The sequence below is a fragment of the Sphingobacterium paucimobilis HER1398 genome (genome assembly GCF_000416985.1).
In the GTDB taxonomy this organism is placed as follows: Bacteria; Bacteroidota; Bacteroidia; order Sphingobacteriales; family Sphingobacteriaceae; genus Sphingobacterium; species Sphingobacterium paucimobilis.
The window spans coordinates 115,344-173,014 of record NZ_ATDL01000012.1 but is presented as its reverse complement, the minus strand read 5'-3'; the positions used below and the strand labels follow the sequence as shown (position 1 = coordinate 173,014).

Genomic DNA, 57,671 nt, shown 5'->3' with positions numbered 1-57,671 from the left:
CAATCTCCGTAGTACCACCACCGATATCGATGATCATATTTCCAACAGGTTCTTCGACATCGATACCGATACCTACTGCTGCTGCCATGGGCTCGTGAATGAGGTAGACTTCTTTAGCTCCTGCTATCTCCGCTGAATCGCGAACTGCACGCTTCTCTACTTCGGTGATTCCAGAAGGAATACAAACGACCATACGTAAAGAAGGGAAGAACCAAGATTTGCCATTGTTGACCAATTTTACCATGCCTCGAATCAAATGTTCGGCTGCTGTAAAATCAGCTATTACTCCATCCCTAAGCGGTCTGACCGTTTTTATATTATCATGGGTCTTGCCTTCCATCTGCATTGCCTGTCTGCCGATAGCAATCACTTTGTTGGTCGTCCGATCAAATGCTACGATCGAAGGCTCGTCCACTACTACTTTATCATTGTGTATTATTAAGGTATTTGCCGTACCCAAGTCAATCGCAACTTCTTGCGTAAACCAATTGAATAACCCCATTTAGTAAGTCCTAATTCTGTTTTTAATTTAATGCAAACCTAATGAAAAAAAATCTATTATGGTAACCCAACTCTACAAAAAAATCAAATAAAATAACGTTATTTTTTGGCTGGAATCTATCCTTTAATAACGCTGTGTGCATTTCGATTATTGTGTGTCAGTGTCCATATAATAGTCGTCTATGTCAGTGGCTCGCTGAATGTATGTATATCACCGATTTAATCTACTTCTGTATAGTGCTCCGATCGGGGGACTTTCTGTAAGATGTCGTACCATTCGGCAGGTATATTTGTCAGTTTTCTTTCGACTAAATGGAGCCAGGCACCATCGACATTAACCTCTGCGGCCTTCTCCCCATTCTCTTTGTAAATAATATGTTGAAATGAAAAACGTGCATTCTTCAAATTCAGCTTAGTCAATAGGATTTCTACCCGTATGTACTCATCCAATTGAATCTCTCTCTTGTAAATGAGTTCCTCCCGGAAAAGAATGGGGCCGATCTTCTGTTTTGCAAATTCATCAAGGGACAGTCCCATTGTTTTGAGCATGTTGCTCCGCGCCTGTGCACAAAAATCGGCATAGGCAGAATGTCTGAGATGACGATTGGCATCAATCTGTGACCATAAAACCTGTCCTTCGTAAAATGTGTTGTTCTCCATAGTAATCGTGTATTGTGGTTCGAACTTTTGTCTGTTGTTGTCCCGCTGTAAAACGCTAGATAGGGGAGGCTATCTGCATGAGTAATGCGGTAAGCCAACCGGCGTATGTGCCTATAGCGTAGCTGAAAACAGCTAAAATAACGCCTACTGAGATCAATGAGGGGTGGAATGCGGCTGAGGTTACAGAGGCTGAAGCGACTCCGCCGACATTGGCCATGCTCCCTACTGCAAAATAGAAAAAAGGTACTTTAAATATTTTGCCTACAATCAAAAGGAGTAGGGCATGAAAGGACATCCAGATGATACCTACAACAAATAGTCCGAGGTTGTCCGCTATGGCGGAAATATCCATCTGCATGCCGATCGTGACAATAAGCATATACAAGAGTGTAGAGCCTAGTTTTGAGGCACCAGCATGTTCGAGTTCCTTGGCTGGCGTAAAAGAAAGCGCTACTCCTATTATGGTCGCAAACAGGATGAGCCAGAAAAAACCACTGGTCAATGAAAATTGCTCTAAATGAGGGTAGTTGGTCGCAATGAAGTTAGCTATTGGTTCTGCTAAAAATGTAGCTAATCCCGTACCTCCAAAGGCTATAGCCAACATGATAATATAATCTTTTGTCTGTGGCGTCCGTGCATTGGCCTGAGTCTTTGCCTCCATTTTTTGCATGAGATGATCGACATCTCTGGAGTCCGCTTTGAAGAATTTATCAAATTGTTTTGCCTTACTGGCTCCATATAATAAGAAAGCCATCCATAGATAGGCTACAAAGGCGTCGACTGCGATTATAGAAGAAAATAGTCTTGGCGATGGTTGTAATATTTCTTTTAAAGCGACTTGATTCGCACTGCCGCCGATCCAAGATCCTGCCAGTGAACCCAGACCTCGCCATACTTCGTCCGGACCGACTCCGCCTACGACTTGAGGTGCAAATAAAGATACGATCCAAACCGCTAATGGCCCACCCAATACTATCCCTATTGTACCCGTGATAAACATTAAACCAGCACGCTTTCTCAATGCCCACATTTCTTTGAGGTCCAGGCTGATTACGAATAGTATCAAACAGGCTGGCAACAGGTAGCGACTGCCTACGCTGGTCAAAGGCGAATTGGCACCATCAAATACATGAAGGGAATTAAGGACGCCTGGAAGAAAGTAGCACAGCAGCAATGGTGGGATTACGTTGTAGAAGCCCTTGATATACTTGTTTGATAAGGAGGACGTATAGAATACGATCCCAAGGATGGTCATAAGAATGCCTACGATAACGGCAGTATCAGTAATTAAAGGTTGTACAAGCGCTGTTTGGTTGTCCATTTTTTGTAATTAGTTGTTTTTTTGACAGTGGCTACAGATCTCGTTATAGAAAACCACTGTTCTGGTATTTGAATATATGTATTTGCTTAAAAAAATTGTGGTCGCTAATCGGATTGGTAGGGACCGTTGTTTTTTAATTTTTTGTGAATTTATAGATTTCTTTTGATAAAAGTGGTAACGAATTCTTTACTATTATGCATTTGCGTTGGTAATAACTGGATATTATTATAACTTTAATTTCCTATTCAATAAAACTATGAATTTTTCTAGACGAGATTTTTTAAAAAGTAGTGGTATAGTGCTGGGCAGTATGCCCTTTATTTCTCTTGCAGACCAATTTGGAGCTACCAAGGTGATCAAGGTGGGCTTAGTAGGTTGTGGCGGAAGAGGAACTGGTGCTGTTGTTCAAGCATTGGCTGCGGATCCCAATGTGGTGGTCACTGCATTGGCAGACGCTTTTCAGGATCAGATAGACCAAACACTTCTTATTCTGAATAAAAAAGATCCAAAACGGACGGATGTGCCTGCCGAAAGACAGTTTGTGGGGTTTGAGAGCTATCAGGGTTTGATAGATTCGGATGTGGATGTCGTACTGTTGTGTAGTCCGCCTAATTTTAGACCGGATCATTTGGCGTATGCCGTAAATGCTGGTAAACATATTTTTTGTGAAAAACCTGTTGCAGTGGATGTCCCTGGATTGAAGCGAGTCATGGAGAGTGTACGTATATCCAAGGAGAAGAAGCTCAATCTGGTTTCGGGATTCTGCTTCCGTTATTCTACACCCAACCGTGAAATAATGAAGCGTATCCAAGGGGGAGATATAGGTGATGTCAAGTCTGTTACGACTTTTCGTTATGGTGGAGAACTGACCTTGAAAGAACGTAAAAGTACATGGACAGACTTTGAATATCAATTGCGTAACTGGTATTACTTTCAGCGCTACGCATCAGACCTGATCGTCGAGCAATCTATCCACAGTGTGGACTATATGAACTGGATCATGGGCAATAAGCTGCCTAAAGTGGTGAGTGCTACAGGAGGAAGACAAAGCAGGTCATGGGAGGCGATAGGCAATACGTTTGACCACTTTGCGGTGGAGTACGACTATGGTGATGGCGTGAAAGGGATGCATTTCTCGAGACAGCAAAATGGTACAGAGTCACGTAATTCGGTAGAAGTTAATGGTACAGCGGGTTTTGTCGATGTTAATATCATGAAAAACTATAATATCCATGGTACTAAAGCTTTTGCATATGATGGCAAAATAAATAATATGTATCAAACACAGCATGACGAATTGATGGCCGCTATCAACAAGGGCGAGTTTGTCAATGATGGTGATTTTATGGTGAACTCGACGTTATTGGCTATCTGGGGGAAAATAGCTGCTTATACGGGCAAGCGTATTTCTTATGAAGATATCATGAACTCGAAGGAGGAATTAGGCCCTCATTCTGATAACTATAACTGGTCGATGTCACCGGATGCAACACCTATCGCACAGCCAGGATTTAAACCTTTTGTATAGATGAAGAGGAGAGGTATACGTGTTTTGGTCGTCGGCTGTGGTAACATGGGGGCCTCGCACGCGAAAGCTTATCATGATTCTGAAGAATTTGAGATAATAGGTCTGGTGTCAAGAGGATCTAGTAAAGAACAACTCAATTCGGATTTGGGAACGAACTATCCTTGTTTTGACGATTATGAAACAGCCCTTGAGGCGACCAAACCTGAAGCAGTGTGTATTTCGACATACCCCGATACCCACGAAGCTTACGCAATTTTGGCGTTTGACCATGGTGCGCACGTTTTTATAGAAAAGCCGCTGGCAGATACAGTCCTCGGTGCTAAGCGTGTGGTCGAAGCTGCCATTCGAGCGAACAAGAAATTGGTCGTCGGGTATATTCTTAGGTACCATCCGTCTTGGATGCGATTTATTGAGGAGGGCAGGAAGCTGGGGACGCCTTTGGTGTTTCGGATGAATCTCAATCAGCAAAGCCAAGGTTATATGTGGGATGTGCATCGAAATCTCATGCAAAGCTTGAGCCCTATTGTGGACTGTGGGGTGCACTATATCGATGTGATGTGCCAGATGACTGATGCCAAGCCTGTGGCGGTATCGGCGATTGGAGCAAGACTTACAGATGATATCCCGGATGACAATTATAACTATGGACAGCTACAGATAACATTTGACGATGGGAGTGTGGGCTGGTACGAAGCAGGCTGGGGACCGATGATGAGCCAGACGGCTTTCTTTGTTAAAGATGTTATCGGGCCCAAAGGATCGGTTTCTATTGTCGCCAAGGATGCCTCTAGCGACGGGCAGTCTGATGCTGTAGAGGCACATACGAAGACGGAATCGATACGGGTCCATCACGTGGACCTGGACCGTGCGAATAAATTTGTCAAACCTGATGAATGGATTGACTTGACGGATGAGCCCAACCACCAGGAGCTATGCAATAGGGAGCAGCGTTTTTTTAGTGAAGCGATCCTGGAAGACCTCGATCTGGCAAAATCGATGGATGATGCGATTAACAGTTTGCAAATAGCACTGGCCTGTGATGAGTCGGTACGGACAGGAAATAGGGTAAGACTCTAACGAAGTATTATTTCTGTGCGACGATTACGTTGTTTGCCTTCGGGACTGGTATTGTCGCTGATTGGTTTGGTATCCCCGTATCCGATGCTTTTGACTCTGGATTCGGGGATTCCTTTTTCAAGGAGATAGGCCGATATCGCTGAAGCTCTGTTTTCTGAAAGGCGCTGGTTGTGCGCTTTGTTGCCTGTATTGTCGGTGTGCCCCGCAATCTCTATATTGACAGTCCTGTTAAGTTGCATGAATCTTAGCAGCAGCTGTAGCTCTGAAGCAGAGCTTTTGAGAGGAATAGAACTGTCCGTGTCGAAATAGATATTATTCAATTGTATTGTGTTTCCTTTGCGGATAGGTTGCAGGAATACATCTTTCTTAAACACTTCGTTTTTTAATGCTGTGTCAGAAATATCATACTGTCTGGAATCAAACATATAACCTTCTTTATGGACATGTACTGCGTAGTTGGCACCTACGGGAAGTGTCGCGATAAACTGTCCGTCCTGGTCATCTGATTGGTCCAGGTAGACGACCTCTAGGTTGTGTGTGTTGGTCACTGAAATTGTTGCGGATAAGGTCTTTTTGTTTTCAGCATCATATATTGTGCCCTGTATGTAGGCTACGGGGATAGGCTGGAGTGGCTTGGGGATGTTCACGCTGTAAATATCCAGTTGGCCTGAAGAATCTGCAGAGGCCATGTAGCCTAAGGTGCCGTTCATAGTCACATGTATGGCGGTTTGATCATAATTGTTATTGATCGGGGCTCCCAGATTTATAGGAGTGCTCCATTGCCCAAGACTGTCAAGCTGGGTTTTGAACAAATCATAGCGACCAAATCCAGGCCATCCTTCGGAGGCAAAGTACAGCGTCTTGTTGTCCGGATGTATATAAGGGGATCTTTCGTCAAATGCGGTGTTGACTTGAGGGCCAAGGTTTTGTGGGGTTTGCCATTTTCCATCTGCGGACAGTTCGCTTTTCCAAATGTCACTGCCACCCATGCCGCCTGGTCTATTGCTGACAAAGTACAGTGTTCGTCCATCAGCGGATATAGCAGGCTGAGCTTCCCATCCTTTGGTATTTACAGGATAGCCTAAATTGTGGGGGGCACTCCATGTGCCATTTTCGAATTTAGATACATAGATGTCGCAGCTGCCCAGTCCATTGGGACGGTTACATCCGGTAAAAAAGAGGTATTTGCCATCGGGAGATATGGAGTGTGCGCCCTCATTAAACAATTCCGAATTGATTGATCCAACTAGTTTCTGTGCTGTAGACCAGTTTTCTTCGATTAGATTGCTTTCGAAAAAGTTCTCCTGATTATTGCTTTTGCGTGTGAAAATTAGACGTTTGCCATCTGCTGTTAATTTGGGGAAGTACTCATCATCCGTCGTATTGACCGTAGCGGGGAGACGGTGGACCTGTACGGAGTCTGTCTTATGATGAAGGAGTGCAAATTGACAGTTGTCCATATACTGCTGCACTTTTTGTCTGCTTTTTGCCGAAAGTTCTCCCTCCGCATAGCGGGAGAGGTTGGTCAATGCTTCTTGATACGCCGCGTTTGCCAATTGAGATTCCCCCAGACCGAATAACGTCAGTTTTGTTAGATTTGGATCTATCTGTAATACCTTCTTGTAAAGAGGGATGGCTTCTGTGTATTTATTCTCGGAACGATAGAGGTCTGCCAATTGTTGGTAGGCAGTGGCAAATTGAGGATCCAGTTCTATAGCTTTTTTTAGCTCATCGATTGCCTTTGCTCTATTCTGAAGAGCGAGCTGTTTAGTCGCATTTTCATAGGCAATTTGCGCTTTTCTATTGGTCGATGGCTTCTGGCCAAAGGAGAGGTTGTACCAACATAATAGCAGTAAAAAACAGATTAGCTTAAGGAATGACTCCATTTTTGTACTTATTTTTAAATCGCTTAGAAACCTTTACAACTAGAAATGTCCAGTTCGTTGGCTATTAAAAATATAAAACTTTCTTTAGAATACCTAAACCTAGGGGATGTTGAGAAACTTGTGTGTCTGTAGAGATATATCCCAGTGGGGGTTGTCTTTGACGTATTCAATAATAAGAGGAGTGATTTCAGTCGCTTTGGACCATTCGGGCTGTAGATATAGCCTGCAGTTTGGTCCGACCATTTTAGCGTGCTCTTCTGCCCATTTGAAATCACTTTTATTGAAGACAATGACCTTGAGTTCGCCTGCAACCTGAAGCACCTCCAGTTTGGGCGCTTTGAATTTTTTGGGAGATAGGCAGATCCAATCCCAGGTGCCGCTGAGCGGATAGGCTCCGGATGTCTCGATGAATGTTTTGATCCCTTCGTCTTTGAGTCTTTGTGTTAAATAATCTAGATTATAGATCAAAGGCTCGCCTCCGGTAATAACCACTGTTTTTGCGGGATGCTTTTTTGCGTTTTCTACTATTGTCTCTGCGTCAGTGAGGGGGTGCAGTTCGGCATCCCAGCTTTCTTTCACATCGCACCAGTGACAGCCGACATCACAGCCTCCTAGGCGGATGAAATAAGCAGCTTTACCAGTGTGGAATCCTTCTCCTTGAATCGTGTAAAATTCTTCCATTAATGGAAGTTTTGAGCCGTTTTCGGGAACTTGATGTGACATTGTGTTGAATTTAACAGGGGGCAAAGTTAATATAAATAAACCAACGATTGGCTATTTAAAAACTTTAAATTCTGCTGTTGTATTTTTATTACGAAAATATTATATTTGATACAGTCCACTTGGACACATCTATCTATGCTATGAAAATGAAATGGAACATGCTCCTACTAATGGGCCTGTTTTGTTGGATGAATAGCGTTTTCGGAGAGGGGTCAAAAGATTTGTACCCTGATAAGGTTGAAGGCAATCGGGCTTTTTTAGTCTCATTGCCTGTTGGGAGGGATGCTTTCGCCAATAGAGCTGCGCATTATGTCTACGCTGTGGAAGGGGAGACTATTGCAGTCGCCTCAAGCGCCCAAAATATTGGGCAGGGCAGAATCTGGATAACTTCTCCAGATGGAATTCAATATCAAACAGATGCAAATGATGTAGGCCGTATTGTAGCCATGGACGGCTCCAGCCGTAAGGCTGAACTGGCTGGGCCTAGAATCGGCTATACCCCGTTTGAAGTGCCTGTAGGCATGGGGCAGACCGGAATATGGTCTATCGAATTCAGGTCTCCTGATGATGACCCGCGTAGTATAGCGCTGACCGAAGTACCGAGTGTCAAAGCTGATGCAGACTGGACACAGCATAGGATAGGAAGTCTTATTGCGGCCTGGGATGTGTCGGTTCGGAATAGGGATAATACAGCTTGGCTGGCTGGGCGAGTTTTTGTCTCTATCCTGCAGTTACATATCTCAAGAGAGAGCTTGGCGCAGCGGGATGGTGCTTTTTACGGACAAAACTATGTGTTGACAAACGATGGATATATTTACCACGTCAATGGAAATGGGAGTCATGGTGTTGATTTTGCCTATTTTGTTAACAGTTCGGGCATTTTGGACAGGAAAGGTACGCCTACCTACAAAAGTGCCAATCAGCAGTCTGTCGCACTTTTTCATAACCCCAATGAAGAGGATCAGGGACTTCACGTCACCCACAAAATGTTTTATAATTTGCCGGATAGCGGGATGCCAAAGGAGAGTCAGGGGGCATTTCCAGGAGGTAAGAGCTGGCTTTTTAATACGCAGCAGGTTATATCAGTCCAGGATATTGGGATAGTTCGAGAGAACGGTGCTGGCAATCAACTTCGTAAAGAAGGTACTTTTTTGAGTTTTCAAACCAATTGTAAGGGCCGTTATAAGGTTGTTATAAGTTCAAAATCAACAAACATACTTTTTGCGAATCGCGAAATCACGGTGGAAGCCAAGGAGGGGGTAAATCGCTTTTTTTGGGATGGGCTGGATGGTGATGGTCGTTTTGTGCCCGAGGGAACTAACTATTCGATAGGTATTTCGGTGTCCTTGATTAAAGGAGAAATACATTTTCCTTATTTTGATATGGAGATTAATCCCAATGGTATCATTGTGGATAGGATCAATATAGATGGCAGTACGCACAGTGATGCTGTTATGTTTTGGGACGATTCGGATATCACAGGGGGACAACCAAGCGAGGTGTCAAGACCTCGGGTCAATAAGGTAGGCACTCCCAGTCGCGTGGATGGGCATCGCTGGGGCACCTATAGGGAGACCGAGCACATACAAGGGACTACTAACAATGGGTATGGGGCTTTCAGTTATGGGAATGACCGCGTGATGGATACATGGACTTATGCAAGTCTGCTGCAAGCCGAAGTCGTAGAAACCATTAGTGTAGGGGAGAAAGTTCCTGTAGACGAGGGGGAAGCATTTCCCGAAGTAAAGGAACAGTATATTACGTTATATCAGGGCAAAGAGGCTATTTTTGATCTGGTTGTTGAAAGGAGAAATGACGCTACTCCAACGAAAATCGAGATTGTAGATTCTCCTGTGTATGGTCAGCTTGTATTGACTGGTACGACAGCTACGTATACGGTCACGGATGCGACTTATGTCGGTACGGATGAGTTTTCTTATCGACTGGCTGCTGAGGGTGACACCGCAAAGGTGGCCAATAAAGTATATCTACAGATACTAAGAACGGCTCCTGTGGCAAAAGATGATTCGTTTGAAATAGTATACAATACCGCTCAAGTGTTGGATATCACCAATAATGATTTTGTTGAACATACTTATTTGGATAAAGAAAGTATACGTATTCTGGAATATCCCAGCCAGGGGAACCTTTATAAAGATGCAGACGGAGGGTGGATCTATGAAGCGTATGATCAATACGTGGGGACAGATAGATTTACCTATCAGATCAAGGATGGCAATGGCAATTGGTCAAATATTGCCACTGTTACTTTACAGGTAAAAGGATTGTTCATTCCGAATACGATCACTCCTAATGGTGATTCTAAAAATGATACATTTGAGATTATAGGACTTTCTGTTTTTGATCAGGTCGAAGTCAGTGTATTGGATCGTACAGGACGAATTATTTTTGCATCGAGCAATTATAAAAATGATTGGATCGTCCCATCAAGTGTGACAAATGGAGTCTATTTCTACGTGTTCAAGGGGAGTAGATATGGACAACGCCCCGTTGTTAATAAGGGGGCGCTTATGATATTGACTTCGGCAACTGGTTTTGCGAAATGATGATTGTATCAATGCCATTCTTCGCGACCGAGTGATTTTTGCCCTGTTGTAGGTATCGGCGTAAATTCTGCTTCGTTTATTTTTAAATTGGATAGCGAAGGTTGACCGGCATCTATCCAGGCGGAGTACCAAAATGAAGCGACTTGCAGTATAGAGGCCCTTAGTCGTCTCTCTACCATTCCATTGAGCGACTGGTGGTAGCGTGTGGCATAGGCATCCGAGTAAGTGTATATTAATTGACTGTTTCTTTCTATATATCCCTTTCTCTCCGATTCTTTAAATAATAGTGATAGCTCCTTTTCAATGTGTAATACGGAATCTACCAGGGCATTGCTCGCTCTAACTATTTGCCATGCCGTTTTCAGTGGGTCAGCCACATAATCAGCACTTTTTATGAAGTAGTTGTAGTCTTTGGAAAACATTTCGGGCAGTCTTGTCTCCCAAAAAGCATGTATGCCGATCTGATCGGTGTATTGGCCATTGTAGTTGCTGCTGGTGTGTAATGGTACATGGGCATCGGCTATGTAATGCCCAAGGTCGGCACTGTGTTGAATGATTTTCCTTTCATTTTTGACTTTAAAAGCACTGACAAGGTTTTGATAGGTTCTGACAATCTGCCAAGGTACGACGCCCTGTGCTATCAATCTGCGCTCACTGAACTTTTCTACAGCTTTACTCCAGTGTATGGGGAGTGTGTCAATATCCTCATAGCGATCCAAATCAATGAAGTGCCGGGGGCTCTCCACGGTGTCTATATAGCAGCGCTTGTCCGCATCAACAGCTTTTTCTGTTATGATCTTGATGTTTTTCTTGAAGAAGAATGCCATGTCTGTTGGCAAGAGAAAGACGGCCGTTTCGTTTATCTTTTTATGTGCATAGAAACCCCAAGATGAAAGTGAAATGCTCAGGAATACACCGATAGCCAGATATATAGTTGGTTTCATAATGTATTGGTTATAAGCTTAAAGGTAGTGAAATAAAAGGCTTAACCATAATTTAATAAATGAATGGATGTCAAATGAAAAAAAAACAGTATTTTCGATTTACTATAGATGAAAAATGAAGATATTGTACGCCATACAAGGAACCGGAAACGGGCATCTTTGTCGAGCAATGGATGTAATCCCCTGCTTGCAGCAATTTGGTGAAGTGGACGTATTGATTAGCGGTATTCAAGCGGATATTCCTTTGCCTTTCGAGATAAAATATCGACTACATGGATTGAGTTTTATTTTTGGTAAGAGCGGCGGAGTCGATTTATGGAAGACTTTTATGAGCTCCACCATACGGAAGTTTATCCAAGAGATAAATTCTGTGCCTGTAGAAAAGTATGATCTGGTTATCAATGATTTTGAACCTATTACAGCATGGGCCTGCCATACAAAGGATATACGCTGTATTGGATTGAGTCATCAGATTGGAGCATTGCACCCGGACAGTCCCAAGCCGGAGGAAGGAGATCTGATGGGAAAATTCATCATGAAAAATTATGCGCCGGTATCCGATGCTTATGGCTTCCATTTTCAATCTTATCATAGATCCGTATACACTCCAGTGATACGAGAGTCTATCCGCAATCTGGAACCAACGAACGACGGGCACTATACGGTATATCTGCCGTCCTATGATGATGCACATTTGTTAAAACATCTGACTAAGTTTGAAGGTGCTAAATGGGAGGTGTTTTCTAAGCACAACAACAAGTCTTTGCGCTATAAAAATGTCAGCATCAATCCTATTAATAGTGAAGCTTTCATAAAAAGTATGGCCTCATCAGAAGGGGTATTGTGCGGTGCTGGTTTTGAAACTCCTGCAGAAGCGCTGTATCTTGGTAAAAAGATCCTCGTTATTCCGATGAAGAATCAGTACGAACAGCATCTCAATGCTGCTGCTCTGGAAAAAATGGGAGTGCCTGTCATCAAAAGCCTGAAGAAAAAATATGAATATGATATTGAGCTATGGCTCAATGATAATAGTCACGTAAGGGTGGATTATCCCAATCATACGATGTCTATTATAGAAACAATTGTAAATAACCATAAATGAAATTTAAAGTAGCATGTGCTCTTGCCCTTGTTGGCGGAGCTTCGTTGTGTATTACCAATGCGCAGACAAGTACAAAAAAGACACCCGTAAGAGCTAAATCGAGTACGCAGTCTGCGACACGATCTTCTCCTAAAAAAGCTGTTCCCACGAATGCGGTGGTTTTAAAGACGGATAAAGATTCATTGTCTTATGCTTTGGGTACCGATATCGCGAGATCGTTGAAAGCAAATGGGTTTGAACTGGATTTGAAAATGTTGTCCGAAGGCATATCGGCTTATTTCAAGGGTAGTGGAGTGCTATTGACTGAAGATCAGAGTTCGGAAGTAATTCAATCCTCTATGCGTAAGATGATGGAGCAGAAGAATGCAGAGCTCCGCAAGCCTGGAGAAGATTTTCTTGCCAAGAATAAACTGAATCCGAATATTAAAGTGACCGATGAAGGTGTGCAATATGAGGTGTTGGTCCAGGGGGAAGGTGCACAGCCAACTGCATCGGACGAGGTGCTGGTTCATTATTTAGGAACCCTGCCCAATGGTGATAAATTTGACAGTACTTATGATCGCAATGAACCGCTAAGTCTCCGTTTGACCGGAGTGATCAAAGGTTGGCAAATAGGGATTCCTTTAATGAAAGTGGGATCTAAATTCAGGTTTTTCATTCCTTATAATTTAGCTTACGGAGAGCGTGGCACAGGGGGAATTCCGCCATTCAGTCCGTTGATTTTTGAAGTAGAATTGTTAGAAATCAAGGGTAGAGATGCAGCTGAATAAGCTGGGGAGATCTGAACTGAAAGTGTCGGCTCTCGGTTTTGGAGCCATGTCTTTGTCCCTGGAAGATAGACTGTCTGATTTGCAGTTGATCCAAACTGCTTATGAGGAGGGGATCCGTTATTTTGATACTGCAGACCTGTACGCCAAAGGGGAAAATGAAAAGCTCTTGGGAGAGGGGATAAAGGAATTTAGGAAGGATATCGTATTGGCTACGAAAGTGGGCAATGTCTGGAATGAGGACGGTCGTGGATGGGGATGGAATGTTTCTAAAGCTTATATCCATACGGCAATAGATGCTTCATTGAAGCGGTTACAGACTGATTATATCGATCTCTATCAATTGCACGGGGGGACCATAGGGGATGATTTTGATGATGTAGTAGATACTTTTGAAAGGTTAAAAGAGGCAGGAAAAATCAGAGCTTATGGACTTTCTTCTATCAGGCCTAATGTTTTTAAACCGTATGCCCAAATGGGGAATATGGTGTCCAATATGATGCAATTCAGCGTGTTGGACACGAGACCTGAGGAGTATCTGGATTTCTTAGAAGAACAACATGTCGGTATCATTGGGAGAGGGACCTTGGCACAGGGAATGTTAATAGACAAAGCTGCTAAAGAATACCTGGGGCTTGATGCAGGCACAGTGGCTGATGTTCAAACCAGGGTCGCACAGGTAGCTTCTGAACAGGGCGTATCGACTATTGCTGTTGCACTCTTTTACGTATTGCGGCATGGTGCAGTGAGCAGTGCATTGATTGGAGCGCGTACTGTTTCGCAGTTTAATGAGTTGATGAGTGCCTATAGGGAGATGGAAGGACTGGACGGAGATAAAGTAGCCGCATTGGGAGTTCCCTTGTTCTACACATCACATCGATAATACAGTTGAGGCTAAATGCCATTAGCCTCAACTGTTGAAATATTTTCTTATAATGTGCTGCAGGTCTTCTGGTGTGTCTATCGCATCGTTTGTATGGTTTGACACAGCTGTATGTATGTTGTAACCGTTATCCAGCCAGCGCAATTGTTCGAGACCTTCCATGGCTTCCAAATCGGAATAAGGCAGATTGGCAAGCTCTGTCAGAATATTGACTCGATAGCCATATATTCCGATATGGTTGTAGTAAGGGCGTGATTTTAACCAATCTTCTTTTTTTGTTCCTCTCAAAAAAGGAATAGCCTGTCTGGAAAAGTAAATAGCTTGTCCATCTTTACGCAATACGACCTTGGGTTTGTTTTCATTGAATAATTCATCTATGTCTTCCACCTTACGAACCAATGTCGCTATCTGGGTGTCGGGCTGCGCAAAACACGAACTCAATAGATCAATTTGCTGTGGATCAATGAAGGGTTCGTCACCTTGGATATTGATAACGATATCAAATCCTTGAATATTTTCAATGACCTCTGCGCACCGGTCGGTTCCGGATTGATGTTCCCGTTTTGTCATGACAACATTTCCTCCAAAACTCTTGATATGGTCATATATCCGTTGATCATCTGTAGCAACAATAACTTCACTTAAAGAGGATGTATGCTTGGCTTGATTATATACCCGTTGTATCATGCTTTGCCCAGCGATATCAACCAGCGGTTTGCCGGGAAATCTAGTAGAATCGTATCGCGCAGGGATAATTCCTATTGTTTTCATGTTTTTTTACTATGTATTGTCGAAAATTAGCAATAAAAGTCGAATAAACTACCTTTGTATGAATAATAACCTGTGTAATTATTGAAAATATCGTATGGTTAAGTCTTTGAAGAGGTATAAAGAAAAAGAGACTCCGGTTTTAGGGAGCCTCTCTATCTGTTGATGTGTGCTTATTTCTTAATGTATAAAAAGAAGTTCACGTAGTTTTGGCAATGGCCATTTGGAGTCATCGACTATCTTCTCCAGTTTGTTGACGTGATAGCGTATTTCATCGAAAAATGGTTTTACAACTTCATCATATGCAATTGCCTTTTCGCGCATGTCTTCTATCGTATTTGCTTTTTTACGTGCTTGACGCATTTCTTCGGATTGTTCTAGGATTGTATTTGCATGCTTGGAAATACGTTCTACAAGATTTAGTTGAGAAGAATACGCTTCTTTAGGCAGACCCAGATCTTTTAACCCTTTAACATTTTGGATTAATTCGTTCTGGTAGGTAAAACATGCAGGTGCGATGTGGCTGTTGACCACCTCTCCAATAACCCGTGCCTCTATCTGTAGTTTTTTATAGAAGTTCTCGAGTAATATCTCATGACGAGCTTCGGATTCACGTTTGGAGTAGATGCCAAGACGCTCGAATAGCGCTATAGTTTCGTCTTTGATATATATATCCAGGGATTTAGGCGTAGACTTGATATTAGACAGTCCTCTTTGCTCGGCTTCTTGCGCCCATTCGTCACTGTAACCATTGCCCTCGAAACGGATTGCTTTAGAATCTTTAATATACTTGCGCAGTACATTGAGAATAGCCAGGTCTTTTTTCGTTCCTTTTTTTATTTGTTTGTCAACCTCTACTTTGAATTCGATAAGCTGCGCTGCGACTATAGCGTTAAGCACAGTCATAGGGAGTGCTGAGTTGGCTGAAGAACCAACAGCACGGAATTCAAACTTGTTGCCTGTAAAAGCGAAAGGTGAGGTGCGGTTACGGTCAGTATTGTCTAATTTTAATTCCGGTATCTTAGGGATGCCATGCCAAAGATTAGCTTCCGATTTAACTTTTTTCGCTACTCGAGCCGATTCTATCTCATCTAAGAGTTCGTCAAGTTGCGATCCTAAAAAGATAGAGATAATAGCCGGAGGCGCTTCGTTGGCACCCAAACGATGATCGTTACTGTGGCTGGCGATAGAAGCGCGTAGAAGGTCTGCATATTCATATACGGCTTTGATTGTATTTACAAAGAACGTCAAGAACATCAGGTTTGTTTTCGGTGTTTTTCCTGGAGAGAGTAAATTGATCCCCGTATTGGTTATTAGTGACCAGTTGTTGTGTTTTCCAGATCCATTAACGCCAGAATATGGTTTTTCATGAAGCAATACTTTGAAGTTGTGCCGTATTGCCACCTGTTCCATCACATTCATGAGCAATTGATTGTGGTCAATCGCAAGGTTGATTTCCTCAAACATCGGCGCACATTCAAATTGAGAAGGAGCTACCTCATTATGGCGTGTCTTCAATGGAATACCTAATTTAAGGGCTTCATTTTCTAAATCGACCATAAATGCGAGAACACGCTCGGGAATTGCACCAAAGTAGTGGTCTTCCAGTTGTTGTCCTTTAGCCGACATATGGCCAAAAAGGGTACGGCCTGTCAACTGTAAGTCCGGACGAGCATTATAAAGAGAAAGATCAACCAAGAAGTATTCTTGTTCTATTCCAAGGGACGTATTTATCTTAGTGACGGCCTTGTCAAAGTATTGGGCTACATCAGTCGCAGCCTTGTCAATAGCATTGACGGCTTTTAGTAAGGGAGCTTTGTAGTCTAATGATTCACCTGTATAGGAAACGAATACGGTGGGAATACATAGGGTTTTTCCGGCTGCAGATTCATAGATGAAAGCAGGGGAGGAAGGGTCCCAGGCTGTATAGCCACGAGCTTCAAAGGTATTTCGGATACCACCATTAGGAAAAGAAGAAGCGTCAGGCTCCTGCTGTACAAGAGCATCAGCAGTGAATTTTTCAATAGCATCACCATTTTCATCCGGTTCGAAAAAAGCATCGTGTTTTTCAGCAGTGCTACCTGTTAATGGTTGGAACCAGTGCGTATAGTGCGATACGCCATTTTGTAAAGCCCATGTTTTCATGGCCTGGGAGATGAACTCGGCGATCTCACGAGAGATCGGTTCGCCTATCTCAATTGCTTTTGTCAACTCCTTGAATGTATTCTTTGGTAAGAAATCTTTCATTTTGTTGCTTGTGAAAACATTTTTACCAAAAATAGTAGTAGCTCTTTTGGTGACAACCTTTTCTTCTGGCAATGCATGTCTAGAAGAGGCTGCATTTACGGATTCGAATCTGATGTTTGACATTTTTTTGTGGTGTTGGTTGTGTTTTTCTTGTTGCTGTTGTGTTTTGTTGTTCAAAAATACAATGATAATTTTATTTTTTTTTCATTTTTTTAAATAAAAATGAAAAAAGCTCGAGAAAATACTTTTTCTCGAGCTTTTTTGTTGTTTTTTATGTGTGTTTTTGTGTTATTGTTGGTCAAATCCCCAGTCTATTCCTTTTTTTGTTGCCGGAACTCCTGATTTTATCCATTTTGCAGCAGGTTTTCCTTTTAAGAAGTGGTCGAAAAATTGACTTTGACGAATTTGTATGTCTTTCCTGTTTTGACGTTGTATCAAATTATGATCATCTCCATTATAGTTAAGTAACCATGCGGGCTTGCCTAATCTCCTTAGGGCAGTAAACATCTCGATCCCCTGATACCATGGCACAGCTCCGTCATTGTCATTGTGCATGATGGCGACAGGAGTAGTTACTTGATCCATAAAGAAGAGGGGAGAATTCTCTATATAGAGATCTCTGTCTTCCCAAAGGGTAGCTCCTAAGCGGCTTTGTGTTTTTTCATATTGAAATTGTCTAGACATACCGGTTCCCCAACGGATACCACCATAGGCAGAGGTCATGTTGACAACAGGAGCACCTGTCCAGGCTGCCGCATACATGTTTGTTCTGGTGATGAGATGGGCTACTTGGTATCCTCCCCAGCTCTGCCCTTGGATGGCCATTTTTGTAGAATCTACCCACGTATTTTTTGCAAGATAACGCATTCCAGAGTTGATATACTCTTCGGCAGATTTTCCGGGATGTCCTGTTTGGTAATGGATGTCCGGTGCGAATACCAGATATTCATTACTGACATAATAGGGAATATTGAGCCTCGACGGTGTAGGGGCGGGAGCTTGATAAGTATAAAGACCTTGTGATAGTGTCTCGTAGAAGTAGGCAATAATAGGGTACTTCTTGTTTGGATCAAAGTTCTCCGGCTTATAGAGTATGCCTTCAGCCTGATGTCCATTAGGAGTTGTCCATGCGATTAATTCGGCTGTTCCCCAGTTGTATTCCTCTTGTTGAGGGTTAATGTCAGTCAGGCGCTGCTCGATTTTAAAGTCCTTGTTGACATATAGATCAGGACTGGAGGTGTAGTTCTCCTTAGTATAGATATATACTTTACCGTTTTCGTCTGTTTTGAAGTTTTTGAATGTGAATTTATCCTGTATAATCTCTTTTGGATTTTGCTTCTTTGCTGGCATCAGGGAGAAAATACCATTCTCCTTGTTTGTTTCATTGAAACTGGTAAGCCATAAAGCTGTGTTTTCTTTTATTTTGGCTGTTCTGTTTCTCGGAGTGCCGTCTTTTATTAACAACGCCCTAAAGACAATTTTATTGGTTCTTCCAAATTGATTGGTGATCGATTTTTGTTTTTTTCCATCCAGCGAAAAATACCAGATGTCGTATCGATCATTGATATAGATTCCTTTATTGTCTTCCGCCCATGCGGCTATACCATAAGATGGAGATGCTGTAGGCATGTCGTTTTCTTCATTGGCGAATCCAACTTGTAAGCCTTTGTTGAGCAGCTGTTCGTTTCCACTTGCTATCTCGTGACTGTACCAGTTGCCATTTGTTTCATCAAATAGGACGATATAGCTTGCGTCAGGAGACAGGTGTGCCTGCCCTTGCCATTTTGATTTAATGATTCTTTTTTCGCCTGTACGTGTAGATATAGCATACACGTCCTGCAGCTGGTAGGCTTGCCATTGGTAAGCGATTCTATTGCCAGCGGTAGAAGTCGCCAGTATCCATTCTTGTGTAGCGTCGTCGGTGTAGGAGGTGCGGTCAAAGCTGTCATCTATCAGTGCGATTATCTGACCCGATTGTAAGTTGTAGACTGCGTCATAGCTTTTGCCTAAATCCCGCTTTAGGTTGACGAGCTGTTGTGTCATAAGGTAGTCGTCCTGCCAGTGCCATATATCTACTTTTGCATTTTCAAATTCTACCAGTGTCGTGTCTTTGACCGGGGGGATGGGGGCTAGCCCAAAAAATAGTCTGTCTGACTTTTGATCAAAGCCTAATTGACCATCTCCTGATACGTACCATTCCGTCGGAACTCCTTTCGTGTTTTTGTCCACGATGATGTGCGCACTGTCTTGTTGCCCGATATTATATAGGTACAGTTTGAAATCCTTTTGTAAGGCTTTATCAGGGCTTTTGTCGGCTAAAAAAGACAGTCGATTGCTTTGGTCGTCAAAAAGGATGTTTTTATAGACACCTTTTCCGTTGCTGATTTTTTTTACCGATTTCTTGGCAAGGTCATAGAGGTAGAGCCCATCGATGTCCGAACTGTCTTTTGGTCCTGTTTTTTTTGTGAAAGCGAGGTATTTCTCGTCATTGCTAAAGAAATAGCTGTCGGTTTTCCAGAATTGGACAGTGTCTTTTTTATACAGATTATAGAGCACCAGTACGTTTTCCTTTTTGGCGGGTGGGGTCTTTTTAGCGTTACTGGAGGAGTCTGTCTTGTTTTTGGTGCTGTCCGTCTTTTCGGTGCTCTTGGCAATATCTTGCGTATAGGCGAGGTAGTTGGTCGCATCATAGGCAAGTTTGTAGCTTTTAATAGGACCGAATGTTACTTGTTCTCTGTTTTCAAGTTTGAAGATTGTCAAAGTGTCCTTAGGGAAGTCTTCGCTTTTCTTCTTTTTTATTTTAGCCTCACGGGTGTCTTTGAATGCAGGTTTTATGAGTGTGATTAAAAAATCTTCTCCTTTTGTCATTTTGGGAGCGGTACCTCTTTCGAAACGTTGGAGTAACCTGTTCTTTTGATCTTTTAATTCGACATAGCCGTCACCTTCTTGAGGGGATACGGTATAGAAGATGTGGTTCCCAGATTTTGAAATGTCTGCACTAGAAATGTTTTTCCATATATCATAGCTGGAATGATCTATTGGTCTTTTTTGAGCAACAAGACTGGGAAGTGTCATGCTGCAAAGAATAAACATTGATACGGTTTTCTTCATTGTAATAAATGATTGTTCAGTTGGCCCAAACTTAGATAAAATGGAGCGTATTCACGAAAGGGCAATAGAAAAATTACAGAAAGAGGGATGCTGATCCGTTTTTTGGCACGTAAATTCGTAGATATAGGTCAGCATAGATTGAAAAACAAATTATTTATATATGAAATCTACAGGGATTGTAATTAGTATTGTGGCGGCTGTTGCTATAGTCGCTTCTGCCTTTGTCGTAGCTGGGGCTTACAAGTATAAATTTAAAGTGAGTAATACGATTAATGTTACTGGAAATGCAAAAAAGGATTTTGAATCCGATATTGTGAAGTGGACTGCTTCTTTCAGTCGAAAGTCTATGGATCTGAGTGAAGCTTCGGAGCAGTTGAAGCGCGATCGCGATATGGTCAAGAGTTTCTTGGTGCAGCGAGGGATAAAGGAAAATGAAATCTTGTTTGAGGCTGTCAATATTTCAAAAGACTTTGCTTACCATACGGATGAACGAGGGAACAGTTACAATACTTTTTCGGGGTATAGTCTGACGCAAGTATTGAGTGTTGAATCAAAAGATTTGGATAAAGTGGATAATGCCTCTCGTGAGATCTCAACTCTGATTTCACAGGGGGTCGAGCTGAGTTCCAATTCTCCTAATTATTATTACTCCAAGTTAGAAGACTTAAAGCTTTCCTTGATTGCAGAGGCGTCGCAAAATGCAAAAGCACGTGCCGAGAATATTGCGAAGGAGTCAGGATCGAGTTTGGGTACTTTGCTGCGGGCTGATTTGGGGATATTTCAGATTACCGGGCAGAATGATAATGAGGACTTCTCTTATGGAGGTGTGTTCAATACGAGTTCTCGTTTAAAAACGGCCAATATTACGGTGAAGACAAGTTACGGGCAATAGTATTGAAAAAAAATAAAGCGCAAGATATTCTCTTGCGCTTTTCCTTTTATTGAAGGTCTGTTTAACCTAAATAAGATTTTAGAATTTTGCTACGAGAAGTGTGACGTAAGCGCTGTAGCGCTTTGTCTTTGATCTGACGTACACGCTCTCTCGTTAAACTGAATTTTTCACCGATCTCTTCAAGTGAAAGTGGGTGATTGGATCCTAAGCCAAAGAATAGCACAATAATCTCGCGTTCGCGTTCTGTCAACGTAGATAAGGATCTTTTGATCTCCTCAGACAATGACTCATCTATCAACGAACTATCTGTATCTGGATCAGAGTTCTCTAATACATCCAATAGGGTGTTTTCCTCGCCTTGTACAAAGGGAGCGTCCATAGACACATGTCTACCCGAGTTGCTTAATGTATCTGATACCTTGTCTACAGTAGTTTCTAAGATGTCTGCTAATTCCTCTGGAGAAGGCTCTCTTTCGTACTCTTGCTCTAATTTTGAGAAAGCTTTGCTGATCTTGCTTAATGATCCCACTTGGTTAAGGGGAAGACGTACGATACGCGACTGTTCAGCGATAGCTTGCAAAATAGATTGACGAATCCACCACACCGCATAGGAAATGAATTTAAAACCTTTGGTTTCGTCAAATCGTTTAGCAGCTTTTATAAGTCCTAGATTTCCTTCGTTGATCAAGTCTCCTAAAGTAAGACCTTGATTTTGATACTGTTTAGCTACCGATACGACGAATCGTAAGTTGGTTTTAGTTAATTTTTCCAATGCCACCTGATCTCCCTCGCGAATCCGTTGTGCTAAGATTACTTCTTCTTCAGCAGTAATCAAGTCAACTTTACCAATTTCATGTAAGTACTTGTCAAGAGATTGAGATTCTCGATTCGTGATCGATTGTGTAATTTTGAGCTGTCTCATTAAAATTTATACCTTTCTTCTGGAATGTTGCAAAAATACAAAAAAATATGATTATTGAGTGTAATAAATTTGTAATTTATTTACTCATTTTGAGGTAGTTATGCTAGATAGTAAAACTGATTATTAACATCAAAAATCGTTCCAAGTTTACATATTGTTATATAGCTGTTACATATTGTCATGATCAAAATATTATTCTATGTTTAAAACCTTTTTTTTTGAAAAATGTTTTATAGTAAAGAAAATTTAAATATAAAGGATCATGGGTATTGTAATACGTTTGGATGAAGTGATGGCAAAGAGGAAGGTTTCTTTAAACGAACTTAGCGAACGCGTGGGTATAACGCTCTCTAATCTCTCAATATTGAAGAATCAAAAGGCTAAGGCAATTCGGTTAAGCACGTTGGCAGCCATATGTCGTGCACTGGACTGCCAACCTGGTGATATTATAGTTTACGAAGAGGATCGTAAGTAAGCAGTTCTATTCAAAGCGATAACCTCTTAGGAATTCTTCGGTAGACATACGTTTTTTTCCTTCTATCTGTATAGATATTAGATTTATATATCCATCTGTGGTATTAAATTTTAGGAAGGTTTTGCCATCTGTAAAAAACGTGCCTGGAGTATTTTGTGAGGAGTGATGTTCTTTTGTGGCCTCGTATATCTTTAAAACCTTGCCATCTAACAGGGTATATGCTGCGGGGTAAGGGCTGAGCCCTCTAATTTTGTTGTAAACCTGCTCCGTTGGGTTGTTCCAGTCAATAAGACAATCTTCCTTAAATATCTTAGGAGCATGTTTGAGTGCGCTTGTATCCGTCTGGTCTTGAGGGACAGGTGTGATATTCCCTTTTTCCATTTCTTCAATCGTTTTGACCAGTGTCTGTGCTCCAGCATGCATTAACTTGTCGTGCAATATCCCTGCGGTATCTGTATCTTCTATTTTTACTTTTTCACTTAATAATATATTGCCGGTGTCGATCTCCTGTTGTAATAAAAATGTGGTCACGCCACTTTCTCGCTCGCCATTGATGATCGCATGATTGATCGGCGCGGCGCCTCGGTATTGTGGGAGTAGTGAAGCGTGGACATTTATGGTGCCTAGGCGAGGCATGTTCCAAACGAGCTCGGGGAGCATTCTAAAGGCAACGACTACTTGTAGATCGGCTTTATAAGACTGTAAGGCTGCCAGAAAATCCGGGGCTCTAAGTTTTTCAGGCTGCAATACAGGTATGTGGTGTTCGGTGGCAAATTGTTTGACGGCAGATTGATGCAGCTTCTGTCCTCTACCTGCTGGTTTGTCCGGGCTTGTGACTACGGCTACTACATTTTTGCCAGAATTAAGTAGTGCTTTTAAAGAAGCTACAGCAAAGTCGGGAGTACCCATGAAGATTATACGCATATATAGAATTTTTATTTTTGAAACGCTAAAGCGCCCCGTTTGTCAAGTTGCAAAATTTGTTAACTTTGCGAAGTTACAAAATTATATTTCAGCTTGAATTTTCCATTATTTATTGCAAAACGGATAATATTTAAAGGCCAACGTACCTTTTCTAAGCTTATAGTGCGTGTCACTATTGGTGCTTTGGCTTTGGCTATTATTGCCATTTTATTGTCTGTTGCTATATTGAGGGGGTTTAAAGATGAGATAACAGACAAGCAACGTGGTTTTTTTAGTGATATCATCATTACTAAACAAGATCTGAACCAAGCAGAGAATGTTCCGATCTCGCTCTCTCCGGCTAAGTTGGAGGAGATTCGAAAATTGCCCAATGTGGTATCTATTTCACCCTTTGCTACAAAGGTTGGTATAATGAATGTCAATGGGGAAGTAGAAGGTGTGCTGCTGAAAGGTGTGGAGTCAACTTATGATCAATCTTTTTTGGCGAAGACCTTGGTCAAAGGCGATACTTTGAATCTGCGGGCTGAAGACGGAGACAGTCAGTTGTTGATATCGGCCTATTTGGCAGAACGATTGCAGTTGCAATTGAACGATAGTTTCATCATGTCCTTTGTGCAGGATGACAGAACGCGCAAACGTAAGTTTAGGATTCAGGGTATTTTCCGTACAAATTCGGAAGAATTGGACAAAAACTATGTTATAGGTTCGCTGGACCTTATCCGTCGTTTAAACAATCTGGGCGAGCATGATGCTGGAGCATATGAAATTCGAATCCATGATTTTTCCTTACTGGAAGCAACGACGGAAAAAGTAGACGATGTTTTGCCGTTGGAAATGAAATCTATGAATATTGTCGAGCATTTGGCCGATATTTTCAATTGGTTAAAAATGCTCGATATGAATGATGATATCATTTTTGTACTCATGGTCATTGTGGCAGTCATCAATATGATCTCATCCTTGCTGATAACGATATTGGAGCGGACTTTTTTAATAGGTATGCTCAAGGCTTTAGGCATGTTGAATCGAGAGATACGAAAGATATTCCTTCTGAACTCTCTTTATTTGATTGGCTATGGGTTGTTGATCGGTAATGCTGTTGCTTTGTTTATTTATCTGTTACAAAATCAAACAAAGTTTTTTAAGTTGGATCCGACGATTTACTATATCGAGTATGTGCCAATGTCGATCGATTTTATAACCGTTGTGCTTCTTAACCTGAGTATTATTTTGATTGCTTTGGTGACATTGTTCATTCCATCTATGCTAATTTCACGTATTTCGCCTATCAAAACCATACAGTTCAAATAGGGTTTAAGTTTTTGCTTTTTCTGAAAATCTACTTTTTTTCGTACTTTACCTACGATTTATAATCTTATAGGTTATAGTGTGTTGTAATTAAACGAACTTTAGTCGATTTATGAGTAGTAAGATTTTTGAACATTTATCTCAAGCATTTGAAGCCCCTTTAACCAATCCGGTACTCGTTTTTTCTTTGGTACTTTTTATTATACTGTTGTCGCCTATCTTATTGAGGCCGATACGTGTTCCAGGTATTATTGGTTTGATTCTGTCGGGGGTGATCATTGGACCGCATGGTCTCAACTGGCTGGAGAAGAGCTCTGCTGTAAATCTTTTTTCGACCATTGGGCTGTTATATATCATGTTTATTGCAGGGCTTGAATTGGATATGAATGAGTTTAAAAAGACGAAACATAAGAGTATTATGTTTGGTGTTTTTACTTTCGCCATCCCGATTGCAATTGGTTTCCCTGTGTGTCATTACCTATTGGGATATGATGTGCTGCCAAGTATATTGATTGCAAGTATGTTTGCTACACATACTTTGGTGTCTTATCCAATCGTGAACAGGTATGGTATTTCAAAACACGAAGCCGTGGCAATCACCATCGGCGGAACCATATTGACGGACACAGCGGTATTGATTATTTTGGCTGTTATAACGGGAGCCTCTCAGGGGAATATCAATCAGGAATTCTGGGTTACGCTTGGAGTTTCTTTTGCGATCTTCTTGTTTATCATGTTTGGTATCATCCCTAAGATTGCAAAATGGTTTTTTGAGAAAATAGAGTCTGAAAAAACCGGACATTATATCTTTGTACTTACTGTAGTCTTTTTTGCTGCGTTTTTAGCAGAAATGGCAGGTCTGGAACCGATAATAGGAGCTTTCGTCGCTGGATTGGCATTGAATAAGTTGATTCCACACTCTTCGGCCTTGATGAATCGTATTGAATTTATTGGTAACGCCATTTTTATACCTTTCTTCTTGATTTCTGTAGGGATGATTGTAGATGTGAGTGTGTTGACAAAGGGGCCTATGGCATTGATTGTGGCCGGAACACTGACCGTAGTTGCTATATCTGGTAAATATATAGCAGCCACTGCTACTCAGTTGATTTTTAAATATTCCAGCAATCAGAGAAATCTGATCTTTGGATTGAGCAATGCTCATGCAGCAGCAACATTGGCTGTTATTATGGTTGGATACAACAATAATATTATTGATGAGAATGTTTTAAATGGTACGATCTTACTCATTCTTGTGACGTGTATTGTAGCGACAATGGTTACCGAGAGTGCGTCGAAGAAAGTCGTGATGGAGGGACACCAGGATGATGCACATGTGGAGCATGTTGAAGAAGGCGAAGAGCAGATTATGATTCCTATTGCCAATCTGAGTACGATGGAACCGATATTGGATTTTGCGACCTTAATTAAATCAAAGAAGTCTCATTATCCGCTGAGCATTTTGAGTGTTGTACCTGACAATGAGCGTGCTGAACGGAATCTCCTAGAGGCTCGTAAAAATCTTGATAGTATGGCCAAGTATGCTTCAGGCTCAGAAACAGAAGTAGAGTTGGTAACGACGATTGACTATAATATTGCAGCTGGTATATCTCGGATGTCTCGGCATGTGTTTGCGGACTGTATTATTATGGGATGGCCCAGTGCTGTTTCTTTTGTTGAAAAGATTGTGGGTGAAAAAACGGAAAGTATTCTTAATACTACCGATACGACGCTGTTTATGTGTCGCCTTGAAAAACCCTTGATTTCGCATAAATCGATTACTGTATTTGCTCCCCCTTTAGCTGAATCTGAATTCGGATTTGCCTATTGGATGGAGAAGATACTCAAGCTCGCTCAAGAACTATCTCTGCCTGTCAACTTTATCTGTAATTCAAGAACGGCAGGGGCTACGGAAGAAGTTCAAAAAATATTAAAATCGAGTGTTCCCCTGCACTATTCAAACTACGAAGACTGGGACAATATCTATGGGCTAGCCACATTTAGCAATGTAGATTCCCTACTTGTGTTTGTTTCCTCGCGTAATGGAGAGGTTTCCTATCGTGACTCTTTAGATGGTTTGGCCCGTAGAGTCGGACGTTATTATAAAAATCAGAATCTTATATTACTATTTCCGAGTCGCCAGGGAGATTCTCATATTGATGAATATGAAGATATTCGTACGGCACCTATTTTTAGAAAGATTAGCCGGGAAATTGGAAACATGTTTAACAAAGAAAAGCAAAATTGATGGTTATGAGTGACAAAATTACCTTGGATGTAAATGGTCAGTTGCAAGTACCTACATCGCCTATTATTCCTTTTATTATCGGAGATGGAATCGGACCCGATATTTGGCGCGCTTCAGTTCGCGTATTTGACGAAGCTATAAAGAAAAGTTACGATGGAAAGCGAAATATCGTGTGGAAGGAAGTGTTAGCGGGAGAAAAGGCATATGAGATGACTGGAAGTTGGCTCCCCGAAGAAACTTTGGCTGATTTCAAAACGTATTTGGTGGGTATAAAAGGCCCCTTGACAACGCCTATCGGTGGTGGTATTCGTTCCCTAAATGTTGCTTTGAGGAAAGCTTTGGATCTGTATGTCTGCTTGCGACCTACTACATGGTATGAAGGCGTGCCTTCTCCTGTAAAGCACCCCGAATACGTAAATATGGTTGTTTTTAGGGAGAATACGGAAGATATCTATGCCGGGATCGAGTTTGCAGCAGGAAGTGCTGATGCGGGTCGATTGCAGAAGTTTCTGGCGGAAGAGTTGGGGGTATCGTATGACTTCTCGGACGAGACTGGTGTGGGCGTAAAGCTGGTTTCCGAACAAGGGTCCAAAAGATTGGTACGTGCAGCCATAGAATATGCATTGACACACCGTTTGCCATCGGTTGCTCTGGTACACAAAGGTAACATCATGAAGTATACCGAAGGAGCTTTTAAACAGTGGGGATTTGAGGTGGCAGAAACCGAGTTTTCGGAGTATACGTATACTTGGGGACAATGGGAGCGTACCAAGGCCGAGCAAGGGCAAGAAGCCGCCAATCAGGAGCAGAGGGAAGCCGAGCAGGCAGGTAAGATTATTATCAAGGATATTATAGCAGACAATTTTTTACAACAGATTTTATTAGCTCCGAGAGACTTCTCGGTGGTGGCTACGTTGAATCTGAACGGAGACTATATCTCTGACGCACTTGCAGCCATGGTAGGAGGGATCGGTATCGCACCAGGAGCCAACATTAATTACAAGACTGGGCATGCTATTTTTGAAGCTACACATGGTACAGCACCAAGGTTTGCCAATACGGATACTATGAATCCTTCATCTGTAATCTTAAGTGGGGTGATGATGCTCGAATATATGGGGTGGACAGAAGCAGCGGAGGCTATTAAGTCCGCTTTGGGAGCGACAATAAAAGAAAAAAATGTAACAATCGATTTCTTCAACCTTATGGAAGGAGCCACATTGTTAAAAACGAGTGAATTTGCTGACAGGATTATTGATAAGCTCAAGAAAAGTTAAGATAAAGGGAGGTTGTGTAATGGTTGTTAATGATTTACCTTCTTTTGTGAGAAATTCTGTGGTGCTGTCGGCGGCAGACAAAGCAGCATTGGCTCATATTGAAAGTATACCTACGGAAATAGAGGTGGATGGTATTCGTGGGCTGCCCGAAATATTAGAGTTGACGAATGCTTTTATCGGTGATGAAAGCTCCCGTGACACCCATCTGCAGCTGAAGGCCAAAGAATATCTGGATCGTGGGGATCTGGTTATGGCTTGGAAGACCTTACTTCTTTAAATAGGTTTCGCCTTCTAAAACGGCTGTTTTTTTGGCTGCTGTATATTCCTTTGCTTCCGGAGGCCAATGCAGCTATAAGGGTTGATAATAGCGCAAAGGGAAAAATATATGGTCCGAATAGCTCTGCTGCCATGATGGCACAGGCAATTGGTGTCTTTGTGCTGCCCGAAAAAACGGAGACAAAGCCAAGTCCTGTGATGACTATAAGTGGCAAAGGGATATACAGGGAAAGGAAACTTGCGAAAGTGGCACCAATGAAGAACAAGGGGGTCACTTCTCCTCCTTTAAAACCAACACTAAGTGTGAGACAGGTGAGTAGGATTTTAGCTAAGAAATCGATACCCGGCTGTGGTTGTTCAAATGATTCTAGAATAGTCGGTATACCTAGTCCTACATACCTGTGATTACCTACAAGGGCAATAATTGCGAGAATAGCCAGTGACCCTATCACCACACGCCAATAGGGATTGCCTATCTTCTTGAATACATGGCTTAGTGTTTCTCCAGTATAGGTAAATATCCACGCCACAGCTCCAGCCAGTACAGCAAAAAGTATCACCCAGTGGATGTCTTGAAACCGAAACAGTTGTGATTCGATTATAGGATAATGGGTATGCGGTGCCTGTAGCAACAGACTGATGCCATGCGCTAGATAGGCCGTGAGTAGTGCCGGGATGATCGCTTTGTAGCGAAGCTTACCGAGGCGAAACATCTCTATCGAAAAGATAGCACCGGCGAGAGGTGTACCAAAGAGGGAGGCAAATCCAGCAGCTATACCACAGATCAGTGTTATTCTAGTCTGGCTTTTGTCTAAGCCCATTTTTTTTGAAAGATAATCAGCATAGGTACCTCCATACTGTACGGCGGTCCCCTCACGCCCGGCAGAGCCACCGAAAAGGTGAGTCAGTAAGGTGGCGACAATTACCAAAGGAGCCATCAGTAAGGGGATTTTTCCTTGTGGATTATAGTACTCTTCAAAGAGCAGATTGTTGCCCTTGTATGCGTTGCCTCCATAGCGGTTGTACAAGAATACAATCAGTAAACCTGCGAGAGGGAGTCCAAATAAGACGTACATATATTGTTCACGCAAGCCTCCTACATAGTTCAGGGCATTTAAAAACAGGACCGAAGTGATTCCTGTCAAGATACCGATACTGCTGCATATTTTAATCCAACTGAACCAAGATAGTCCACCTGGCGAACAAATTCTGCTATGAGACACGGCTTAAGGTAAGGTTAAAGAAATGAAATCAATAAGGCTCCCCATCCGATAATCATCAATAGGCCTCCTAAAGGAGTGATGGGACCTAAAAAACGCAGATTTACTTTCCAGTATTCTGAAAATGATAAAAAGTAAATACTGAAAGAAAATAGAAGGGTGCCCAGGGTGATGCCATATACGGCCAAGCGTTGGCTATATAATGTAAAATCGCAAGCATAGCCAATGATGAGTAAAGCTAATGCGCTGTACATTTGATAACGGACACCTACTTCGAAAGAAGCCAATCTGTCTGTACTGATTATTTTTTTGAAGGCGTGAGCGCCAAACGCCCCGAGTATAATAGCCAATATCCCAAAACTGGCTCCAAGTACAAGTGTTAATGTCTGCATGCTAATTAAGTTGTTTCTCTATTGTTTTTTGATCGGCAAACCCAATGTGTTTCCATGTTCTTTTGCCGTCTTTGTAAAGAAATAGAACTGGGATACTCGTGATGCCAAGTTGTTTGGTCAGGGTTTCGTTTTCGTCGACATCGATTTTCACAACCTTCACTTTTCCGGTATATTTTTTAGCTATTTCTTGGATGAAAGGAGCCATCTCTTTGCAAGGGCCACACCAGCTGGCGTGAAAATCGACAAGCAACATCTGCTTATCTTTAGTCAGTGCATTGAACTGTTTTAGGGTAAGACCTTTCGATCCAGAAGATTTTTCCTTTTCTAAAGATAGCCCAGCTGCTTCCCATTTTAAAATACCACCATCAATCTCGTATACGGTATAGCCCTGTTCGGTTAAGGCTTTGGCCGCCTGTGCGCTACGGCCTCCCGATAGACAGTATACATATAAGGGCTGTTTTTTGTTGAATTTGTTGGTTACTCCTTCTTCAAATTCTGCTTTTTTGTTCCAATCTAAGTTTACCGAATTGGCGATATGCTTGTCCGCATATTCTTTTTGAGTGCGTACATCCAGTAGCTGTATGTTTTTTTTCTTGTTCAGTATTTGAGCAGCCTCTGTTGCAGATATCTTATTTTGGGCTGAGGCGGCTGTAATATACAATAGTCCGAATAGGAGTAATGAAATAAAATGCTTCATGTTTTGTTTATATATAAAGGGCAACCTTAATTGTGTAAGGTTGCCCATTGTCATTATTAAATTCCCATTTCTTTTAATATGAACTGGGCGTTGTCTATTTTATCCGCGACCCAAAGAACATAACGGATATCGACACCTATCGATCTGCTGTAACTTTCATTCCACGCAAAATCATTGATGGTCGCATCATACGAGCGATCAAAGTTGACACCAATAAGCTCGCCGTAAGCATTCATAATAGGGGAGCCCGAGTTGCCACCGGTGGTATCCATATTATAAAGGATGTTTACAGGGACATCTCCAAGATCAGCTTTGCTATAAGCGCCAAAATTTTTGCTTAGCCAAGCTTGTTTGATCACTTCTGGATACTGGAACTCGGCATCGCCTGAACTGCCTTTCTCGATGAGGCCTTTTACTGTCGTGAATGGCTTCATATAGGTAGCATCTACGGGGCTGTATCCCTTTATGTTTCCATAAGTCAATCGTAGTGTAGAGTTGGCATCGGGAATGAAGTTTTTCGATTGGTAAACTTCCTTTACAGCGACATAATCTCCCATGAGTCTATTCAGTACACCTTCACGGCGTTTTTGTTCTTCGTGGAATGGTTCGATTTCTTTCTCAACGTGTTGTTGGAAAACAAGCAGTTCGTCTCTATAGGCAATGAGACTGCTTACGTTTTTGAGGACTTCATTATATAAGGTCTCTTTGTTGCTCAGCTTTGATTGGCGTATAGCATCTTTAATATAAGCTGCAGCACGATCACTGTCTGCAAATTTTTTACTAACCAAAGCCTGCACTTGATTTTTATCCTTAAATAGATATGCTTGAGCAAACATATGGCCAGCTATCGCTTCATCTGCTTGCTTGTTGTAACTTTCGTACAAGCCATCGAGCTGCTGTTTGAAACGTGCTACATTCTGTTCGAAGAATTGTTGTTTACTGGAAGAGCCTCCTTGTTTATCCAGAATATCCTTAAAATCATTGACCAGCGACGCAATTTGAAGACTTCGGATACCTGAATAAAGGTTATTGAACCATAATTCGCGTTCTGCATCACTAAATACCAGTTTGTAATGCTGTTCGATATCGGCCATTAAACCTGCATATTTGGCATTTAATTCCGGCTTGGATGCTATAAATTGTTCCAAAGCGAGGTCTTCTTGTTGTTTGCTTTGGATAAGGTCAATATTACGTAATCCTTTGAGCTTTCCCCGGTAATTCTTCATCACGTTGGCATTACGTTTGATTCTGGTGGCTAAGGCCAGCTCTGTTGCCTTATCATTTTTTCCGGCCGATAACATTTGCTGATTCTGAAAATCATACAGCTCGGATGTATAGGGCAGTAAAAATTTTTGTTGGTAGGTAATGTATTGTGCCGGTCGGTGTCTGAAGGTCCTTCCTGGATAACCTAAAATGAAAACAAAATCATTTTCTTCTACCCCTTTTGGATTTACCTTCAAGTGTTTTTTAGGTTGATAGGGGACGTTCTTTTTTGAGTATTTGGCCGAACTTCCGTCAGGTGCCACATAAGCTCTTAAGAATGAAAAATCACCTGTATGTCTAGGCCATACCCAGTTATCTGTTTCTCCTCCAAATTCTCCAATGTCTTGTCTGGGAATATACACCAGTCTGACATCTTCTATCGTCCGGTAGCGGAATAATACATAGCTCTTTCCGATAAACATTTCGGAAACCTCTGCTTTGATGGAGGCATCTTCATTTTCGGCTTGGCGAGCTATTTCTTTCCGTTTTCTATTGATAATATTGATGCGCTCGATAGGATCGTTGACCTGAGCTACTGCATCTAATATCTGTGCTGATACATCTTCGTAAGATTCGGTAATTCGGATCGTGAGCCCTCTAGCTTCTATTTCTTGTTCCTGCGAATTGGCCACAAATCCATTCTGTAAATAATTATGTTGTGGGCTGGAGGCTAACTGTACGGCACTGAATGCACAGTGATGATTGGTAACAATTAGTCCATTGGGTGATATAAAAGAACCTGAACAGCCTGACACCTGGACCAAAGCATCCACCAAGCCTACCTGACCAGGATTGTAAATGTCCTTTTCACCGATTTTTAACCCCGCTTTTTTTAGTCCTGCTCTATTCAGCTCGCTCAGCGGAAACATCCCCTCGTCCGGTACGGAAGCCGAAAAGTTGAATGTTCCTAACCCCAATAGAGCGGCTAATAAAATGGAGGACTTAAAATTGTACTTCATATGATCACTATTTTATGGTATTATATTCTTTTTGTTGTATACTGTCATGCTGTGAGAATAAGTTAAGCTGATCAGGCTATGGATTATCTCACGGCTTTTTCAAAAATACTAAATTCTTACCTTTATATAGCTCATTTCTTATCTTTGTATAGTTAAAACTTATAAGATGACTTTAGTTCAATTGGAATATGTTATTGCTGTAGATACGTACCGGAGTTTCGTTGCAGCTGCCGAAAAGTGTTTTGTGACCCAACCTACCTTGAGTATGCAGATCCAAAAGTTAGAAGAGTCATTAGGGGTGAAGATCTTTGACCGTAGCAGGCAACCTGTCGTTCCTACAGAAGTAGGAAAAAGAATAATCAAGCAGGCCCGTGCAGTGCTTATGGAAAGCAGGAAGATAGCGGAGATTTTGCAGGAAACCAAGGGAGAGTTAGAGGGGGACTTTAAGATTGGGGTTATACCTACTGTTGCGCCTTATCTTTTGCCTGGTGTGATTACTTCTTTTTTAAAAAAGTACCCGAAGGTACAACTTCAGGTGTGGGAGTATACGACAGAGAGAATTATTCAAGAGCTTAAGGCCGGTGAACTTGACTGTGGAATTTTGTCTACCCCTTTATTGGACAATGCGATTCTGGAAACTCCTTTGTTTTACGAAACTTTTGTTGCCTATGTGTCTGACAAGAGCGCACTATTTGCCAAGAAAATGCTCAGTTATGATGATTTGTCCCAAGAGAAGCTATGGTTGCTCAATGAAGGGCATTGTATGCGGGGGCAGGTACTTAATATTTGTAATTATAAGCACAACCAGGGGGCCAATGGTACTTTTGAGTATAATACAGGAAGTGTGGATACATTAAAGCGTATGGTGGAAATCAATGATGGATTGACTATTTTGCCTGAATTGAGTATCTTGACCTACAATGAAGACCAGCTGGGCCATGTGCGTTATTTCAAATCACCGGAGCCGGTACGCGAAATAAGTATAGTCACGACACACAACTACGTGAAGAAGATGGCCGTGAGGGTATTGCGCGATGAAATTCTAGAGGCCATACCAGAACGTTTTAAATCGAATAAAAAGAAAGATATAATCGGGTTTAGTATCTAAAGGAACAGTTTATGAGAAGTAGATTTCTGAAGAGATTGGATAGGATCAACAAGTGGCGAATGGAAAGGCTTTCGAATCGAAACTTCCTGGTGATACTTGCTTTTTTAGTGGGATTGATTGGAGGGTTGGCCGCAGCTTTGCTTAAAGGGTTGACACATTTTATAGCATCTGCATTGCAGAATGATGTAGAATGGCATATTAAATATTCAATTTATTTTATTTTTCCGCTGATAGGTATATTGTTGAGCGTGCTGTATGTCCGTAAATTTCTAAAAGGCAAGAAATTTGAACACGGAATAACGCCTATCATCTATGCGATCTCTCGTCGCTCTAGTAGGATAGAGGTACACAATGTGTACTCGCAGATTGTGACGAGTGCCATTACGGTAGGTTTTGGGGGATCCTGTGGGTTGGAAGCACCTATCGCCCATAGCGGTTCGGCTATCGGTTCCAATGTTGCACGTTTCTTTGGGCTTAGTTATCGGGAGGTAACCATGTTGCTCGCTTGTGGAGCTGCTGCAGGTATATCGGGCGCATTTAACAGTCCTATAGCCGGGATGATTTTTGCGATAGAGATACTGCTTCCCGAATTTTCTATTCCTGCATTCATACCGCTACTGATCTCGTCTGCTTTGGCAGCCGTGGTATCAAGGCTCCTATATAGCGAGCCTCTGTTCCATACAGCTCTTACGGATTGGGAAGTCGGAGCTCTGTTTTTCTATTTTCTCCTAGCTCTTTTGATCGGGTTATTCACTGTTTATTTTTCAACGCTCAGTCAGCAGGTGAAGGTCTGGTTCTCCCGTATACAGAATCCTTACAACAAAGTTTGGACGAGTGGACTCGCTTTGGGGTTGTTGATTTTAGTATTTCCTGCCTTGTATGGTGAAGGGTATCTAACGATACAGCAGATTCTGGATGGACAGTTTGATTCCATCGTGAAAAACAGTTTGTTTTCGGATTACAGGAATTTAGGTTGGGTCGTTGTATGTTATACTGTATTGACATTATTTGCTAAGTCTCTTGCGTCGTTATTTACGATAAGTGGGGGAGGTAATGGGGGCGTCTTTGGCCCCAGTCTCGTCATGGGCGGATTACTGGGCTTTGCATTTGCCTATGGGGTCAATCTGAGTGGTATTATCGAATTAAATGTGCCTAATTTTGTCATGGCTGGTATGGCCGGTGCTTTGAGCGGTATCATGCATGCGCCCTTGACCGGTATATTCCTGATTGCTGAAATTACAGGAGGCTACGCATTGATGGTTCCTCTAATGATTGTTGCTTCCATATCCTATTTGATAAATAGGACGGTGATGAAACATTCTATTTACACGAAGGTGCTTGCCGAATCTGGTGATTTGCTATCCTATGAAGACAAAGACCGAACGGTGCTGAGTATGATGAAGCTTCGGTATGTGATAGAACAGAATTTTATTTTATTAAAGCCAGAAGAAACACCTCTGGACAGAAAATCGGATATTATTCACTCCAAAAGGAATATCTTTCCGATTATCGATGAGGAGCGCAAGCTGTTAGGGATTATATACAGTGAGCGGCTGTTTTCTATTTTACTTGGAGAGGAAGAGGGTGCAGAGCGGTCTTTTGCCTCGTTGGCCCAAAAACCTATAGACATTATCCAAGAGAATGAGGAGATGGAACGTGTTATGCAAAAGATGAATAAAGATGATGTCTGGATATTGCCTGTGGTGGACAGCGAAGGTAGGTACCTTGGTTTTATTTCTAAGGCTGCGGTATTTAATAAGTACAGAGCCTTACTGATGCGTCAAGGTGCATATCTTGAATAAAAAAATAATGGCTCTTAGTTTCTAAGAGCCATTATTTTAGCTATATATTTGCCTACGATGTCAAACTCTAGATTGACAGGTGTGCCGACCTCTACCTGTTTTAAATTTGTATGTTCTATCGTATAGGGGATAATCGCTACTGAGAACCGATCTTCACGAGAGTCCACTACAGTCAGGCTGATGCCATTTACCGTGATAGATCCTTTTTCGACTGTGATATTATTAGAAGCAGCATTGTATTGAAAAGTGAACAGCCAACTTCCGTCTTGATTCTCTTTGGCGATACATATCGCTGTCTGATCTACGTGTCCCTGTACGATATGTCCGTCAAATCTGCCATTGGCGGGTGTGCAACGCTCTAAATTAACGAGCTGACCTTTCTGCAGAAGTCCTAAATTTGTTTTTTGGAGTGTTTCGTCGATCGCTGTGACTTTGTGTGTATTGCCGTCTATACCTACCACCGTAAGACATACCCCATTGTGGGAGATACTTTGATCTATTTTCAATTCGGAAGATATCTCCGAGTCTACATAAATATGAAGATTTGTTTGATCCCGTTCCAATTTTGTAACGGTTCCTAATGTTTCGATAATGCCAGTAAACATATATTGATAAACTAAAGATGTATAGCAAAAGTAGGGAAATGTAAACTTATAAACAACCTTTTGGGAGAGAGGGGCTCTTTTTAGTCTGAGCAAAAAATGAGATAAAAAGCAATTTATTTTTATTTGTGTAAATAATACACTAACTTTAACTAATTCCTTAAGGGAACTGGATAATTGGGGTTTTCTGTTCCTTGTTTTTTTCTTATTAGTAAATTATTTCGTTGAATATCAAGGTTTTAGGTATTCTTGTGTTCTTTTGTTTCAAAAATGTTTGGAATGGATGGAGAATATGTGTTACCTTTGGTTAGGTTTAGGTTGATTGCCTCGTCTAGAGGTTAAATTTTAAAGCCTGGGAAGTCGCCTGATTCTCCCAGGCTTTTTTCGTTTTAAACCTAGTTTCTCTGTCTGCCTATCCTTTCTACTATTTGATAGTGTAGTCGGTCGCAATTAAGATGGAAAGTAAATAGAGTGATTATAAATGGGTTATATGGCCATTTGATAATGATTGCTAAAAAAAGTTTTAGTTTCACATAAAAGTTATATTTTTGCGGAACGTCTCCGTAGTTTAATGGATAGAATTTCAGATTCCGGTTCTGACGATGTGGGTTCGACTCCCGCCGGGGACACAAAACAAAAAGAGCATTTGATAGTTATCAAATGCTCTTTTTTAGTTACTGTGGGAATTTCAATTAGTGGCTATGTCCGGCTTCTACAAAATGGAGCTGGAATTTAAGATCTAAATCATTAGCACCTGTAAAGGACGTGAAGTTACTGTTGTTCCAATCTTTCTTAGGATCAATGGTCTCTTTCACTTTAGGATTGAGGTGGCGCATGATATAGCGTGTAGTAAAGGTGCTTGACTCCTTTAGCACAGTTATGTAGCCCACTACACCTACTTTTACTTTTGTCCCATCTTCTTTCTTGTCGCTATAGGTGACATATACACTTCCATCAGGTATACCTAAGATGAAAGCAAAGTGATGGTCTTCTTTCTCGATAAATGACTGCTGCGTTTCGCGGCCTGCAAAATCTTTGATGATGACATTAAAACGGTAAGACTTACCTACTTCCAGATGTGTGTGTGCACCAGCAGGAGGCAGCATTTGGCTCCCCGTAAAATCTATTTTTTCTATGGTAGGATTTTCTATCTCTGAATAATGATAATGGTCTCCATGTGCTTCTGCTGCCACTTCAGTAAACGTAATAGAAGCAGACCCAACCTCTTCTTGGTCTGTTTCGGGGGTAGGTTCGTCTTTTTTACAAGATGAGAAGGCTAAAACAGCTATAAACAGTATGGTTATGTATTTTTTCATGTGAATAAATTGTTAAAATGTAAAATTGATTTTTATGGAAATATTTCGCCCTAAGGCGTGAGCATAATATCTAAACCGGTCCATATAGTCTTTATAAGCCTCGTTAAAGACATTCTCTACGGCAAATTGAAAATCAGCGGTATGCTCTTTGTTGAATTTTATCGATGAAGCTACAACAGCGTCAAAAAGATGATATGCTGATGGCGGTGATGCAAAGTCCGAATTGGGTTCGTACCGATGCTGTTTGGCTTGATAGTGATGTTTGATCTTGATGTAATCCAACACCTTGCCGGATGTAAAATGATAACTCAACGAATGCTGTAGTTTTGTGGCTGGGATGTTCGGAAGAAATTCCTTTTTAGTGACGTTCTTGGCCTGCACTATAGATAGGTTAAAGCCATAATCTATATTTTGATTCAAATGTGCTGTTGCAGACAAGTCTGCACCATAGAAGAATGCCCGATCCTGTTGGTATTGAAACAATGGAAATGTCCCTCTTATCGTTTGACGAGTGGAGTCTGGTACAGGCTGGCTATAGATATAGTTATCTATCAATTGTGCAAATACATCAATATTTCCCGTGATGGACCCTTTGCTTACTAAAATCGAGTTTACCCATTTGTATCCCCTCTCACTTTTCAGGTGCTGATCTCCAACCTCATAGGTACCGGTACCGTGATGTATACCATCGCTGTATAGCTCATTGGCAGAAGGCGCTCGCCATGCGAGCCCTAGATTCGTCTTCCATGTAAAAGTAGGATTGATCCGGTAGCTAAAGCCTGTTATGCCAGATACATTATGAAAGTGCTTTTGATCCGTCAATAAATATTGAGGGATTGAGCCATCAGCATTCGTCTCCGCATAGTTGTATCGATACCCTGCGGCATCGAAAAACTTATAGTCATATCGTGCTCCAATTTCGAAGAGATAACTGTTGAACGGGATTTTGTAGCTTACGAACGTTCCTAGACTATGATTTTCAAAGTTTGGAATAATTGGAGTTGATCCCGTTCCCGGTACATTGTTGTTGACCTGTAGACTTCCTGTAACACCAGTCATTAGCGCAGCATTACGGTATACAAATCCCAGTTCGTGCGTGTTCAAAAGCATATCGGCCATAGGTACATCGTTTTCTGCCACTCGACGCAGGTCATATTCTCGTCTGTGATTGCGTTGCATGCTATACTGCGCTTGCACATACTTTCTGTCACCTAGGTCATACTGATACTCCAGTTTGGCCAACTGATGGGTCACCCGTTGTTTGGGAGCAGCTATCTGGTATGAAAAATCATATTCTTCAAATGGCCTTCCGTTTTCGATACGGGCAAGGATATCTTCTTTGGAACCAATATGGGCACCCTGGAAGACACCTAATGTATTTCCGAAATGACTAAGGTAGAGGTCGACCGTATTTTTGCCTTTTTTGTATTTCATGAAGAGATTTCCATGGAGATCTTCATTACCTGTATTACCTAGGTAATAGGAGGATGATTTTAGATTACCATGTTTACCTGTGGTGATGCCTGCACGGTACGATAAGTTTCCCGTTGTGCCTTCAAGTTTACTGTTGACAAGGATTCCTCTTCCATTGCTGTTGAACACGGCAGCACTACTGCTTTTGGCTTTTCGTTCAGGATCGATAGGAGCAGGTGCAATCTGGATAACACCACCTATGGCATCCGGGCCGAAACGCACGGCATCAGAACTCTTAATCACCGTGATCTCCTCTGCAGCGAATGGATCTATCTCTGGAGCATGATCCGTTCCCCACTGTTGACTTTCATGGCGTACACCATGATTAAGCAACAGTAATCTACTGCCATAGAGTCCGTTGATTACAGGCTTCCCATTGTTAGCTCCTGTTTTCAGGATGTTCACACCTGCTACTTCGCTCAATACACCTGCAAGGTTTTTACCTTGGCTTTCCTTACGTTGCTGCTGAGTAAGTCTAGTTGAGTTTTTGATGTCAATATCTTTAGCATGAGCTGTTACCATTACTTCTGAAAGACGTCGTGTGGTGCGTTCCATCCTAATCGTTAATGTTGTATCATGTTCCAGTTTGATATGAACGGTTTTCTTGTCGTAATCACCATGTATTACGGCAATAGAAGAAGTGCCCTTGCATACCTTTTTAAAATAATACAGTTCATTTTTGTATTCTTTAGGATGAACCTTGCCGTTTAAAATCACATCAGCGGCAGGGATCACTTGAAGGCTGCTTGCATCGATTACTTTTATTTTAAGCAGGAGCTCACAGCTCTGCCCATAGGCCCATATATGCATACACACCACCCACTGTACAATTAAAACTATAATTGTCTTCATAAAACACATTTGTTGTAGAATCATCACAGGATGTCCATGTATCTAAATCATCTTTAGAAAATCATTTAATCCAGTTGTAAGAAAGAAGATTTTGATAAAAAATCAAACAGCTGTCCTAGCTATATTGACGTTCTAAAAGGGGAGGGCCTCTGTTTGGGTTAGAACGAGGCTTAAGTATGACGATATCCGGATGGATAACTATGCTATACGTTGCGTAAAAGACAGAAGGTGTATACTCCAATTGTAATGGGATGCAAGGAGCAATTGCATGGGGAAGATATATGTAATAACAGATAGCACAGTCATCGTGAGCTTGTGCTGCATCTGTATGTTGACAGGAGCTTCCTTCCACTTCGTGGCAATCTTCATGTTGGTGCAGGAGCAAACTTCCTGAAACCCATAGGTGGGTTATCGCAAAAAGTAAGGCAACTGTTTTAATAAAGATGTGCATTGCCTACAAAGATAGATCTATTGCATCAATGTTGCAAATTTAAATACACTTTGTTGCATTCGTTTACGAACGTGGGTGAAACTGTGTAATAACGGACTGAAGGTAGTCTTTATCGATGTGGGTATAGATTTCTGTGGTAGTTATGCTTTCATGGCCCAGCATATCTTGGACAGCTCTGAGATCAGCACCGCCTTCTACGAGATGTGAGGCAAAACTATGGCGAAATGTGTGAGGACTTATCTGCTTCTTCAGACCAATGTGGCTGGCCAGGTCCTTGATGATGATAAAAATCATAACCCGTGACAATGCGGCACCTCGGCGGTTCAGAAATACCATATCTTCATGCCCTGCTTTGATATTCTGGTGATTCCGTACGTCTTGTAGGTATATTTTAAGATACTTTATGGCTTGACTGCCGATCGGGACCAAGCGTTCTTTAGACCCTTTGCCTTCAATTTTTATAAAATCAATATCGAGGAATAGATTGGACACTTTGAGGTTGACGAGCTCGGAGACACGAAGACCACAGCCGTAGAGCACTTCCAGTATAGCTTTATTGCGTGTTCCCTCGGGGGTGGACAGATCTATAGCTCCGATGAGGGCATCGATTTCTTCTATATGTAGTACATCCGGTATTTTTCGTTCCAATCGGGGTGTCTCGATGAGTTCGATAGGATTGGGATCCAACTCATGTTCGATCTGCAGGTAATTAAAATAAGCCTTGAGGCCTGAAATCAATCGGGCTTGTGTAAAGGTGGATATGGCAAATCCACTCATCCATACTAGGAATTCTTGAATATGGCGAGCGGACAAGTCTTTGATCCCCAAACCGCGATCTTCACTGTATACTCTGAGTTTTTGCACATCGTTTAGATAAGCGGATATGGAATTCTTGGATAAGTTACGCTCAAATTCCAAGTATCTTTTAAAATCGTCCAATGTAGTATTCCAGTCCATACACAAAATTATATATTGTAATTTTATTATTGCTTAATATGTTTAATAATTTTTTAGTGTTAAATTGGCAATTAAATTAAAAACATTAGACTTAATGAGATTTTTAAAGCCCTTAGCTGTAGCATTTCTTTTACCTGCTACTTTTGCATCAGTCGATGCATCGACATATGTTTCTACGTTATCGAGCGAAGCAAAAATAGTTTTAGCGCAAGATACATTAAAATGGGATCAAAAATTACCTTTTGATCAGAATGTCACTGTTGGTCAGTTGAAAAATGGATTTAAATACTATATCCTAAAAAATTCGGAACCAGAAAAGCGTGTTACGATGTACCTTGGGGTGAAAGTGGGATCTATTTTAGAAACCGAGGAAGAGCGTGGTCTCGCACACTTTTTGGAGCACATGAACTTCAATGGGTTGAAGCATTTTCCTAAAAATGATTTAGTTAATTATTTACAAAAAGCGGGAGTCCGTTTTGGTTCTGATCTGAATGCCTATACCAGTTTTGAAGAGACAATCTATCAATTGCCCATTCCTTCTGATGATCCGGAGTTGTTGAAAAACGGATTACAGGTGATGCGTGATTGGGCACAAGACGCTTTGTTGACTACAGAGGAGATCAACAAGGAGCGAGGCATCATTATGGAAGAAATGCGAGGCGGTAGAGGTGCTTCTCAACGCATGCAGGAACAATTTCTGCCTGTTTTACTGAATGGTTCCTTATATGCGGAGCGTTTACCCATCGGTACTGAGAATGTCGTGATGAATTTTGATCCAAAGTTGATTCGTGATTTTCATGCAAGATGGTACCGTCCGGATCTACAGTCGATTATTATCGTAGGAGATATTGATACTGAAGCTATGGAAAAAGAAGTAATCCGACTTTTCTCGGACATGAAAACTCATGAAAATCCGGCTAAGCGTACAGAACATTCCGTGCCATTGTTGAACAAAAATCAGTTTTTGGTCGTGACAGATCCAGAGATGCCTTCTACAGTTGGGCAGATTATCGTTAAACATCCCGAAGAAAAAGTGAGTACCGTAGGCGACTATAGAACTTCTTTAATGAAGAGCTTGTTCAATAATATGATCGGTGCTCGTCTAAGGGAGATCGCTCAACAGCCTAATCCACCATTTTTACAATCCGGCATAAGTATCAGTTCTCTTTTTGGAGGATTAGATAATCTATCGATATCTTTTGCAGCCAAGCCTGGTATGTTTGAAGAGGGGTTGAAAGCCACTATGCGGGAGCTGGAACGTTTCCAACAATATGGATTTACAGAAACTGAGTTTAAAAGGACACTTGCTGCTTTCGAGAAGAGTAATGAAGCATCCTATAAAGAGCGTGACAAGAAAAAGTCAGATGCTTATGTAAAAGCTTACTTGCAACATTTTCTAAATGACGCACCAGCGCTTAGTAATGAAGATCGTTACCAAATCACCAAACAGTTACTGCCGACGTTGACTTTAAAAGAGGTTGAAGCGGTTGGTAGACGTTTCTATGGGGATACCAATAGAGATGTTATTATTATGGGACCCGAGAAAGACAAAGCAAGTCTTCCTCAAGAAGCACAGGTTACAGCTTGGTTAAATGAAGTAAAACAGGAACAGTTGACGGCGTATGAAGACAAAGTTTCGGAATTACCGTTATTGGCCAAACAGCCAGTTAAAGGAAGTATTAAAACAACAAAAGAAATAGCTGAAATTCAAACTAAAGAATTGATCTTAAGCAACGGTATTAAGGTATTATTAAAACCTACGACGTTCAAAAATGATCAAATATTGATATCGGCATTCAGTCCGGGAGGTACTTCGCTGTATAGTGATGCGGAATATTTGACGGCATCAAATGCTGCTGCTTTTGTCAACGGCTCCGGTTTAGGGCAGTTGAATTCAGTCGAGTTAAGGAAGTATTTAACAGGAAAGAATGTAAATGTATCTCCTTACTTGTCAGAGCGTTCTGAGGGATTATCTGGGTCTTCGGACAAAGAGGGTTTAAAGACCGCTTTTGAAATGATTTACGGTTATTTTACAGCACCACGTCTAGATGATGATATTTTCCAAAGTGGTATAGCACGCACGCTATCTTCTATGGAAAATAGAGAGGATGATCCTAATTTTGTGTTCTCAGACGTTAAGACCAAAGCACTTTATAAAGATAATGTGCGTCGTACGATTCCTACAGCGGAGCAGATCAAAGGGATAAATCAAAAGCGGGCATTAGAAATTTACAAAGAGCGCTTTGCTGATGCTTCTGATTTTACATTTACGATCGTAGGTTCTTTTACAGAAGACGAAATAAAGCCTTACCTAGAGACTTATCTTGCTTCACTGCCAAACCTGGGAAGAAAAGAGCAGGCGAAAGACTTGGGTATTGTCGAGCCAGCTAAAGGTATAGAGAAGATCGTTCGTAAAGGGAAAGAAGCGAAGGCCCAAGTGCAGATGTCTTATTATGGAGATTATGATTATTCGGAAAAAGAAAATCTAAATCTGGATGCTCTTGAAGGCGTATTGTCCATCAGGTTATTAGAACGCCTGCGTGAAGAGGAAAGTGGCGTTTACGGTACAGGGGCCAGTGCATCCTCAAGTAAATATCCAAGAGGACGTTATAGCTTTAACATTGGCTTTGGAACCAGTGTAGATAAATACGAGTCGCTGATGAATTCGGCAGTTGACGAAGTCAATAAGGTAAAAGCCAATGGGCCAAGTCAAATTGATTTGGATAAGTTTGTGATCGAACAGAAACGTCAGTTGGAACTGCAATTGAGAGAAAATGGATTCTGGTTGGGACAGATCTCAGGAGCTTATCAGCTTCAGGAAGATCCTACTTATGTACTTCGTTATTTAGATGAGTTAAATAAAGTGTCTATCCAATCTGTAAAAGAGGTCGCCAATAAATATTTGAAATCCGATCGTCTTTTCAAATTTATTTTATTGCCTGAGGAGCAGTCCAAATAAAATAAAATTTATATTCATACAACGAGGCCCCCGATATATCGGGGGCCTCGTTGTATGAATATCCTGTTGATGTTAATTGTCTTGTTCGTACAAGAATACTTTACGTTGATGCTTCCAATCTTGGATGTATGCAGCGGCCAATTTTTCCTGTATCGGCTCGTCAATGTTCAAATATTCAAACATAGCTAAACTGCAAATGTACTTGACGAAGTCCTGGCTTTTGTGTATCAGGTTTTTGCTAAAAGTTAGCGTGCTTTTTTCTACACTTATCGTGTAATAGCTTTTGGACAATTTTCTTACAGCTATCTCCTTTACTAATATATTCAATCTTTCTTCCCAGAATCCAACATGTCGGTTGATTTCTTGTATCAAGAGCGTTTCGGTCAGTGCGACTGTGGCGCTCTTACTACGTGGGGGAGCCGCGACATAGACACATTTGCCATTGATGTATGGGGATGTTATTCCTTTTTTGGAGACAATAGAGAACGAGGTTCCAAATAGATGGATAGATGCTGTTGAGGAGTGGGCGCTAGAATTGCTTATCGTCAATTTATCAAAAGGCTTGCCCTTCAGATAAGAGATCAGCTCATCCTGTGGCAGCCTCGCCCCAGCCATAATATAGGTGACCCCATCTTGATGCTGGATAAAGGTGATTCCCTTTTCCTGTTCACTTATGCTGATATGGTAGCTTTCTCCGTCCAGTTCTATATACATTATAAAATCGTTACCTGATAATTTAGCTGTGATTTGTTATGTTTGCATAGATATAAGCCGATTACGGTTATACCGCTACAAATGTAGTGAACACAATCTGATATCACCTTGTTTGTTCATTGGCAATTGACGCTGGTATATTCGAATATGCTTAATTCAAGATACTAAATAACAATTTTAATGAAGAAACTAATTGTACTTACCGCGGTTATGGCTGGAGCTATGGCAACATTTGCACAGCAGCATCAGGCCATAGACCTTTCTCTGATGGACAAAAGTGTCAGACCTCAGGACGATTTCTACAACTATGTCAATGGTAATTGGATGAAATCGGTAGAAATCCCTTCCGACAAAGCGCGCTGGGGCTCTTTTGATGAGTTGCGTGAAAATACAGACGTTGCTGTTTTGAATATTTTAAAAGGTTCTTTGAATACGACCTTTGAAAAGGGAAGCGATGGACAGAAAATTGCTGATCTCTACAAGTCATATATTGATTTTGATGCACGTAATAAGCGCGGCCTACAACCGATTCAGGAGCAGCTCAAAAAGATCGATGATATCAAGAACCTAAATGATCTAGCCGCTTATTTTTCTATCTATGGTAAAGAAGGGGGCAATCCGTTCTATGGAGGGTATGTTAGTGCTCATATGAAAAATTCGAGCGTTAATGCCGTATACCTAGGTGGTGGTGGCCTTGGTCTAGGTCGGTCTTATTATCAAAAGGTAGATGAAAAGAATACACAGACACTAGGTGATTATGCAAATTATATTTCGACGTTGTACAGTAAAGTGGATCAACGGACGCGCGATCTGAAAGGACCAAAAGTCGTGGCATTTGAAAAAAATATTGCCTCCTATCTGAAGACTATCGAGGAATCTCGTGATGCACAAAAACGCTACAATCCTGTTGCTGTTAAGGATTTAGGCAAAATGGTGAAAAATGTAGATGTTGCACAATATTTGACTAATATGGGCTTTCAAGCAGATACTGTTATCATCGGAGAGTTGAAATATTTTCAAAACTTAGATAAAATCGTCAACGAAAAAAATGTTCCTGTGATTAAAGAGTACTTGAAGTTTCATGTAATGAATGATGCGACAGCGTATTTGACACAAGATCTGGATGAGTTGGCTTTTGATTTCTTTGGACGTAAACTAAAGGGGCAAAAGGAGCAACGTGCATTGGATAAGAGGGGATTAGAGTTTGTTAATGAAACCGTAGGCGAATTATTAGGAAAATTGTATGTCAAAGAGCATTTTCCAGAAGATGCAAAGGCAGCTTGTGAGGAATTGGTTGGTTATTTGATCAAATCCTTTGAAGTTCACATCAATGATCTGGCTTGGATGTCTCCTGTTACCAAACAGAAAGCGCTGGAAAAATTGGCTAAGTTTAATGTGAAGATAGGCTATCCAGATAAATGGAAAGACTATTCTAAAATGGCCGTTGGCTCTTCACTTCCGGATAATATCCGTAATATTCATATCTGGGCTTTTGAGCAGAATCTTGCCAAACAAGGCAAGCCTGTTGATAAGACAGAGTGGGGTATGAGCCCACAGACTGTCAATGCTTATTACAGCCCGTTGTATAATGAGATCGTGTTTCCTGCAGCGATTTTACAAAAACCTTTTTATGATTACAAGGCCGATGCTGCAGTCAACTTTGGAGGTATAGGTGCCGTTATCGGACACGAGCTGTCGCACGGTTTTGATGATTCCGGCGCACAGTATGATGGCAACGGTAATCTGAATAACTGGTGGACTGCCGAGGACAAGGCCAAGTTTGATGCTGCGGCAGATGCATTGGTGGCGCAATTCGAGTCTTATGAACCGGTACCAGGCATTTTTGTAAACGGTAGATTCACCTTAGGAGAGAATATCGGTGACTTAGGCGGTTCTTCCGTAGCTTTTGATGCGATGAAAATGTATTTAAAGGACAAAGGGAATCCAGGTAAAATTGATGGTTTTACGCCAGAGCAGCGATTTTTCTTGTCGTGGGCTACGATATGGAGAACCAAGACGACAGATGAGTTCGTGGTCAATCAAGTAAAAACAGATCCACATTCACCGGCGCAGTATCGTGCTTTTGGTCCCATCATCAACCTCAATGGATTTCACGAGGCTTGGGGTACTAAAGAGGGAGACAAAATGTATGTGCCCAAAGATAAGCGTATCATTATTTGGTAGTATACGTTCTGTTATGGAATAAATAACAGAGGCGATTCTTGTGGTAAGAATCGCCTCTGTTTATTTAAGTTTGTTGATAGCATCCTGCTCTTTGAGTTTGTCCACGTTGTTTTTGTCTCCAAACTCTTCTGTCTTTTGCTGGAAGTCTTCAAGTATTTCTCGGATAGCGTCAGCATTGTCGGATGTGCGTTGATAGATGTCAGGTACCTTAGACTCGATCATCTTATCACCAAGTTCTATATTGTCCACTTCGATTTTCCCAATCTTCTCCAACACCGCCTGTTGACTATGACGTAAGTCTTCCAGTTCGCGTGTTATTTTTTCCATCAACTCGAATTTTTTTAATTTATCCATAGCTCGTTTTCTATTGTTCTATAAATAGAACATATGATCCGATAAAAAGTTTGGTGCAAAAAAATCCCGATAAGCTTCTATTGCTATCGGGATTCATTATTTTAATGTGTCAATTTAAGACTATGCGACGTCTCTCAAGTCAACTGGGACGACACGTGAGATACCTTGCTCCACCATCGTCACGCCATATATAATATCTGTACTGGCTATTGTACGCTTATTGTGCGACACGACGATAAACTGAGATTGGTTGGAGAACTCTCGTATAATATTATTGAATTTATCAATATTTGTATCGTCCAATGGCGCATCTACCTCATCGAATATACAGAATGGTGCAGGCTTAAGGAGGTATAGCGAGAATAATAAAGCGGTAGAGGTAAGTGTCTTTTCACCTCCCGAAAGCTGATTAATGGATAGCGGACGCTTTCCTTTAGGCCGTGCTATAATATCGATATCCGATTCCAGAGGATTCTTGGGGTCACTGAGGATAAGGTCACAGCTGTCTTCTTCATTAAACAACGAACGGAATACACGAATGAAATTCTCTCTGACTGCTGTAAAGGCATTCATGAACTTATCGTTAGCACTGTCATCTATTTCCTGAATAGTGGACAACAAGGAGTCTTTGGCCTCTACTAGGTCATTTTTCTCTTTGGTGATGAAATTGAATCTTTCTGTGATTTCGTCATAGGCTTCTTTAGCCATAGGATTGATACTTCCAAATTCATCCAATTGTTTTTTCAGACGTGTACACAAGGAGCCCAACTCTTCGTGCGATTGTGTGATCTCTGGCATCTCTCCCTCGAGTAGCTCTTTGATATCAATGCCGAATTCCACAGCAAGGCGTTCTTTTAAGCTGTTGAGCTCAATCTGCAAATCCGTCTTTTTATCTTTGATCTCTGTGATTAGGAAATCATACTGATCCTTGGCTTTACGCAAGTTGCTTACTTCCTCTTCCAGATCATTCAGATGTTTACGGAACGAATAGAATACTTCCTCCATCTCATGCAATGCCTTTTCAAGAGATTCTTTTTGCTCGTACAGTTCTTTTAGATCATCATCATTACTATCTGTAAAAGTGAGCGCATCTTTCATGTCCACTTTTATCTGCTCTTGTTCAGCCGAGTTTTTGTTGATACGTTCTTCCAGCGCTTCTTTTTGGCTTTCCCGGTATTCCAGATCCTTTTGTATACCGGCGACCTTGTTCTGTTGTTGGTGCAGGCGGATATTCTCCTGATTGTACTCAGTAGACTTCTCCGTCAAAAGCTCATTCAGTTCCTGAAATGCTGCCTGTAGATCTTGCGCCTGCTTTTGGCGTTCTTCGCTTTCTACTTTTAATATCTTTAATTCGGGTTCAGCTTTATTCAGGTCGTCCGCTATCTGAGCAAGCCGTGCCTCGATATCCGCCTTCCTGTTTTGTGAGTTGGCGATAAAGGCTTGGTACTGCTCTTGTTTGGTCTTTACCGAAGTCCATTCATTTTGCAGACGTGCGAGCTGTATGCGCAGTTCGTCGATCACTTCTTTCTGCGATTGACGTTTTAATGAGGCGATCAATTCGATCTGATCCTGCTCGACATTTTGTAACTGCTCAATATGCTCATTGAGTGTCTTTATTTCTTTGGCAAGATTTTCCAGGTTCTTCGCTCGACCGATACGCTTACCCTCAAAAAGTCCAACAGAGCCTCCACTGATACCCAATTTATGTTTGTTGAACTTACCTTCGTGGTGCAGCACAACAGCATCAGAACTAGGTAATGCGGTTTCGATAGATTTAACATCATCGGCATGCAGTAGGTAGACATTCTTGAGTAATTCGACACATAGCTTCTCATATTTCTTGTCCACTTTGACCACCTGCATCGCAGGTACCATATGGTCAGGTACCGTAGTCGAGGCTACGGTAGTAGGCAGCACGGAATCCAGGACGAAAAAATTAGCCCTTCCTCTTGCTGAGTCACTAAGTAGATTGATCGCCTGGATGGCATCTTGTTGTGTGTCTACCACATAGTGGTTCATGACAGACTCAAGATAGTTTTCAATGGCTACACGGTACTCTTCTTGGCAGAATAAGATGTCAGAAAATAGGGGATAGGACTTGCCCCAACCTGCATTTTTGCGCAAAAACTTTATAGATTCCGGAAAGCCTTCCAAGTTGTCTACCAATGATTTGGTAAGGTTGTACTCATTTTGCTTGGCATCGACCAGACGAGACTCTTTGCTAAGCTCATCTTTTGCTTGATTTAACTTGATCTCAGCGGCCTGTATTTTATCGTTGAGCTGATTTTCTTGATCGAGAGCTTGCTCATATAACTCTTGTTGCGCATCTACTTTTGACTGTAGATCATCCACAGCAAGGTTGAATTGATTGAGTTCCTCTGCTTTGCTGCTCGCATCTGTGATATTGCGAAGAGATTCCTGCTCCAGGGATTCTTTCTGTATGTTGAATACAGCAATATCTTTTTCTACCTTGTAGATATTGTTCTGTAATTCATTGTTTTCCTCCGCAAAGCGGTCCAACTTATTTTTAGCGGTTTGCTGTTGTCCTCGAAGCTCTTCGACCTCCGTCTTGTTTTTCTGTATATCGTCTTGATAAACATCGAGTTTGGCCTGCTCTTCATAAAGCTCTTCATTCAATCTTTTTAAGGTCGAATCGACATGGCTCAACTGTTGTTTATCCAAGTTTTGTTCGGTCTGAATTCGAGCATCGCGCTCCTGAAGATGATGAAGACGCTCATTTTTTATCTTTTTCTCGGATTCGTAGATACGGATCTTGTTCTGGAACTCGTGGGTAGTCTTTTGTTGTGTGGAGAGACTTTTCTCTTTCACCAAAATCTCCTCTCGCCCGGATCGTAATTCCTTCTCCTTGCTGTCGATTTGCTCGATTGTCGTTTGTAGCGATTGTGCCAGACCTTTCTCTTTTTCCGTCAGAGAGGTCAAGTCGGAGCTAAAGTTGTCCAACCTATAATACGCCAGACCGATACTGGCCTGTTTGTATTCCTCTTTTAATAAGAAGTATTTGTCGGCTTTCTTTGCCTGATTCTCTAGCGATTTTAGATTTTTCGTAATCTCGTATAATAAATCGTCCACCCGAGACAGGTCTGCTTCAGTTTCCTTCAGCTTACTCAGCGTCTGTTTTTTTCGAACTTTATATTTGGAGATACCCGAAGCCTCTTCAAATAGATTGCGTCTGGAGTTGTCTTTATTTGCGATAATCTCATCGATCATCTTGAGCTCGATAATAGAGTAGGTGTCTGCACCTATCCCGGTATCGAGGAATAGGTCAGTGATGTCCTTCAGACGGCACTTGACATCGTTGAGTCTATATTCACTTTCTCCTGTTCTATAGAGTTTGCGTGTGATAGTGACCGTAGTAAACTCTGTAGGCAGGACATTTTTATTGTTATCAAAAGTTAACGAAACTTCGGCAAGGTTTGCTGGTTTACGGTTTTTTGTACCATTGAAGATAATATTCTCCATTTTTTCCGAGCGTAGTGTTTTTGTACTTTGCTCGCCCAGCACCCAACGTATGGCGTCCACGACATTGGACTTTCCACAACCGTTGGGCCCTACAATAGCCGTTACGCCCTCGTTAAAATTTATTGTGATTTTATCACCAAAACTTTTAAAACCTTTGATTTCAAGCTTAGTTAGCTCCATTCATCTTGTTGTATTAGTTGACACGAAAATAAGCAATAAATGAGACAATAGGAATCTAGGTTTTGCACATTTTTATAGATTTCCACATCGCAAAATTTTACCCTTTTACAGTTCTATCGCATCTTCAATATGTATGTCTTTTAAAAAATAAGAATCGTGCGATACGACAATTAATGTCCCTTTGTAAGAATTGATCGCATTAACCAAGATCTGTACGTTTTGAAGGTCCAGATTATTGGTCGGCTCATCTAAAACGATCATATCAGGCGCGTCTGGGCGAACTGTCATACAGCATAGTGTCAACCGGAGTCGTTCGCCTCCGCTCAGCACACGGACGGGTTTTGTCCAGTCGTCTGGTTGAAAAAGGAAACGTTTCAATCGCGTATTTATTTCCGAAGGCAGCAGGCCTGTCGTATTGAACTGTTGAGCTTGCTCGAATAGTGTTAGATCGTTGTTTAGCAGTGAATACTCCTGATCTATATACACAGCATATTCAAAGTAACGGTTGCATACCCCTTGCTGGGCTTGTGCTTGACCGAGGATAAGTCGGAGCAATGTCGTCTTTCCACTGCCGTTACTTCCTTGTATGGCTATACGTTGGCCTGCTCTTATTTGTACGCTTAGCGGTTTGGACCACAAAGACGCCCCATTTTTCAATTGAACCTGTATATCCTTTGCGTCGAACAGTACCTTGCCCTCATGTATCTTGGTATCTTGGAAATCGAATTTCATTTTGTCCAAATCGGAGACAGATGAACGTAGAGTACCCAGATCGTTTGCGATATCAGAGATCTTTGTTTGGTGTACCGCTTTTAATTTAGATGTGCTGTTCTCCGCTTTGTTTTTAAGCGTGTTCATCATGATTCGAGATATTCCTGCTTTTTCCTGCTTGCGCTGTCCACGAGCATCTAGTCGGTTCTGCCGTTCGGCAGTTTCTCTTTCCTTTAATTTTGCTTTTCGTAATTCCTTTTCTTTTGCGTCAATGTCGTCCGTCAGTGCATTTAACTGTATTGCTTTCTGTTCGAGATAAAAACTGTGGTTGCCACCATATCGTTTTACCCCATGTGGAGTCATCTCCAAGGTGACATCCAGTAGTTCCAAGAGCGTACGGTCGTGACTGACGACCAGGAATGTCTTGGTACTGTTCTGTATGTAATCATAGAGACGGGTGCGGCTTGCGGTGTCGAGGTGATTGGATGGCTCGTCCAACAGGACCAATTCCGGCTGTAGGATATCTATCCCTGCCAGGAATACTTTCGTCTTTTGACCGCCGCTGAGACCAAGCATGGGCGATCGCAGATCTATATCCGTTAATCCCCAGCTTTCTAAAGCCTGGTTGCAACGGTCTTCTATCGTCCAGTCGTCGTCCAGTGCGTTGTAATCCTTTTCATCAATACTGCCTTGGAGAATACGATCAAGCGCATTCAGTTTGTCGTGTATCCCCAGTGCTTCTGCTATGCTGAGATGATTATATTGACCAAAAAGTTGAGGGACAAAATAGAAACTTCCATTTATATGTATTTCACCAATAGAAGGGGATACGTTGCCTGAAATAAGCTGTAATAAGGTCGATTTTCCGACTCCATTATTCCCTACTAATGCGGTTTTTTCTTGTGGCGCCAATCGAAAACTAATATTTTCGAATGCAATAGATTTATTCGGAAATGTATAGGATACATTTTGTACAATAAGCATGATTTCTTCTTTTAAAAGTTAAAATAAAGTAGCATTCTCTCTGGGGAGAGCACTAGAATTGAAATAGAGAAGAAATCAGTTATTACATATAATGCGATTTTGTGTTTACGGTACAAAGGTATGAAAAACACTACTGTTTTTAAAATACCTTTGTTAAAAATAAAAAAACGTCTTTGTATGTCTGTCGATCATACAAAGACGTCCTTATATCGAGGAGTTCATAAACTTATTTTTTAAACAGTCCATAGAGCTCGGCATCGATTTTCTGAATAATATCGCCAAGATCTTCCGGTTTGTTTGCAAAGTCTAGATTGTCCTTGTCCAGTATAAGCAACTTTCCGTCGGTATAGTTGTTTATCCATTTTTCATATTTGTCATTCAGTTTGGATAAGTAATCCAAGCGGATTCCCGATTCGTAATCACGTCCCCTTGTCTGTATATTGTTTACTAGGGTCGGTACAGATGCTTTCAGATATATCAAAAGATCTGGTGGTTTGATGTAATGAATAATGCTTTGGAATATATTGCTGTAGTTTTCGAAATCCCGAGCGCTCATCAATCCCATGTCATAGAGGTTTTCCGCAAAGATATAGGCGTCCTCATAGATCGTACGATCCTGAATCATATTTATTTCTTTGCGCTGTAACTCGACGATATGGCGGAAGCGACTATTCAGGAAGAATATCTGCAGATTGAAGGCCCATCGCTTCATGTCACTATAAAAGTCTTCCAAATAAGGGTTGTCATCCACTGTCTCAAACTGAGGTTCAAAATTGAGGTGGTGTGCCAGTAGCTTGGTCAATGTTGTCTTTCCTGCTCCAATATTTCCAACAATTGCTATATGCATAGTTCTAGTAAAAATTAAACGTAAAGAAATAAAAAGTTACCGCTAAATTAGTACAGCTTCTTTAAACCTATAATCTCCCTAACTTCTTTGAGGGTCTTCTGAGCACTTGCTTGTGCTTTTTCGGCTCCCATTTTAACAACACGCTTGATGTAGTCTTCATCATTGGAAATATCTGCTATACGCGATCGAACAGGCTCTGTAGCAATAACCATATCTTCGGCCAATTGTTTTTTGAAATCGCCATAACGTATTTCGCATTTGTTGTATAGATCGTCAAAATGAGCAACCGTATCCGGTGCTGAAACCACATTCATCAGATCAAAAAGATTCTGTATCGATTCGGGTTTCGCCTGATTAGGTTCGGTAGGGCCTGAATCCGATACCGCACGCATGATCTTCTTTCGTATTACCTCTGGGCTGTCGGAAAGGTAGATACAATCGGCTTCCCCATTGGATTTGCCCATTTTGCCCTGTCCACTTAATCCCGGTACTTTGACCAGCTTGTCCGAGTAGGAGAAAGCAAATGCTTCCTTGAAATAATCAACCTGGTACAAGTGATTAAAACGATTACCAAATGTCCTGGTCATTTCCAAGTGCTGTTCTTGGTCTTTTCCTACGGGCACTTTTGTACCATGGTGCAAGAGGATGTCACAGGCCATCAATACGGGGTAGGTCAACAACCCTGCATTGACATTGTCGGGGTTAGAACGAACCTTATCCTTGAAAGACGTGGAACGCTCGAGTTCGCCTAGATAGGCATTCATATTCATATAAAGGTAAAGCTCGGCTACCTCAGGGACATCAGACTGAACGTATATGGTTGATTTCTCCGGATCGATCCCCGCTGCTAAATACTCGATGACTACATTGCGAACAGTCGCGTGCAGATCTTGAGGTGTAGGGTGCGTAGTGAGTGAATGTAAATCGGCTATAAAAAAGAAGCAGTTATATTCATTTTGCATTTTCACAAAATTACTCAATGCTCCGTAGTAGTTTCCTAAATGTAATTTTCCGGTACTTCTGATACCGCTAACGACTGTCTCCATATATGGCAAAATTACGGAATTATTCCTTTATTTTATTTTAACTTTAGATATTTCGGCTCTTATAGACCTTTTGATTTGGCTTCGTTCCAATATAAGTCCATCTCATTCAGGTTCATATCAGCGAGCTTTTGTCCGTTTTCTGCTGCGCGTTGCTCCAGATAGTTGAATCTACGGATAAACTTTTTGTTGGTTTTTTCTAAGGCATTTTCCGGATTGATTCCCATATGGCGTGCATAGTTGATCAAGGAAAAAAGAAGATCGCCAAACTCTTGTTCTGCACGTTCTTGATTGATAACCTGACTGTTCTCCAGATCAAATTCCTGCTTGAATTCTTGCAGTTCTTCCTCTACCTTATTCCATACCTCGGCTTTGTCTTCCCAGTCAAAACCTACACCTCGGACTTTGTCCTGTATGCGATAAGCTTTTACCAAAGCAGGTAGTGTTTTAGGGACGCCCGATAAGACCGAGCGATTGCCTTCTGCTAATTTAATCTGCTCCCAATTGTTCTTAACATCCTCGTCGTCGTTTACCTTTGTTTCGGCGTAGATATGGGGGTGTCTATGTATTAATTTATCGCATACATTGTTGAGCACATCCGTAATATCAAAAGCCTGTTGCTCGTCCGCAATCTTGGCATAGAACACCAAGTGCATCATGAGATCTCCAAGTTCTTTCTTGATCTCGTCGATATCCTCATCCAAGATTGCGTCTGCCAGTTCGTACATCTCTTCGATGGTAAGATGGCGTAGGCTCTCCATGGTTTGTTTTCTATCCCAGGGGCAATCAATCCGCAAGGTATCCATTACGGTTAAAAGTCTCGTAAATGCTTCTGCTGGGGTATGTCCTGTTGAAGGAATCGGTTGTGCCATAAATATTCTTTTTTGCTGATACAAAGGTAATGCTTATAGTCGGCAAAATATCCTGTAAATAATCGGAGGAAAATACTGATTTGTTGTAAATGGTAATAAGGAAGGATATTTCTTCTGGTATAACCATTGTTTTTTTAACCCAAGTGAAAAAATAAGCTACAAAAAGCGCAGCTTTACTTTGAGAAATACCGTGTTTTTAGAGATGTCGACGTTTTCAAAAGTCAACGTGTTGAATTTTAAAGTGCACACGTACACTTTCAGAACTCAACACGTGCTCTTTGGAAAGAGTACGTGTTGAGTTTGGGCGAAAAAGACGTAAAAAAAGCCGGTAACATCGAGGAGTTACCGGCTTTATGAATGTGAAGCTAATTTGAACTTAAGTTCCGTTTTTCTTGAAAGTTAAGGTCTGCATTACGTTTCTGATCTGTCTCCCTGCATAGAAGAGCAATTTTGCATTTGTGATATTGCTGCTGTTGACCTCGTCTGCCAGGTCACTTCCCAAGCTTTTGGTCGACAGGCGGAAAGAGCCCATCTCTCCCAAACGGACGATGTAACCTCTGGAGATATTACGTGGGATCTCGCGGATCAAACTCTGCAGTACTGCGTACACATCTGCCTGTGTGATCGATGAAGCATGTGAAATATCCGCCGATAGTTCTTCGAGGGTGATCTCACCAGTATGGACTGGTTTTGCATAAAATTTTTTAGGTCCATTGGCATCGCCTGGTTTTCCTATTTCTCTAACATTGAATTTAATTGCCATTTCTTTGGTCTTTAAAAATTAATAAATAATAACTATTTGTCGACGTTGGGTGGTACCATTTCCCGAGTGACAATGTAAAGATATTATGGCTTGAGGTAAGTGTTGGCGTTTTTGACGGTTCTGTCGGACTTGACAGATTTGTCGCTTTTGTCGTTATTCAAAGGGATAGAAAAGGATGTTCACAATGGAGATGCACGAGATGAGGGGCACGTAATAAGTTGTCCTGAACTAGGGCAGTAAGAGTGGGAGAAATAATCAATGGTGGCAAATTGCCAGAGAAAGTCTTAACGAATAAAGTGGTACATATCGGACATCGGGATACCCAAGTATTCGGAAGCCTGATGTACAGTGACCAACTGTTGTTTGCCTAATCCGAACATATCCTTGATCTTGTTTATGATGCGCTGGCAAGTACGCTCGCTGCGACCTGTAATCCGTTGAAGGTCGGAAGGATAAACTGTTAAACGTTGCGTTTAATGTTTCATTATAATAAAGTGCTAAAAATCAAACATATATAAGTCGAATATATTATATAACTTTTAATTAAGCAAGTTATATTATTGATTTTTAATTATTTTAACGTTTTAAGTAGTAATGCTCAGATTATCGCTGCTTAGTTCTGGCTGACGACTTGATGAGCGTATGGATTTTATACCAGTAGGAGACTAGCGGAAGATTTTGATGCCACGTAAAAAACAGATTGAAAGCTCATTTGTTATATAGTGTGTAACAGTACATGGAAATTTATAAGCAAATTTATTTATGGAAACTATATTTAACTATGAATCGGCTAGCATCGCGTTAAAAAAATTGAGCGAAAAAGGATATACAATTGACTATAACATCCATTTTGACTATTTGTTGGATGAGGCTGATGGCTATATTATTGATTATTTATACCGGTATGAGGGAGCTACCGATCCAGGAGACGAATCAACGGTGTACGGTATAAGGAATATGCAGACAGGCGCCAAAGGCGTATTTGTAGCGGGTGATCTCGGCCTCATCGAAGGAAAGAAAAGAGATATTATCGTGAATTTGGAAATGCGCTCGCGAAACCTCTGATATAGCTGCCATTCTT

The 57,671-nt window shown here is 41.5% G+C and carries 46 protein-coding genes and 1 tRNA gene (1 of these 47 only partly in view); 19 read left to right on the top strand and 28 right to left on the bottom strand.

Annotation, left to right across the window (positions count from 1 at the left end; translation table 11 throughout):
- The 3 genes from M472_RS31095 to M472_RS31085 all read right to left on the bottom strand — a co-directional run.
- Positions 1-502: the 5' end (the start) of a rod shape-determining protein gene (locus M472_RS31095; protein WP_021069802.1), read on the bottom strand. The gene continues 521 nt to the left of window position 1, outside the view; only the first 502 of its 1,023 coding nucleotides appear in the window; its start codon is at positions 500-502; the stop codon falls past the left edge of the window.
- Between the two features lie 218 nt (positions 503-720).
- Positions 721-1,161: an acyl-CoA thioesterase gene (locus tag M472_RS31090; RefSeq protein WP_021069801.1), complete on the bottom strand. Its 441-nt coding sequence runs from the start codon at positions 1,159-1,161 to the stop codon at positions 721-723.
- 55 nt (positions 1,162-1,216) lie between these two features.
- On the bottom strand, positions 1,217-2,482 hold the full coding sequence (locus tag M472_RS31085) for a DUF819 family protein (protein ID WP_021069800.1): 1,266 nt from the start codon (positions 2,480-2,482) through the stop codon (positions 1,217-1,219).
- Between the two features lie 256 nt (positions 2,483-2,738).
- On the opposite strand from M472_RS31085, the gene M472_RS31080 reads away from it, so the two are divergent.
- The gene (locus M472_RS31080) at positions 2,739-4,010 is read left to right on the top strand and encodes a Gfo/Idh/MocA family protein (RefSeq protein WP_021069799.1); all 1,272 of its coding nucleotides are present in this window, start codon (positions 2,739-2,741) and stop codon (positions 4,008-4,010) included.
- Positions 4,011-5,087 (top strand): Gfo/Idh/MocA family protein, encoded by a 1,077-nt coding sequence (locus M472_RS31075; RefSeq protein WP_021069798.1) that lies wholly within the window; start codon positions 4,011-4,013, stop codon positions 5,085-5,087.
- Here the strand turns inward: M472_RS31075 and M472_RS31070 are convergent.
- Together M472_RS31070 and M472_RS31065 are read right to left on the bottom strand one after the other, a co-directional pair.
- The gene (locus M472_RS31070) at positions 5,084-6,973 is read right to left on the bottom strand and encodes an OmpA family protein (protein ID WP_021069797.1); all 1,890 of its coding nucleotides are present in this window, start codon (positions 6,971-6,973) and stop codon (positions 5,084-5,086) included. The two genes, M472_RS31075 and M472_RS31070, sit on opposite strands and share 4 nt — an antisense overlap.
- 99 nt (positions 6,974-7,072) lie before the next feature.
- Positions 7,073-7,696 carry a 7-carboxy-7-deazaguanine synthase QueE gene (locus M472_RS31065; RefSeq protein ID WP_021069796.1) on the bottom strand — a complete coding sequence of 208 codons (624 nt, stop codon included), beginning with the start codon at positions 7,694-7,696 and terminating at the stop codon, positions 7,073-7,075.
- 140 nt (positions 7,697-7,836) lie between these two features.
- On the opposite strand from M472_RS31065, the gene M472_RS31060 reads away from it, so the two are divergent.
- A complete protein-coding gene (locus tag M472_RS31060) occupies positions 7,837-10,263 on the top strand; it encodes a T9SS type B sorting domain-containing protein (RefSeq protein ID WP_144062689.1) in 2,427 nt (808 codons plus the stop codon).
- Positions 10,264-10,271: 8 nt separating this feature from the next.
- On the opposite strand, the gene M472_RS31055 is transcribed toward M472_RS31060, so the two are convergent.
- Complete coding sequence (locus tag M472_RS31055) at positions 10,272-11,207, bottom strand: zinc dependent phospholipase C family protein (protein ID WP_021069794.1); 936 nt, start codon at positions 11,205-11,207, stop codon at positions 10,272-10,274.
- 115 nt (positions 11,208-11,322) lie between these two features.
- Between M472_RS31055 and M472_RS31050 the strand changes: the two genes are divergently transcribed.
- From M472_RS31050 to M472_RS31040, 3 genes are read left to right on the top strand one after another with little or no spacing between them, the layout of a single operon-like run.
- The gene (locus M472_RS31050; protein WP_022829305.1) at positions 11,323-12,309 is read left to right on the top strand and encodes a glycosyltransferase family protein; all 987 of its coding nucleotides are present in this window, start codon (positions 11,323-11,325) and stop codon (positions 12,307-12,309) included.
- Positions 12,306-13,079, top strand: a complete 774-nt coding sequence (locus tag M472_RS31045; RefSeq protein WP_021069792.1) for an FKBP-type peptidyl-prolyl cis-trans isomerase — start codon at positions 12,306-12,308, stop codon at positions 13,077-13,079. The genes M472_RS31050 and M472_RS31045 overlap by 4 nt, the downstream gene beginning before the upstream one ends.
- A complete protein-coding gene (locus tag M472_RS31040) occupies positions 13,066-13,959 on the top strand; it encodes an aldo/keto reductase (RefSeq protein WP_021069791.1) in 894 nt (297 codons plus the stop codon). The genes M472_RS31045 and M472_RS31040 overlap by 14 nt, the downstream gene beginning before the upstream one ends.
- Positions 13,960-13,986: 27 nt before the next feature.
- On the opposite strand, the gene kdsB is transcribed toward M472_RS31040, so the two are convergent.
- The 3 genes from kdsB to M472_RS31025 all read right to left on the bottom strand — a co-directional run bounded on the left by kdsB (position 13,987) and on the right by M472_RS31025 (position 20,085).
- Positions 13,987-14,730 carry a 3-deoxy-manno-octulosonate cytidylyltransferase gene (gene kdsB, locus M472_RS31035; protein WP_021069790.1) on the bottom strand — a complete coding sequence of 248 codons (744 nt, stop codon included), beginning with the start codon at positions 14,728-14,730 and terminating at the stop codon, positions 13,987-13,989.
- A 177-nt stretch (positions 14,731-14,907) separates the two neighbouring features.
- Complete coding sequence (locus M472_RS31030; protein WP_031301553.1) at positions 14,908-17,097, bottom strand: glutamine synthetase III family protein; 2,190 nt, start codon at positions 17,095-17,097, stop codon at positions 14,908-14,910.
- A gap of 165 nt (positions 17,098-17,262) precedes the next feature.
- Entirely contained in the window at positions 17,263-20,085 is a 2,823-nt protein-coding gene (locus tag M472_RS31025; RefSeq protein WP_031301551.1) for a S9 family peptidase, read from the bottom strand.
- Positions 20,086-20,245: 160 nt separating this feature from the next.
- Between M472_RS31025 and M472_RS31020 the strand changes: the two genes are divergently transcribed.
- Positions 20,246-20,977: an SIMPL domain-containing protein gene (locus tag M472_RS31020; protein WP_021069786.1), complete on the top strand. Its 732-nt coding sequence runs from the start codon at positions 20,246-20,248 to the stop codon at positions 20,975-20,977.
- Between the two features lie 61 nt (positions 20,978-21,038).
- Here M472_RS31020 and M472_RS31015 read toward each other — a convergent pair whose 3' ends face one another.
- Positions 21,039-21,899, bottom strand: coding sequence for a sigma-70 family RNA polymerase sigma factor (locus tag M472_RS31015; protein WP_021069785.1), 861 nt, complete (start codon positions 21,897-21,899; stop codon positions 21,039-21,041).
- Between the two features lie 262 nt (positions 21,900-22,161).
- Between M472_RS31015 and M472_RS31010 the strand changes: the two genes are divergently transcribed.
- Entirely contained in the window at positions 22,162-22,374 is a 213-nt protein-coding gene (locus M472_RS31010) for a helix-turn-helix domain-containing protein (RefSeq protein WP_021069784.1), read from the top strand.
- Positions 22,375-22,380: 6 nt separating this feature from the next.
- Here M472_RS31010 and fmt read toward each other — a convergent pair whose 3' ends face one another.
- Positions 22,381-23,298: a methionyl-tRNA formyltransferase gene (fmt, locus tag M472_RS31005; protein ID WP_021069783.1), complete on the bottom strand. Its 918-nt coding sequence runs from the start codon at positions 23,296-23,298 to the stop codon at positions 22,381-22,383.
- Between the two features lie 93 nt (positions 23,299-23,391).
- On the opposite strand from fmt, the gene M472_RS31000 reads away from it, so the two are divergent.
- From M472_RS31000 to M472_RS30985, 4 genes are all read left to right on the top strand, one after another.
- On the top strand, positions 23,392-24,609 hold the full coding sequence (locus M472_RS31000) for an ABC transporter permease (RefSeq protein WP_021069782.1): 1,218 nt from the start codon (positions 23,392-23,394) through the stop codon (positions 24,607-24,609).
- Between the two features lie 109 nt (positions 24,610-24,718).
- Positions 24,719-26,854, top strand: coding sequence for a cation:proton antiporter (locus tag M472_RS30995; RefSeq protein ID WP_021069781.1), 2,136 nt, complete (start codon positions 24,719-24,721; stop codon positions 26,852-26,854).
- Positions 26,855-26,859: 5 nt separating this feature from the next.
- Positions 26,860-28,131: an NADP-dependent isocitrate dehydrogenase gene (gene icd / locus M472_RS30990; protein WP_031301550.1), complete on the top strand. Its 1,272-nt coding sequence runs from the start codon at positions 26,860-26,862 to the stop codon at positions 28,129-28,131.
- A 19-nt stretch (positions 28,132-28,150) separates the two neighbouring features.
- Positions 28,151-28,408, top strand: a complete 258-nt coding sequence (locus tag M472_RS30985; protein ID WP_021069779.1) for a hypothetical protein — start codon at positions 28,151-28,153, stop codon at positions 28,406-28,408.
- Here the strand turns inward: M472_RS30985 and M472_RS30980 are convergent.
- The 4 genes from M472_RS30980 to M472_RS30965 are packed head-to-tail and all read right to left on the bottom strand — an operon-like array spanning position 28,380 to position 32,938.
- Entirely contained in the window at positions 28,380-29,630 is a 1,251-nt protein-coding gene (locus tag M472_RS30980; RefSeq protein ID WP_144062688.1) for a chloride channel protein, read from the bottom strand. The two genes, M472_RS30985 and M472_RS30980, sit on opposite strands and share 29 nt — an antisense overlap.
- Positions 29,631-29,644: 14 nt before the next feature.
- Positions 29,645-30,019, bottom strand: a complete 375-nt coding sequence (locus M472_RS30975; protein WP_021069777.1) for a DUF423 domain-containing protein — start codon at positions 30,017-30,019, stop codon at positions 29,645-29,647.
- 1 nt (position 30,020) lies between these two features.
- Positions 30,021-30,716: a thioredoxin gene (gene trxA, locus M472_RS30970; RefSeq protein WP_021069776.1), complete on the bottom strand. Its 696-nt coding sequence runs from the start codon at positions 30,714-30,716 to the stop codon at positions 30,021-30,023.
- 56 nt (positions 30,717-30,772) lie between these two features.
- Positions 30,773-32,938, bottom strand: coding sequence for a S46 family peptidase (locus tag M472_RS30965; RefSeq protein ID WP_021069775.1), 2,166 nt, complete (start codon positions 32,936-32,938; stop codon positions 30,773-30,775).
- A 166-nt stretch (positions 32,939-33,104) separates the two neighbouring features.
- Here M472_RS30965 and M472_RS30960 point away from each other — a divergent pair, with 166 nt between their 5' ends.
- On the top strand, positions 33,105-34,046 hold the full coding sequence (locus M472_RS30960; protein WP_021069774.1) for a hydrogen peroxide-inducible genes activator: 942 nt from the start codon (positions 33,105-33,107) through the stop codon (positions 34,044-34,046).
- Positions 34,047-34,057: 11 nt separating this feature from the next.
- Positions 34,058-35,848 carry a chloride channel protein gene (locus M472_RS30955; RefSeq protein WP_022829304.1) on the top strand — a complete coding sequence of 597 codons (1,791 nt, stop codon included), beginning with the start codon at positions 34,058-34,060 and terminating at the stop codon, positions 35,846-35,848.
- 14 nt (positions 35,849-35,862) lie between these two features.
- Here M472_RS30955 and M472_RS30950 read toward each other — a convergent pair whose 3' ends face one another.
- On the bottom strand, positions 35,863-36,453 hold the full coding sequence (locus M472_RS30950) for a riboflavin synthase (protein WP_021069772.1): 591 nt from the start codon (positions 36,451-36,453) through the stop codon (positions 35,863-35,865).
- 554 nt (positions 36,454-37,007) lie between these two features.
- On the opposite strand from M472_RS30950, the gene M472_RS30945 reads away from it, so the two are divergent.
- Positions 37,008-37,079, top strand: a tRNA-Arg gene (locus M472_RS30945).
- Positions 37,080-37,142: 63 nt separating this feature from the next.
- Here the strand turns inward: M472_RS30945 and M472_RS30940 are convergent.
- From M472_RS30940 to xerD, 4 genes are all read right to left on the bottom strand, one after another.
- Positions 37,143-37,766 carry a hypothetical protein gene (locus tag M472_RS30940; protein WP_021069771.1) on the bottom strand — a complete coding sequence of 208 codons (624 nt, stop codon included), beginning with the start codon at positions 37,764-37,766 and terminating at the stop codon, positions 37,143-37,145.
- A gap of 12 nt (positions 37,767-37,778) precedes the next feature.
- Positions 37,779-40,091 (bottom strand): TonB-dependent receptor, encoded by a 2,313-nt coding sequence (locus tag M472_RS30935; RefSeq protein ID WP_158499892.1) that lies wholly within the window; start codon positions 40,089-40,091, stop codon positions 37,779-37,781.
- Positions 40,092-40,289: 198 nt separating this feature from the next.
- Positions 40,290-40,460: a hypothetical protein gene (locus M472_RS45430; protein ID WP_021069769.1), complete on the bottom strand. Its 171-nt coding sequence runs from the start codon at positions 40,458-40,460 to the stop codon at positions 40,290-40,292.
- Positions 40,461-40,605: 145 nt separating this feature from the next.
- Positions 40,606-41,499 carry a site-specific tyrosine recombinase XerD gene (gene xerD / locus M472_RS30930; protein WP_021069768.1) on the bottom strand — a complete coding sequence of 298 codons (894 nt, stop codon included), beginning with the start codon at positions 41,497-41,499 and terminating at the stop codon, positions 40,606-40,608.
- Positions 41,500-41,593: 94 nt separating this feature from the next.
- Here xerD and M472_RS30925 point away from each other — a divergent pair, with 94 nt between their 5' ends.
- Positions 41,594-44,458, top strand: a complete 2,865-nt coding sequence (locus M472_RS30925) for a M16 family metallopeptidase (protein WP_021069767.1) — start codon at positions 41,594-41,596, stop codon at positions 44,456-44,458.
- A gap of 72 nt (positions 44,459-44,530) precedes the next feature.
- Here M472_RS30925 and M472_RS30920 read toward each other — a convergent pair whose 3' ends face one another.
- Positions 44,531-45,172, bottom strand: coding sequence for a hypothetical protein (locus M472_RS30920; protein ID WP_021069766.1), 642 nt, complete (start codon positions 45,170-45,172; stop codon positions 44,531-44,533).
- A 180-nt stretch (positions 45,173-45,352) separates the two neighbouring features.
- On the opposite strand from M472_RS30920, the gene M472_RS30915 reads away from it, so the two are divergent.
- The gene (locus tag M472_RS30915; protein ID WP_031301547.1) at positions 45,353-47,356 is read left to right on the top strand and encodes a M13 family metallopeptidase; all 2,004 of its coding nucleotides are present in this window, start codon (positions 45,353-45,355) and stop codon (positions 47,354-47,356) included.
- Between the two features lie 60 nt (positions 47,357-47,416).
- Here the strand turns inward: M472_RS30915 and M472_RS30910 are convergent, their stop codons facing one another.
- The 7 genes from M472_RS30910 to M472_RS30880 form a co-directional block, all read right to left on the bottom strand.
- Complete coding sequence (locus tag M472_RS30910) at positions 47,417-47,710, bottom strand: hypothetical protein (protein ID WP_021069764.1); 294 nt, start codon at positions 47,708-47,710, stop codon at positions 47,417-47,419.
- Positions 47,711-47,830: 120 nt separating this feature from the next.
- Positions 47,831-51,370, bottom strand: coding sequence for a chromosome segregation protein SMC (gene smc, locus M472_RS30905; RefSeq protein ID WP_021069763.1), 3,540 nt, complete (start codon positions 51,368-51,370; stop codon positions 47,831-47,833).
- Positions 51,371-51,475: 105 nt separating this feature from the next.
- The gene (locus M472_RS30900) at positions 51,476-53,065 is read right to left on the bottom strand and encodes an ABC-F family ATP-binding cassette domain-containing protein (RefSeq protein WP_021069762.1); all 1,590 of its coding nucleotides are present in this window, start codon (positions 53,063-53,065) and stop codon (positions 51,476-51,478) included.
- 226 nt (positions 53,066-53,291) lie between these two features.
- Positions 53,292-53,912, bottom strand: coding sequence for a deoxynucleoside kinase (locus M472_RS30895; RefSeq protein ID WP_021069761.1), 621 nt, complete (start codon positions 53,910-53,912; stop codon positions 53,292-53,294).
- A 47-nt stretch (positions 53,913-53,959) separates the two neighbouring features.
- Positions 53,960-54,958: a tryptophan--tRNA ligase gene (trpS, locus tag M472_RS30890; RefSeq protein WP_021069760.1), complete on the bottom strand. Its 999-nt coding sequence runs from the start codon at positions 54,956-54,958 to the stop codon at positions 53,960-53,962.
- Between the two features lie 59 nt (positions 54,959-55,017).
- The gene (mazG, locus tag M472_RS30885; RefSeq protein WP_021069759.1) at positions 55,018-55,827 is read right to left on the bottom strand and encodes a nucleoside triphosphate pyrophosphohydrolase; all 810 of its coding nucleotides are present in this window, start codon (positions 55,825-55,827) and stop codon (positions 55,018-55,020) included.
- A gap of 376 nt (positions 55,828-56,203) precedes the next feature.
- Positions 56,204-56,590 carry an HU family DNA-binding protein gene (locus tag M472_RS30880; RefSeq protein WP_021069758.1) on the bottom strand — a complete coding sequence of 129 codons (387 nt, stop codon included), beginning with the start codon at positions 56,588-56,590 and terminating at the stop codon, positions 56,204-56,206.
- Between the two features lie 242 nt (positions 56,591-56,832).
- Here M472_RS30880 and M472_RS45875 point away from each other — a divergent pair, with 242 nt between their 5' ends.
- Together M472_RS45875 and M472_RS30875 are read left to right on the top strand one after the other, a co-directional pair.
- On the top strand, positions 56,833-56,961 hold the full coding sequence (locus M472_RS45875) for a hypothetical protein (protein WP_262506430.1): 129 nt from the start codon (positions 56,833-56,835) through the stop codon (positions 56,959-56,961).
- Positions 56,962-57,352: 391 nt separating this feature from the next.
- Positions 57,353-57,655, top strand: coding sequence for a hypothetical protein (locus M472_RS30875; RefSeq protein ID WP_021069757.1), 303 nt, complete (start codon positions 57,353-57,355; stop codon positions 57,653-57,655).
- The last annotated feature ends 16 nt before the right edge of the window (positions 57,656-57,671 follow it).

What these genes read in the sequence shown, in the direction of transcription:
- M472_RS31070 (WP_021069797.1), bottom strand. Translation starts at nt 6,973, where the DNA reads ATGGAGTCATTCCTTAAGCTAATCTGTTTTTTACTGCTATTATGTTGG.
- M472_RS31090 (WP_021069801.1), bottom strand. Translation starts at nt 1,161, where the DNA reads ATGGAGAACAACACATTTTACGAAGGACAGGTTTTATGGTCACAGATT.
- trxA (WP_021069776.1), bottom strand. Translation starts at nt 30,716, where the DNA reads ATGAAGCATTTTATTTCATTACTCCTATTCGGACTATTGTATATTACA.
- M472_RS30920 (WP_021069766.1), bottom strand. Translation starts at nt 45,172, where the DNA reads ATGTATATAGAACTGGACGGAGAAAGCTACCATATCAGCATAAGTGAA.
- M472_RS30880 (WP_021069758.1), bottom strand. Translation starts at nt 56,590, where the DNA reads ATGGCAATTAAATTCAATGTTAGAGAAATAGGAAAACCAGGCGATGCC.
- M472_RS31085 (WP_021069800.1), bottom strand. Translation starts at nt 2,482, where the DNA reads ATGGACAACCAAACAGCGCTTGTACAACCTTTAATTACTGATACTGCC.
- M472_RS31080 (WP_021069799.1), top strand. Translation starts at nt 2,739, where the DNA reads ATGAATTTTTCTAGACGAGATTTTTTAAAAAGTAGTGGTATAGTGCTG.
- M472_RS31065 (WP_021069796.1), bottom strand. Translation starts at nt 7,696, where the DNA reads ATGTCACATCAAGTTCCCGAAAACGGCTCAAAACTTCCATTAATGGAA.
- M472_RS31045 (WP_021069792.1), top strand. Translation starts at nt 12,306, where the DNA reads ATGAAATTTAAAGTAGCATGTGCTCTTGCCCTTGTTGGCGGAGCTTCG.
- M472_RS31040 (WP_021069791.1), top strand. Translation starts at nt 13,066, where the DNA reads ATGCAGCTGAATAAGCTGGGGAGATCTGAACTGAAAGTGTCGGCTCTC.
- trpS (WP_021069760.1), bottom strand. Translation starts at nt 54,958, where the DNA reads ATGGAGACAGTCGTTAGCGGTATCAGAAGTACCGGAAAATTACATTTA.
- M472_RS31055 (WP_021069794.1), bottom strand. Translation starts at nt 11,207, where the DNA reads ATGAAACCAACTATATATCTGGCTATCGGTGTATTCCTGAGCATTTCA.
- M472_RS31030 (WP_031301553.1), bottom strand. Translation starts at nt 17,097, where the DNA reads ATGTCAAACATCAGATTCGAATCCGTAAATGCAGCCTCTTCTAGACAT.
- M472_RS30950 (WP_021069772.1), bottom strand. Translation starts at nt 36,453, where the DNA reads ATGTTTACTGGCATTATCGAAACATTAGGAACCGTTACAAAATTGGAA.
- M472_RS31050 (WP_022829305.1), top strand. Translation starts at nt 11,323, where the DNA reads ATGAAGATATTGTACGCCATACAAGGAACCGGAAACGGGCATCTTTGT.
- smc (WP_021069763.1), bottom strand. Translation starts at nt 51,370, where the DNA reads ATGGAGCTAACTAAGCTTGAAATCAAAGGTTTTAAAAGTTTTGGTGAT.
- M472_RS31020 (WP_021069786.1), top strand. Translation starts at nt 20,246, where the DNA reads ATGAAATCTACAGGGATTGTAATTAGTATTGTGGCGGCTGTTGCTATA.
- M472_RS30900 (WP_021069762.1), bottom strand. Translation starts at nt 53,065, where the DNA reads ATGCTTATTGTACAAAATGTATCCTATACATTTCCGAATAAATCTATT.
- M472_RS31010 (WP_021069784.1), top strand. Translation starts at nt 22,162, where the DNA reads ATGGGTATTGTAATACGTTTGGATGAAGTGATGGCAAAGAGGAAGGTT.
- M472_RS31015 (WP_021069785.1), bottom strand. Translation starts at nt 21,899, where the DNA reads ATGAGACAGCTCAAAATTACACAATCGATCACGAATCGAGAATCTCAA.
- fmt (WP_021069783.1), bottom strand. Translation starts at nt 23,298, where the DNA reads ATGCGTATAATCTTCATGGGTACTCCCGACTTTGCTGTAGCTTCTTTA.
- M472_RS45430 (WP_021069769.1), bottom strand. Translation starts at nt 40,460, where the DNA reads ATGAAGATTGCCACGAAGTGGAAGGAAGCTCCTGTCAACATACAGATG.
- M472_RS30960 (WP_021069774.1), top strand. Translation starts at nt 33,105, where the DNA reads ATGACTTTAGTTCAATTGGAATATGTTATTGCTGTAGATACGTACCGG.
- M472_RS31075 (WP_021069798.1), top strand. Translation starts at nt 4,011, where the DNA reads ATGAAGAGGAGAGGTATACGTGTTTTGGTCGTCGGCTGTGGTAACATG.
- M472_RS30985 (WP_021069779.1), top strand. Translation starts at nt 28,151, where the DNA reads ATGGTTGTTAATGATTTACCTTCTTTTGTGAGAAATTCTGTGGTGCTG.
- kdsB (WP_021069790.1), bottom strand. Translation starts at nt 14,730, where the DNA reads ATGAAAACAATAGGAATTATCCCTGCGCGATACGATTCTACTAGATTT.
- M472_RS30875 (WP_021069757.1), top strand. Translation starts at nt 57,353, where the DNA reads ATGGAAACTATATTTAACTATGAATCGGCTAGCATCGCGTTAAAAAAA.
- M472_RS30965 (WP_021069775.1), bottom strand. Translation starts at nt 32,938, where the DNA reads ATGAAGTACAATTTTAAGTCCTCCATTTTATTAGCCGCTCTATTGGGG.
- xerD (WP_021069768.1), bottom strand. Translation starts at nt 41,499, where the DNA reads ATGGACTGGAATACTACATTGGACGATTTTAAAAGATACTTGGAATTT.
- M472_RS30955 (WP_022829304.1), top strand. Translation starts at nt 34,058, where the DNA reads ATGAGAAGTAGATTTCTGAAGAGATTGGATAGGATCAACAAGTGGCGA.
- M472_RS30940 (WP_021069771.1), bottom strand. Translation starts at nt 37,766, where the DNA reads ATGAAAAAATACATAACCATACTGTTTATAGCTGTTTTAGCCTTCTCA.
- M472_RS30935 (WP_158499892.1), bottom strand. Translation starts at nt 40,091, where the DNA reads ATGAAGACAATTATAGTTTTAATTGTACAGTGGGTGGTGTGTATGCAT.
- M472_RS30895 (WP_021069761.1), bottom strand. Translation starts at nt 53,912, where the DNA reads ATGCATATAGCAATTGTTGGAAATATTGGAGCAGGAAAGACAACATTG.
- icd (WP_031301550.1), top strand. Translation starts at nt 26,860, where the DNA reads ATGAGTGACAAAATTACCTTGGATGTAAATGGTCAGTTGCAAGTACCT.
- M472_RS30975 (WP_021069777.1), bottom strand. Translation starts at nt 30,019, where the DNA reads ATGCAGACATTAACACTTGTACTTGGAGCCAGTTTTGGGATATTGGCT.
- M472_RS30910 (WP_021069764.1), bottom strand. Translation starts at nt 47,710, where the DNA reads ATGGATAAATTAAAAAAATTCGAGTTGATGGAAAAAATAACACGCGAA.
- M472_RS30925 (WP_021069767.1), top strand. Translation starts at nt 41,594, where the DNA reads ATGAGATTTTTAAAGCCCTTAGCTGTAGCATTTCTTTTACCTGCTACT.
- M472_RS30995 (WP_021069781.1), top strand. Translation starts at nt 24,719, where the DNA reads ATGAGTAGTAAGATTTTTGAACATTTATCTCAAGCATTTGAAGCCCCT.
- M472_RS31025 (WP_031301551.1), bottom strand. Translation starts at nt 20,085, where the DNA reads ATGAAGAAAACCGTATCAATGTTTATTCTTTGCAGCATGACACTTCCC.
- mazG (WP_021069759.1), bottom strand. Translation starts at nt 55,827, where the DNA reads ATGGCACAACCGATTCCTTCAACAGGACATACCCCAGCAGAAGCATTT.
- M472_RS30915 (WP_031301547.1), top strand. Translation starts at nt 45,353, where the DNA reads ATGAAGAAACTAATTGTACTTACCGCGGTTATGGCTGGAGCTATGGCA.
- M472_RS31060 (WP_144062689.1), top strand. Translation starts at nt 7,837, where the DNA reads ATGAAAATGAAATGGAACATGCTCCTACTAATGGGCCTGTTTTGTTGG.